Source organism: Paracoccus pacificus (assembly GCF_042680785.1).
Classification (GTDB): domain Bacteria; phylum Pseudomonadota; class Alphaproteobacteria; order Rhodobacterales; family Rhodobacteraceae; genus Paracoccus; species Paracoccus pacificus.
Genome location: NZ_JBHUEN010000003.1, coordinates 110,429 through 165,931, shown reverse-complemented (window position 1 = coordinate 165,931; position 55,503 = coordinate 110,429). Strand labels below are relative to the sequence as shown.

The window sequence follows — 55,503 nt, the reverse complement described above, 5'->3', positions numbered from 1 at the left end:
AACTGCCCGTTCATCCTTGCGCGGCGTGCCGGATCGTCTGGCCCGGATGGAAGTTGGGCGAAAGGCTGATGGTCTGGCCAACGGATTCCGGTTCCAGCCCGGCAATGATGCGCGCCGCACGCCGGCCGATCTCGATCCGGCGGGCGTCGGTCGTGGCCAGCCGCCGGGGCAGCCCGTCCAGCAATTCCACGTTGTTAAAGCCGGCAAGACCGATATCGCCCGGAATATCCAGCCCCTTTTCAAGGCAGTACAAAAGACCGCCCGCGCCGATCATGTCATTCGAGTAATACAGGAAATCCAGATCCGGCTCGCGCGACAAGATGCGCTCGGTCAGCTCTCGGCCTTTCAGAAGCGCCGAGCCGCCCTGATAGAATTCCCGCGCCGTCAAGTTGACGCCGGCACGGTTCAGCCCCTCCTCGAACCCCGCCAGCCGTTTCCGCGCCCGGTGATCCTCGGGCATATGGGTACCCAGAAAGCCGATGCGGCGATAGCCGGCCGCCAGAATATGCGCGGCCATGTCCAGCCCGACCTGCCGATGCGAGATGCCGACCACGGAATCAATGCCCGGCCCGTCGCTGTCCATGATCTCGACGACGGGGATCCCGGCGTTTTCCAGCATCGCCCGCGAGACGCGGGTATGTTCCAGCCCGGCCAGAATGACGCCCGAGGGACGCCACGACAGCATGTCGTAAAGCACCGCCTCTTCGCGGGTCAGCGAATAGTTGGTCACCCCGATCACCGGTTGCAGGCCGGTGTTTTCCAGTTCGGCCGAAATGCCGCCCAGCACCTCGGGGAACACGAGGTTCGACAGCGACGGAATGACCACCGCGACCAGATTGACCCTTTGGCTTGCAAGACCGCCGGCGATCTTGTTGGGCACATAGCCCAGAGATTTCGCGGCCTCGACCACCTTTTCACGGGTCGCGGCCGACACGTCGCCGCGATTGCGCAGCACGCGGCTGACGGTCATTTCGGACACGCCCGATGCCTCGGATACATCGCGGAGCGTTAGCGGTCGGCGCGGTTTGCGGTTGGTCATCTGTTCCGGGAAAATCCTTGGGTTGCTGGGCATGTTAGCGCACGACAACCGGTCGGAGCAAGCCTGCCCGGCCTTGCATCGGAACGCGGGCCGGGCCATAGCTATGCCCGAGTGGTCCCGTGGCTCAACTGGATAGAGCAGCCCCCTCCTAAGGGGCAGGTTGCAGGTTCGAATCCCGCCGGGGCCACCATTTTCCTTCGGCATCCCTGAACCACCGGAATCAAGATCGGCGCTTTCCGCCCGATCGAGGCGGTGTGCCGAACTGGGCCCGCGCTCCCGGTCAGGATGCCGACAACAGGATCACGCCGGCGATAAGTACGGCGCAGCCCAGCAACCGCCATGGCCCGACCGGTTCGCGCAGGATCAACATCCCCATCAATGCGCCGACCATCATCGACATTTCGCGCATCGGCGCGACTAGGCTAAGCGGCGCGCCATTGGTCAGCGCCGTCAGCACCAGGATATAGGACAGCGGCGACAACAGCCCGACGGCGGCGGCGGTCCACCAATGGCCCCGCATCAGGTCCCGGGCGCGGCGGGGGGCGGCCAGAACAAGCGGCAGCAGCAGAAAGAACCGCAGCATGTTCGAGAACCAGTCGAGCACGACCGGCGCCACCCCCAGCGCCTTGACCGCATAGGCGTCGACGACGGTATAGCCCGCGATCAGCCCGCCGGTCGCGGTGCCCCAGCGGATGCCGGCCTGACCGCCGGGACTGGAAAACGCCGCCAGCTTTCCCTGTGTCGCGATCAGCAGGATACCGGCGACGACCAACACAAGGCCCAGAACCCCCGCTTGGGTCGGCGTTTCACCAAGGATCAGGAAGGCGCCGATGCTGGACAGCATCGGGCCGGTGCCCCGCGCGACCGGATAGACCACGGACAGGTCGGCAAGCTGATAGCCGCGTTGCAGGCACAGGCTGTAGGCCAGATGAATAAGCCCGCTCAGCAGGACAAAACCGGCGCCGATCCAGCTCCATGCGACACCCCCATGCGCGAGAAGATAAAGCACCCACGGCGCATAGATCGCGCAGGCGATCAGGTTATAGGCGAATACGAAAACCGGGCCGACCGGGGCGGCCCGCTTCGCAAGCAGGTTCCAGGTTGCGTGAATGATTGCGGCAAGAACGACAAGAAAAGCCGAGGCAAGCGTCATTGAGACCCCCTTTTGCGCCCGGCCCTGTCGGACCGGCGGCGCGGTTGATCTCGACGTCTCCTCCCCTGGGCTTTTATCCCTTGGGTGCAGCCGGGAACACCCCGGTCTCTGCAACGCTCGGTCCTGCGGCGCGCGGCCCGGAACCCTAGTTGCCACTCAGTCGATGTGGCGATCTAGCCATCACCCGGTCGGGATTACAACCCGTTCGACGGAAATGCCACGCGGCAACCCGCCACTCGCTGCCGCCTGTCAGTCCGGCCAGTTCAGCGCCGCCGCGGCGGAATGGCGCGGCTTCAGCATCGCATTTTTCGGGCGATCCGGCGATTTCAGGACCGCGAGCAACCGGTCGGCCACGATCTGCGCCTCGCCATCGTGAAGGTTGCAGGGATCAAGATAGAAATGGCCGCGCTCGGCCTCGTGCCCGCGCACGATGATCGGCGGATCGCCCGCCGCCAGCGCCGCGGCAAGCCCGGCGGCGGTAAAGCCGCTTTCCGGCGCGACCCGCACCTCCAACCGATCCAGCGGATTGTCGGTCGGATCCGGCACGATCAGCGCGGTTATGCCGGCGATGCCGGTCAGGCTGCGCTGCCACAGATCCAGCGCCGCCCGTTCACGCGCCCGGATCGCGGGGGCGTCGCGGCCCTCCCACGCCTCAAGCGCCGCGATGACGCCGGCGATCGATTCCTTGCCCACTTTCATCGCCCGGGCAATGCCGCGATTCTGAAGATAGGCCGCGCGGACCAGATCCTTGCGCCCGGCGACGATGCCGCTGGTCGGGCCCGAAAGGAACTTGTGACCCGAATAGATCACGATATCCGCCCCCTGATCCAGAAAGGTGCGCAGGTCGTATTCAGACGCCGCATCGACGATGACGGGAATGTCGCGCGCATGGCAGATCTCGGCGAACTCGGACAGCGGCACCATGCCGTATTGCACGGTATGGTGGCTGACCACGAACAGCGCGGCGGCGGTGCGTTCGGTGATCGCATTGGCGATGTGATGGGCCTGAACCGCGCTGACGGTGCCGGCATGAACCACACGTCCACCGGCCAGACGGATCGACTGGTCGACCGGCGCGCCATAGTTGACGTTATGCCCCATCTGCAGGATCACCTCGTTCGGATAGATGCCGGTGTCGTCGGGCAGACGTTCGATGGCCAGAAGATCGGTGCCGGTGATGCAGCCCGCGACGGACATGCTGATACCGGCCGCGCAGCAGGCGGTGACGAAGCCCGCCTCGCCGCCGGTCAGCCGCGCGATGGTCGCGCTTGCGCGGCGCTGAAGATCGTCCATCTCGACCCATTCCGGGGCCATTTCGGCCATCGCCGCGATCGCCTGCGGTCCGATGATCGACGCGCCCAGCGCCGTCATCGTCCCCGAGACGTTCACGACCGGACGCAGGCCCATCCGCGCGCGAATATCGGCGTTTTCGCCCTCGGCGGGGATGATTGCGTAGGGGGCGGCTTTCGCTTCGCTTGACATATGAGACTATTCCCTTATTGCGGAATGGAAGATGACAGGAGTAACCGATGCTCGATCAGGAACCACGCAAGCGGACCAGCGGCATTGACCGCGCGTTGCAGATGCTTGACCTCTTGGCCGAGCGGCAGCAGCCGATGTCGGTCTATGATCTGGCCAAGTCGGCGGGTGCGCCGGCCTCGACCATTTACCGGCTGGTGGACGAGCTTGTCGAACGCGGCATGCTGATGCGGCACGAGGATAATTCGGTCTGGCTGGGGCCGCGCCTCATGCGCTATGGGCTGATCTATCGCAGCCACATCGACGCCTTCCGGCTGGCCGAACAGGAAATGCGGCAATTGGCCAAGCAGACCGGGGAAACGGTCCAGATCTGCGCCAATGACGACGACATGATGCTGGTCGTGGCGATGGAGGTGGGCGAAGGCCATTTCCGCATCACCTCGGACGTGGGCACGCGGGTGCCGCTGAACTGGACCGCCTCCGGGCGGCTTTTGCTGGGCCATCTGCCCGAGGATGAACGCCGCGCCCGATTCGCCCGGACCGCGCGGCCGTCGCGTACCGGCATGGCGGAAACCGACCCGCAGGTGCTGGCCCGTCAGTCGGGCGAAGATTTCCGCAACCGGCTGGCGATCCAGACCAATGCGTCGGAATTCGCGGTGGCCTGTATCGCGGCACCGATCCGCGATGCGCAAGGCGCCTGCATGGCCACGATTTCCATCGTGCTCGCCGATCGTCAGGCCGAGCGGCGCCGGGACGAGCTGGCCGCGGCGGTGCAGCAGGCGGCGCTGGCGGCTGAACATCTGATGGGGCATTGACGCGGTCATTCCCGGTCAGGGCGCCGGCCGGTCTGGGGCGATACGGTCCGGGGCGATCTCGAAAATCGCCTCGATCTCGACGGTGATGTTGTTCGGCAGCGAGCCCACACCGATGGCCGAACGGGCGTGGCGCCCGGATTCGCCAAAGATCTCGGCCATCAGATTGGAAGCCCCGTCGATGACATAGGGGTGGCGCTCGAAATCCGGGGTGGCATTGACCAGCCCAAGCAGCTTGACGACCGAGGCCACCCGGTCAAGCGAGCCGAGATGATCGCGCAGCGCCGCAAGGATGTTGATGCCGACCAGCCGGGCATGTTCGCGGGCGTCTTCCGGCGTGACATCGCCGCCGACCTTGCCCCGGCAAAGCGAGCCGTCGCCGCGCACCGGCCCCTGACCCGAGACATAGGCCATTCCCCCCGCGATACGGACGTTCTGAAAGGCGCCGATGGGGCTTGGCGCCTGCGCCGGAAGCGTCACGCCAAGCGCGGCCAGACGGGTCTCGGGGGTTGGTTCTTTGGTCAAAATCATGCTGAAGATCCCGGGTAGAAACAATGGGCGGTCTGTCCCGCGCCCATGTCGACGGGCGGCGGAACGGCGGCGGCGCAAGGATCGGCGGCAATCGGGCAACGGGTTCGGAAAACGCAGCCCGAGGGCGGGTTCAGCGGGCTGGGGATCTGCCCCTTCAGCACCTCGCGGTGCCGCGCCGCATGCGGATCGGGCAACGGCACCGCCGACAGCAGCGCGCGCGTATAGGGATGCGCCGGCTGGCGATGGACGCGGCGCCCCGGCCCGGTTTCCACGACCCGGCCCAGATACATCACCGCCACCTGATCACACAGGTAATCCACCACCGACAGGTCATGGGCGATGAACAGCATGGTCAGATTGCGGCGCGCCCGCAGATCCAGCAGCAGGTTCAGGATCTGGGCCTGCACCGACACATCAAGCGCCGAGACGCTTTCGTCGGCAACGATGAAATCGGGCTCCAGCGCCAGCGCCCGCGCGATGCCGATGCGCTGCCGCTGACCGCCCGAGAACTCATGCGGAAAGCGGGTCATGTGATCGGGCGAAAGGCCCACTTCGTCCAGCAGCGCAGCAACGCGGTCACGGCGCTCGGATCGGGTGCCGATGCCATGCGCCACCAGCCCCTCGGCGATGATCTGGCCGACCTTCAGGCGCGGGTTCAGCGAGGAAACCGGGTCTTGAAACACGATCTGCATGCGCCGCCGCATCGCGTTCATTTCGCGCGGGGAAAGCTGGGTGATGTCCTGCCCGTCGAAGAAGATCCTGCCCGCGCTCGGCTCGATCAGGCGCAGCACGGTCCGGCCAAGCGTGGTCTTGCCCGAGCCGCTTTCGCCGACCAGCCCGGTGATCGAGCCGCGCGGAATGTCCAGCGTCACATCCTCGACCGCATGGACCGTGCCGCGCGGCGAATCGAACCGCTTGGTCAGGTTCTGCAACCGCACCAGCGGCGCGCCGGGAATTGGCTCAGACGTGGATTGGTCAGACATGGGTAGCCTCGGCTTGCGCGGCGCCCATCAGGGCGGCGGACTCGGCGGCGCGAATGCAGGCCACGCGATGTACGGGCGCGATGTCGCGCAGATGAACCGGCCGGGCGCACGCCTCGATCGCGATCGGGCAACGCGGCCGGAAGGCGCATCCCGCGGGCAGGTTGAAAAGCGGCGGAACGCTGCCCGGGATCGCCACCAGCCGTTCGCCCTCGGGGCGGTCGGGATGCGGGATCGAGGCCAGCAGCCCGCGCGTATAGGGATGGGCGGGGGCGTCGAAAAGGGGTTTTACCGGCGCCTGCTCGACCACCGCGCCGGCATACATCACCGCCACCTCATCGGCCATTTCCGCGACCACCCCCATGTCATGGGTGATGAACAGGATCGACATGCCCATTTCGGCCTGCAAACGGCGCATGAGATCCAGAATCTGCGCCTGAATGGTCACGTCCAGCGCCGTCGTCGGTTCATCCGCGATCAGCAGTTGCGGCGCGCAGATCAGCGCCAGCGCGATCATCGCCCGCTGCCGCATGCCGCCCGACAATTCATGCGGATAGGCGTCGACGCGGCTGGCGGCGGCCGGAATTTCCACCATTTCCAGCATCTCGATGACCCGCTTCCGGCGGTCGGCCGCCGACAGGTCGCTGTGCAAAAGCAGCATCTCGCCGATCTGGTCGCCAATGGTGAACAACGGGTTCAGCGAGGACATGGGTTCCTGAAAGATCATCGCGATCTCTCGCCCCCGGATCCGGCGCATGCCGCCGGCGCCCAGCGCGGTCAGGTCGGCCCGGCCGCCGTCGCGCATGCCGTATTCGATACGCCCGGACAGCACCCGTCCGCCCCGCGGCAACAGCCCGAGGATCGCCAGCGAGGTGACCGATTTGCCCGAGCCGCTTTCACCGACCAGCGCCAGCGTCTTGCCGGGGTTGATGCTGAAACTGACATCGCGCAGGGCCACGACCGCGCGGGGCCCGGCGCCAAAGCCGACGCGCAGCCCCTCGACCGAAAGGATGGGGGGCGCGCTCATCTGGCCGGGGCCGTCCGGCGGGCGGCGTCACGCAGGTCGGCACCGATGACCGTCATGCGCGGCTCGAACATCTGGTTCAGATTCAGTGTGCCACCCTCGCTGTCGGTGGCGGTCATGTCGCAATCGACCAGATCAAACACGGTCAGATCGGCACGAGTGCCGGGCGTCAGACCGTCGCGGCCCGACAGGCCCAGAACGCTGCGCGGGTGTTCGGTGATGGCGGTGACGCAATCCTGCAGCTCAAGTCCCACGGCCAGCAGCTTGGCGACGGTCGTCGCCATGTCATGCACCGGGCCGTCGATATTGCGCAGATGCAGGTCGGTCGAGATCGACCACGGCCGCAGCCCGTCATCAATCGCGCGCCGGGCCACGCCGAAATCGAACGAGGCCGCGCCATGGCCGATGTCCATCCGCACGCCCTCATCCGACAGCCGCCGCGCCTGTTCCCACAGCGCCGCCGTGTCGCGGATCGAGCCCGCGCGCTTGCCGTTGAAGCAATGGGTGACGATGTCGCCGGGCGTCAGGATGTCGAACACCTCGTCCAGCAGCGGCGGGGGCTCTCCCACATGGACCATAAGCGGCAAATCGCAGATCTCGGCGATGCGCTTGGCGATCTTGGCCGGGGTGATGCCCCAGCCGCCGACGATCACGCCGCTGGCGCGGACCTTGATGCCGCAGATCACATCGCGGTTCGCCTCGACCACCGCAAGGGTGCGGTCCACGTCGATCGAACGCAGGTCGATCAGTTCGGACACCCGGTTGCAGGCCACCAGACCGATCGAGCCGATGTTCAGAAACGCCCGGATCGTCTCGGCCGCCGGATCAATGACATATTCGCGCAGCCCGTGAAAATTCGCCTCGCCCGCCGAGCCGGCATCGGCCATTGCGGTGACGCCGGTGGCGCGCCCGGCCTCGGCCGCGCGTACCGAAATGTCGGTGCCGCCGTGCCAGACATGCACATGCAGGTCGCACCATCCCGGCGACAGCCATGCGCCCTTGCAGTCGATGTTGCGCGCGCCCTTGGCCGGGCCTTCGGCGATCAACCCGTCATCGCCGATATGAATCGTGTCGGGCGGGTTATCAAAGCCGATGGGTCGGAAATTCGTGATTGTCAGCGCCATGTCGTTAAGCCTCTTTTGCAAGTCTCGGGTCCAGCGCATCCCGCAACCCGTCGCCGATCATCTGCAGGCTCAGCACCGCAAGCGATATGGCGAGGCCCGGAAAGACGATCAGGTAGAAAGCCTGATCCAGCGTCTGGCGCCCTTCGTTGATCATCGTGCCCCAGGTCGGAACCGCAGGGTTCACGCCGACACCCAGAAAGGACAGGCCCGCCTCGGCCAGCATGGCATAGGCAAAGATGAACGTGGCCTGCACCACGATGGGCGAGACGATGTTGCGCAGGATGTGCTGGATCATGATCGTGCGCGTCGATGACCCCAGCGCATGCGCCGCCTCGACAAAGGGCAGTTCGCGGATGACCAGCGTCGCGGCCCGGACGATCCGGGCGATCCGCGGGGTGTAGACGATGGACAGCGCGATGATGACGTTGACGACCGAACCGCCGAAGATCGCCACAAGCGAGATGGCCAGCAGAATATCGGGAAACGCCATCATCGCGTCGATCAGCCGCGACAGCGGCGCATCGAGGGCGCGGAAATATCCGCCAAGCAGCCCGATGACGATGCCGGCGATGGTCGAGATCACCGCGACCCCCAGACCAATCGTCAGCGAGGTTCGCCCGGCATAAAGGATGCGCGACAGCACATCGCGCCCAAACGCGTCGGTGCCCAGCCAATACTCGGCCCCCGGAGGCGTCAGCCGCGCCCGGACCGACATCCGCGCCGGATCGGCGGGCGAGATCCATGGCGCGAGGATTGCGGCCAGCAGGATCAGCACAAAAAGGGCCAGCGCGATCATGACCGCCGGCCGGCGCGCCATCAGTTGCCACAGGCCGGGATCCTCAAGCGCCTTGGTGGTTGCGGCCATCTCAGTACCTCACCCGCTTGTCGACCAGCAGATAGATCAGGTCCACCGCAAGGTTGATCAGAATATAAAGCGTGGCCACCACCACCAGCGTGCCCTGAATGACCGGATAGTCGCGCCGCTCGACCGCGCTGACCACCAGATTGCCCATGCCGGGGATGTTGAACACACGCTCGGTCACCACGGCGCCGGACACCAGCATGGCAAAGGTCAGCCCGATCACCGTGATCACCGGGATCGCCGCATTCTTCAAGGCATGGCGCAAGACGACGCGGGCTTCGGACATGCCCTTGGACCGGGCGGTGCGGATGTAATCCTCGCCCAGCACGTCCAGCATCGAGGCGCGGGTAAAGCGCAGGATCAGGGCCGAGTTCACGATGCCAAGCACGATCGAGGGCAGCAACAGATAGCCGACGCGATCAAGAAAGCTGGCGCCCGGGCCGCCGTAACCGGCTGCCGGAAACCAGCCCAGATCGGTCGCGAAGAACCGCTGGAACATCAGCCCGGTCCAGAAACTGGGGATCGAGGCCGCCAGCATGGCCGTGGCGATGCTGAGTTGGTCAAAGACCGTGCCCCGCCGATACGCCGACCAGATCCCGATGGGCAGCGCGATCACCAGCGCGATCGCAAGCGACAGCAGCGCAAGAATCGCGGTCGGCTCGGCACGCTCGGCCAGAACCGATATGACCGGGCGGTTGAAATAAAGCGAGTCGCCCAGATCGCCGGTGATCGCGCGGCCCATATAGCTGAAATACTGCTCGGGGATCGACCGGTCGAGACCCAGCCGCTCGCGCAGGGCGGCCGCGTCGGCGGGGGTGGCATCGGGCCCCAGCATCAGGGCGGCCGGATCGCCCGGCGCAAGCCGGACGATCACGAAGGAAATGCTTAGAACCAGCAGGACGACGACGACAAGCCCGCCCAGTCTTTTCAGCAGATAGCGTTTCATTCCCGCGGGTTCCGTCCGTTATTCCTTGGAGGCGTTCCAGAAATAGGGCCACGGCGTCGGATCGACCCCTTTCAGCGTCTTTGCCTTGCCCAGCACGGCATTGAAGTTGCCGATCTTGATGAACCCGACATCGTCGAAATTGGCCGCCTGCAACTGGCCGAACAGCTCCAGCCGCTTGGCGGGATCGGGCTCGGCCAGGAAGGCGTCGGCGATCTTGTCTTTCTCGGGCTCGGACCAGCCGATACGCGAGGTCTTGAAATACATGTCGGTCAGCGCCGGTTCGGGCAGGAAGGGCGAGTGGCTGATATAGATGTCCCACAGCGCCGGGTCGTTGCGGCGTTCGCCCAGCGTCGCCCAGTCCACCACATCAAGCTGAACCTTGAAGCCGGCCATCTCCAGGGCCATTTTCGCGACCTCGGCCATCTTGTAGTGGAACTCATACTGACGCGAGGTCAGGATACGCAGCGGCGTGCCGTCATAGCCGGCCTCTTTCAGCAGCTCTCCGGCCTTGGCCTGATCGTTGACGTTGTAATTCTCGACGCCGTTCTCGACCCGCCAGGGCCAGCCCTCGGGATACATCGGGCCATCGACCTTGAAGAACTTGTCATCCCCGAAAGCGGCGAAAAGCATGTCGTCGATGGGAAGCGCCATCTGCAGCGCCTGCCGGATTTTCCGGTCGGTCAACAGACCCTGCTTGTGATTAAGCGCGAACACCGGCCAGCCAAAGCTTTCGATCATCACCGGCTCGGCCTTGTCAGAACCGGCAACACGGTCGAAGGATTCGGACGGCAGGCTGTCGGCGAAATCGTACTGACCGGCCAGCAACCCCTCGACCCGGGTGTTCGGATCGGGCGTGGGGATAAAGCGGATCTCGTCGGGAACCTGACCGCGCTTGCCGGCGGCGCCGTCGGTCGGCTCTTCGCGGGGGACATATTTGTCAAAGCGCACGAATTGCAGGTATTGGTCGGGCACCCGCTCGGCCAGTTCGTAAGGACCGGTGCCTATGACCTTCTCCAGCACGTCGGCCTGATTTTCCTCGGGGTAGATCGCGGCGGCCGAGTTCGAGAAGGCCAGCAGCGACAAAAGCGGCGCATAAGGCGATTTCAGGGTGATGCGGACGGCATCGGGCGCGGTGGCCTCGATCTTTTCGACCTTGTCGGCCACGCCCTTGCCGCGCGTCGCCAGTTTCAGCCAGCGGTTCAGCGAGGCGACCACATCGGCCGAATCCATCGCCGAGCCGTCCTGAAAGGTGATGCCGGTGCGCAGCGGAATGTCGTAAACCTTGCCGTCGTCGGAAACGGTCGGCATCTCGGCCGCCAGAAGCGGCGCGACATTCCATTTCGAATCGAAGGTATAAAGCGTCTCGACCATATGCTGGGTGACGATGCTGACCACATCCTTGGTCGAAAGCATCGGATCGAGCGTATCAGGTTCGCCCACAATCGCGACATTGATGGTACCCTGCGCGAAAAGCGGGGCGCCCAGACCGAGGGACAGGGCCGATGCAAGCAGGAAGGAACGGCGGACAGTCAAGGCAACCTCCATTATTATGGTATAGATACCGTTATTAGGTTATAATATGCGTGCCCTGTCAAGAAAATGTGACAAGCATGCGTCCGCTGGCGGCATCCGTTTCAGCCGCGATGTCGGCGTAACCCTTTTTTCAGGAACCAAAAAAACTTTTAGAATCCGTGGTTTCTGGCGTTACTTGCCCCTGTGCCAAAGCAGAAATATATTGGCGCGCACGCTGCCTTTTGTTCCGGACGGGATGCGGGTCACGACTCGCCGGGTTGCCGTGAATGTTGCCTTTGCCGCGACTCGCCGCCGCGGGTTCCCAAAGGTCGGTCGAAGGTCAGGGTGGGTGCCGGATTGAAAATCGCGATCATTTCGCATCACGCGGTTTCGCTGATCGGGTTTCGAGGCACCTTCATCAAGGAACTGGTCGCGCGCGGGCATCAGGTGCTGGCACTGGCGCCGGATTATAAGCCCAAAACCCGCGAAGTGGTCCGGGGCATGGGGGCCGAAACCATCGGCTTCAACCTGTCCCGCACCGGGGTCAGCCCGAAGCAGGACCTTGCCACCCTGTTCGAGCTGCGCCGGATACTGCGTGACCACGGCCCGGATCTGGTATTGTCGTTTTCAACGAAACCCTCGATCTACGGCACGCTTGCGGCCCTGTCGGCGGGCGTCCCGCGCCGATTTGCGATGGTCGAGGGGTTAGGGTCCGGCTTTGCCCAGCCCGGCGCCCCGCAATCGCTGGCCAAGCGCGCGCTGGGTGTCGTGCTGCGCCGGATGTACGGCTTTGCGCTGGCTCGCGCGGACGGCACGATTTTTCTGAACCGTGACGATTACGCCGAATTCGCCGCCCGGCGCCTCGTGCCCCGGGGGCGTGGCCATGTTCTGGGCGGTATCGGCGTCGCGCTGGACCAGTTCCCGCAATCCAGCCATCCGACCGACCCGGTGGTCTTTGTCCTGATCGCCCGGATGCTGCGGGAAAAAGGCGTCGGCTATTTTGTCGAGGCCGCCCGCCGGATCCATGCCTCGCACCCCGGCGCGGCCGAGTTCGTGCTGGTCGGGGGGCTGGACCGAAACCCCACCGGCCATCGCCGGGCGCATATCCGCGAATGGGTGCGCGAGGGCATCGTGAAATGGACGGGCCATGTGCCCGTGGGGCCCATTCTACGGCAATCCAGCGTTTTCGTGCTGCCCTCATTCTACCGCGAGGGCGTGCCGCGCAGCACTCAAGAGGCCATGGCCTCGGGGCTGCCGGTCATCACGACCGATGTGCCGGGTTGCCGCGAAACCGTGGACCACGGCGTGAACGGCTTTCTGGTGCCCCCGCATGACGTGGACGCCCTGACCCGGCGGATGCGGCATTTCATCGAAAACCCCGGGGACATCAGCCGGATGGGATCGGAAAGCCGGCGTCTGGCCGAACGGGATTTCGACGCGAAGCTTCAGGACGCCCGGCTGATCGGCCTTTTGGGCCTTAGTTAGGCCGCCCGCACAGACAGGCGGCCTTTTTTCCCCGATCCCGGTCTCAGGCTTTCGCCGCAGCCTCTTCCTGCTCGTCGTCATCTTCTTCCAGTCCGGGCGGCTCTTCGCCGGCAAGGAAGTTGCCGAATTTCTCCAATGCCGGGATATGTTCGGACAGGACCCGCAGCACGACCAGCATCGGCACCGCCACCACCATGCCCAGTATCGACCACAGCCACGCCCAAAGCGCCACGGTCAGGAACACGACGACGGTATTCAGCTGCAACCGGCGGGCCACGAAATGCGGGGTGATGAACTGTCCTTCGATGGCGGTCAGCGCCAGGTAGCTGCCGCCGACCAGAACCGCCGTCCACACATCGTCGAACACCACAAGCGCCACCAGCGCCGAGCCGACATAGCCGATCATCGCCCCGATATAGGGCACGTAGTTCAGAAGAAACCCGGCGATTCCCCACAGAATCGGCGAAGGCATCCCCCATGCCCACATCGTCACGCCGATGATCACGCCAAGGGCGGCATTGATGATGGTGATGGCGCCCAGATAAGCACCAAGCGATTCCTCGATCTCGCGCAGGGCGTTATAGGCCGCGCGCTTCTTGGCCATGGTGTCGAAGCTTTGAACGATGCGCAGATACAGCAGATCGCCCGATGCAAGCAGGAAGAACAGGAAAATCAGCGTGAACAGGATCTGCCCGACCACCGCGGGGCCGAAACTCAGCGCCGTCATGGCGATCCCCGAACTGCTCGTATCCGTCACTTCGACCTTCAGGGTATTGGTCGCCGCTGGCTGGGCCGGATGATCGCCGGGGCTGCTTACCGTCGAGGTGGCCGTCACCGTGCTGTCCGGCCCCTGCGCGGTGCCGCCGGTCGTGACCGTTCCCTGCGCCGGCACCGACGAGGTGGTGGAACTGTCGGTCCCGCCGGTCTGGTTGGGAGTGGTCGTGACCGTGGTGGTTGCCGAACCATCCGCCGCCGCGTTCCCGCCCGTATCCACGCCCGAATCCCCGCCCGCATCCCCGGTGCCCTCTGCCGCGTCCGGCAGATTGCCGACCACGGTCGGCGCCACGCTGACGCTGCCGGTGCCAAGCGTCCCCAGCCCCGCCGCGGCTTCCTCGATCCCGCGGAACCGGCTGCGGAAATTCTCGTACTTCTCTTTCAGTTGCCGCGTGATGCTGGGCGCGTCCTGAATCAACTGCCCGGCCGGACCCGAAACGGTATAGCTGATGGCGAAAACCCCCAGCACCATGCCGATGGTGACGATGGCGGCGGTGATCGACGGCGGGATTCCGCGACGATCCATCCAGCGGCGAAGGGGAACGAACACGAAGAACAGCAGAATGCCCAGCGTCGCCGGCAGCAGAAATTCCTTGGCAAGCGCGATGGCCCCGAAACACATGATCAGGAATATGCCGACGATGGCCCAGTTCGCCGGGTTCTTGGCCGGGGTTTCGCCACTGGTCGGGAACATGTGAATCGTCCGGCCGCTGGGGCGGACCACGACATTCGGTTCAAACTTCGGTCCGGTTTTGTCTGCCATGTGCTCCTCTCGGTGCCACGGCCAAACATCGCCGGAGGCCTAGGGAAACCCCGCCGCGCTTTCGCGGTTCCCGGCGTCTGACGATTTAGCCGGGAACATGCAAAGCCGTCACATCACAGCGGCCGGTCGCCATTCTCGTCGCGGATCCGGGTCGGCAGTCCCATCTGGCCCAGCAGTTCAAGAAAGGGGCGCGGCGGCAGTTCCTCGACATTGGCCATGCGCTTCACGTCCCAGTCGCCGCGCGCAATCAGCAGCGCCGCCGCCACCGGGGGCACGCCGGCGGTATAGCTGATGCCCTGACTTCCGACCTCGTTGAAGGCGTCCTTGTGGTCGGCGACGTTATAGATCAGCACCTCGGCCGGCTTGCCGTCTCGGGTGCCGCGCACGATGTCGCCGATGCAGGTCTTGCCGGTGTAATCGGGCGCAAGGCTGGCCGGGTCGGGCAGAACCGCCTTGACCAGTTTCAGCGGCACGACCTCTTGCCCCTCGGCGGTTTTCACCGGCTTTTCGGACAAAAGGCCAAGGTTCTTCAGCACCGTGAAGACGTTGATATAGTGGTCGCCAAAGCCCATCCAGAAACGCACATCGGCAAAGGGATAGCGGGCCGAGAGGCTGTGCACCTCGTCATGGCCGGTCAGATAGGCCTGTTGCTCGCCGACCACCGGAAGATCGAATTTCCGGCCGACCTCGAACATCCGGTTCGACTGCCAGGCGCCGTTCTGCCAGCTATAGACCGTGCCGGTGAATTCGCGAAAGTTAATCTCGGGGTCGAAGTTGGTGGCAAACCAGCGTCCGTGAGACCCGGCGTTGATGTCCACGATGTCGATCGAGTCGATCTGGTCCAGAAATTCGTCCTCGGCCAGCCGCGCATAGGCATTGACGACGCCGGGGTCGAAACCGACGCCGAGGATCGCGGTCACTCCGGCCTTTTGGGCGGCCTCGCGGCGCTTCCATTCGTAATTGCCATACCATGGCGGGGTTTCGCAGATCTTTTCGGGGTCCTCGTGGATGGCGGTGTCCATATAGGCGGCGCCGGTGTCCAGACAGGCCTGCAAAACGGTCATGTTCACGAAGGCCGAGCCGACGTTGATCACGATACCGGCGCCGGTCTTGCGGATCAGATCGGCGACGGCGGCGCTGTCCATGGCGTCGACGGCATGCGCCTCGAACCGGCCCGGGACCTTCATCGCGGATTTTTCGTGGACCGAATCGATGATCGCCTGCGCCTTTGACAGGGTGCGGCTGGCGATATGCAGATCACCCAGTTCGTCGTTCCATTGCGCCGCCTTATGGGCGGTGACTTGCGCCACGCCTCCGGCACCGATGATCAGGACGTTGGGTTTCGCCACGGCGGACTCCTTTCAGGACAGGCTGGATTTGTAGTCGGCATAGCCGAATTCGCGCACGGTCCGGACCGAGCCGTCCAGATCGCGAATGCAGATGCCGGGCATGGCCACACCGTTGAACCAGTTCTTCTTGACCATGGTATAGCCGGCGGCGTCGGCGATGCTGATCCGGTCGCCGACCTTCAAGGGCTCGGCAAAGCGCGCGTCGCCGAAAATATCGCCGGCGAGGCAGGTCTTGCCCGCGATCTGATAGGCGTGATCGCCGTCCCGGGGCAGTTTCGCGGTTTCGCGATAGATCAGCAGGTCAAGCATATGCGCCTCGATGCTGCTGTCGACGATGGCCACGTCCTTGCCGTTGTTGATCAGGTCAAGCACGGTCACCTCCAGCGAGGCGGTGCCGGTGATGCTGGCCTCGCCCGGCTCAAGATAGACCTGCACGCCGAATTTCTCGGAAAACGCTTTCAGCCGGGCGGCCAGCCGGTCCAGCGGATAGCCCTCGCCGGTGAAATGGATCCCGCCGCCAAGGCTGACCCAGTCCAGCCGTTGCAGTATGCTGCCGAACTCGGCCTCGATCCGCGAAAGCTGGGCGTCGAACAGATCGAAATCGCGGTTTTCGCAATTGTAGTGGATCATCACGCCCGAAATCCGGTCCAGCGCCGATTCGAGCCGCGGCAGATCCCATTCCCCCAGCCGGCTGAACGGACGCGCCGGGTCGGCCAGATCAAAACCGCTGGTCGAAAAGCGCGGGTTCAGCCGCAGACCGATCGCGGTGCCCCGCTCGGCCGCCTTGGTGCCGAAACGATCAAGCTGACCCAGGCTGTTGAAGATGATCTTGTCGGCATAGCCCAGCGCCTCGTCGATCTCGTGATCGGCCCATGCAACGGAATAGGCATGGGTCTCGCCCCCGAACTCCTCGCGCCCCAGCCGCAATTCGTAAAGGCTGCTGGAGGTGGTGCCGTCCATATGTTCGCGCATATCGTCGAACACAGACCATGTCGCGAAACATTTCAGCGCCAGAAGCGCCTTGGCGCCCGACGCCGCGCGCAGCCGGGCGATCTTGTCCATGTTCGCCAAAAGCCGCTTTTTGTCGATCAGATAGAACGGGGTATGCGGCTCGGACACGGGCGGATTCCTTGGGCTTGGCGCGGAACAGGTCATATAGTCGCGACACCCCTCATTCGCAAGAAACCGTGACGGCCGGATGACGGTGCACTTGCGGTCCGGCGCATCTGGTGCAAGGTCGGCGTCATGGACCAGCCGCATTTCCGATATGAAACCCTTGCCATGCGCGGCGGTGCCCGCCACGTCGCCGGCGTGGACGAGGTCGGGCGCGGCCCGCTTTGCGGCCCGGTGACGGCGGCGGCGGTGATTCTGAATCCCGGCGCGATCCCAAGCGGGCTGAACGATTCCAAACGCCTGACCGCGGCCCGGCGTCAGACGCTGGCCGAACAGATTCGCAAGACCTCGATCTGGTCGGTCGTGCATGTCGGTGTGGCCGATATCGACCGGCTGAACATCTATCACGCCGCCCATCTGGCCATGTGCCGCGCGGTTTCCGCACTGACCCGCGTGCCCTGCCTTGCGCTGGTCGACGGCAACGCGCTGCCGCGCGCGCTGCCCTGCGCCGGTCTGGCCGTGGTCAAGGGCGATGCGATCAGTCAGTCGATTGCCGCCGCGTCGATTCTGGCGAAAGTCGCGCGCGACGAACTGATGGTGGATTTGGCGCAACAGCACCCCGGATATGGCTGGGAACGAAATGCGGGCTATGGCACGGCCGATCATCTGGCCGCGCTTCTGCATCTTGGGGTGACCCCACACCATAGGCGTTCGTTCCGCCCGGTGCACAATATCTTGTATCAAGATGAAATCGCAAACCCTTGATTCAAAAAAGAATTTGACGGCGAATCGGGTCTGACTCATCCTTGGGGCACAAGATCGGCACCAATGCCGGCACGGACCCGAGGCAGTAGATGACCACCAGAACCCAGACCCGCGATCCGGCGGGACGATTGGCGCTGAACCAGATTTTGCAGGGCGATTGCATCGAGATCATGCGATCCTTGCCCGAGGCTTCGGTTGATCTGATCTTCGCCGACCCGCCCTATAACCTGCAACTACGCGGCGATCTGCACCGCCCCGACAACAGCCGCGTCGACGCGGTCGACGACCATTGGGACCAGTTTTCCGGCTTTGCCGCCTATGACGCCTTCACCCGCGACTGGCTGGCGGCGGCGCGCCGGGTGTTGAAGCCCGATGGGGCGATCTGGGTCATCGGCAGTTATCACAACATCTTCCGCGTCGGCACCGAGCTTCAGAACCAGGGCTACTGGATGCTGAACGACGTGATCTGGCGCAAGTCGAACCCGATGCCGAATTTCCGCGGCAAGCGGCTGACCAACGCGCATGAGACGATGATCTGGGCCAGCCGTTCCGAAGGCTCCAGATACACCTTCAACTATGAGGCGCTGAAGTCGCTGAACGAAGGCGTGCAGATGCGCTCGGACTGGGTGCTGCCGATCTGCACGGGGGGTGAGCGGCTGAAGGACGCGGCCGGGGACAAGGCCCACCCGACGCAAAAACCCGAAAGCCTGCTGCATCGCGTGCTGATCGGCACCTCGAACCCCGGCGATGTGGTGCTGGATCCGTTCTTCGGCACCGGAACGACCGGCGCGGTCGCCAAGATGCTGGGCCGCAATTTCATCGGGATCGAACGCGAGGAAGCCTATATCCAGGCCGCGAAACGCCGGCTCGCGCGGATCCGTCCCTATGACGGCATGGCCATCGCGACGACGACCAGCAAGCGGTCGGAACCGCGCATTCCCTTTGGCCAACTGGTCGAACGCGGCATGCTGCGCCCGGGGGAAGAGCTTTATTCGATCGGCAACCGCTATACGGCCCGGGTGCGCGCCGATGGCAGCCTGATTGGCAATGACGTCAAGGGCTCGATACATCAGGTCGGCGCCGCGCTTGAGGGTGCGCCATCGTGCAATGGCTGGACCTATTGGCATTACCGGCGCGAGGGGAAGATGGTGTCCATCGACGCGCTGCGCCAGCAGATCCGGGCCGAGATGGAAAATCGCCCCAACTGACCGAAATCCCATTCGCCCGCGCGGATCGAAGGCCTCCTGCCCGGCCGCGCCACTTGCCCCCCGCCGGATTCTGCCTCCCGGCGGGGCTTTTTTTGGTGATGCCGATGCAGCGCGATGGTTGCGCACAGGGCCGGTTGCCAGCCACGCGCATTCGCGCAATCCTGCCGCCAGACTGATATTTTGGAGGCTCGGGCATGGAAAAGCCGGTCAATCTGGCCGAGAAACTGGCAACCTTCGACGAAAAATGGTCCCCGCGCACCGTCGCCACCTTCAACGGCAATGACGTGATGGTGGTAAAGGTTCAGGGCGCGTTCAACTGGCATGCGCATGCCGATACCGACGATCTTTTCCTTGTCCTTCGGGGCCAGATCGACATCCGGCTTCGGGATCGGACGGTGACCCTTGACGCGGGTGAGATGTTTGTCGTGCCGAAAGGCGTCGAGCATTGCCCATACGCCCGGGACGAGGCGCATCTGCTTCTGATCGAACCCAGCGGGACGCCCAACACCGGTGATCCGGCGACGGCCGCCGCGCGCAAGGTCATCTGAAGGGAACGATGGGCGGGGGACGCGGGCCGCGTCCCCAACCCCGCCCGCGCGCCCCGCGTCAGGCGGCCACGCCGAACAACCGCCCCACCCCCGCGGTTATGGCCATGGCGACGGCGCCCCAGAACACCACCCGGATCGCCGCCGGCGCCATGGATGCCCCGCCCGCCTTGGCCCCAAGCGCGCCAAGCCCCGCAAGGCTGATCAGCGTCACCGCCACGACGATCGGGATCAGCAGCGACGCCGGGGCAATGGCCGCGGCAAGCACCGGAACCGCCGCCGCGACCGAAAACGTCAGCGCCGAGGTCAGCGCCGCCTGCAACGGGTTGGCGGCGTGAATCTCGGACAGACCCAGTTCCTCGCGCGCATGGGCTTGCAGCGCGTCCTTCGCGGTCAGCTCTCGGGCAACCAGCGCGGCCGTCTCGGCCGACAACCCCCGTCCCTCGAAGATCGAGGCAAGCTCGGCCTCCTCGGCTTCGGGCTGCGAGGCCAGCGCGTTTTTCTCGCGTTCCATATCGGCCTTTTCGGTATCGGCCTGAGAGCTGACCGAAACATATTCGCCGGCGGCCATCGACATGGCGCCCGCCGCCAGCCCGGCGACACCGGCCAGCAGGACCGCCGATTTGCTGGGCGCAGCCGCGGCTACGCCGACGATCAGCGAGGATACCGACACGATACCGTCATTCGCGCCCAGAACCGCCGCCCGCAGCCATCCCGTGCGGTTCGAGAAATGCACCTCTTCATGCGCGGAGTTGTAATTCTGTACCAATTAAATCCCTTTCCATGTCCCAACCGGCCGATCCTGTGCCGTCATGACTATCAGCGCGGACCTTGATGGCCGCCGCACATTACCATCAGCTTACGGCCTAGGGCGCATTGCGCGGCATCGGATTTTCCGCCCGGTTATAGGGGGCCCAATCCGTCACTTCGGGGTAATGCAGCCGCCGCCACGCCCGCACCTTCGGGTTCATCCAGCGCCGCCAAAGCGGCGGAATCATCGCCCCGATGGTCATGCCCGGATAGCCGAAGGGAAGCTGCGGCGCCTCATCCGGATGATAGGTCTGAAGGACCGGGAACCGGCGGTCGGGCTTGACGTGATGGTCGGCATGGCGTTGCAGATTGATCAGCAACCAGTTGGTCGCCTTATGGTCGGCGTTCCATGAATGACGCGGCAGCACCCGCTCATACCGGCCGTCGCCCAGATGCTTGCGGGTCAGGCCGTAGTGTTCGATGTAATTCGTCACCTCAAGCTGCCAGATGGCGACGAACGCCTGCCAGACAAACAGCAAAAGCCCCTGCCAGCCGCCCACGGCCAGGGCCAAGGCCAGCATCGCCAGTTGCAGCGCGCCATAGCGCCAGAACGGGTTGCGCGGGTCGGTGACGCGACGGTCCGCGCGGCTTAGACGCGCGGCCTCGGCCCGCCATGCCGAACGCGGGCAGTCACGCAGCACGCGATAGAAAAACCTGTGGAAACCTTCGTTATAGCGGGCCGAAACCGCGTCGCGCGGTGTTCCCACCCATGAGTGATGGACCAGCAGATGCTCGGTACGAAAATGCGAATACAGGACCGAGGCCAGCAGCAGATCACCCAGCCACCGCTCAAACCTATTGCGCTGATGCATCAGTTCGTGGGCGTAATTGATGCCGATCGTGCCAGACATCACGCCGATCCCGAAGAACAGACCGATCTTTTCCCAAGCCCCCAGATCGGGCGTGCGGGTGGCGTACCAGATCGTCCCGAAGATCAGCCCGGCCTGTATCGGAAACCACAGCAGGGTAATCAGGCGGTACCAGAAAAGTTCGCGATCGCTGGCTTCGGGGTCGGGATTGTCCTCATTACGGCCCAGAAGCACGTCCAGAAAGGTGACGATCCACCACGCGAATACCGGTAACAGCATGAACGCGAAACCGCCCCAGCGCGCGGCCAGAACCGCCAGCGGCACCACCGCAAGCGACAGCCAGAACGGCAACGCATCGCGGAGCCGGTGTTGCTTGGCGGAAAAAACGCTCATCCTTGATCCTTTGCGCGGTTCCAGACCTTGCGCATCAGGCTGGGCAGGGCGGCAGGGTCGAATTCGCTTTGCGCGATCAGTTGGCCGCGCCGAGGCTGTCCCATCAGAACCCCGGCCATGACCGTGAGGTCAAGCTGAAAATGGGTGAAAACATGTCGCACCTTACCCAGTTCGCGCCAGTCCGCATCACCCGGCGGCCCTTGATCCGAACCGTCCCAGCCGGTCGAGGGAAACGCGAGCGTTCCGCCAAGCAGACCCCGCGCCGGCCGGCGCTCGAGCAGGACAGCAGCGGGCAGGATAGCAGCGGGCAGGGCCGCGTCGGGTGTGGTGCCGACCCAGACGATCCCCTCTCGCCGGGGCTTGGGGGTTTTTGCGGCGCGGGCGGGCAGTTCCGCGGCAATCCCCAGCGCCCGTGCCCGGCAAAGATCGACGACCGGACAGATGCCGCAGGCCGGGCTGCGCGGCGTGCAGATCGTCGCGCCAAGATCCATCATCGCCTGCGCGTGGTCGCCCGCGCGCCGTTGCGGCGTCAGGGACGCGGCCAGACGCACCAGTTCCGGCTTGGCGGCGGGCAACGGCGTCCGGACCGCGAACAACCGCGCGACCACGCGTTCGACATTGCCGTCGACCACGGTTTCAGGGCTGTCATGGGCGATGGCCGAGATGGCTGCGGCGGTGTAGGGGCCGATGCCCGGCAGGGTCAGTAACGTCTCGCGCGTGGTGGGAAAGCCGCCCCGCGCGGCCACGGCGCGGGCACAGCCAAGCAGGTTCCGGGCCCGGGCGTAATAGCCAAGTCCGGCCCATTCGGCCATGACATCCTCATCCCGGGCGGCGGCCAGCGCCTCGACCGTGGGCCAGCGCGCGGTGAAGCGGTGAAAATATCCCGCGACGGCGGCGACGGTGGTCTGCTGCAACATGATCTCGGAAAGCCAGACGCGATAGGGATCGGGAATCCGCCCCGCCGCGCGCTCCGCCGGGCCGACGCGCCATGGCAGATCGCGGGCATGGCGGTCATACCATTCCAGCAGCCTTGCCGATATCACAGTCTCGTCACGCAAAGTTTGCCCGTCCATTGTACCGACCCGTCTGGCTTCCCCGCCGTGATCGAATAAGATAGTCAAAGCGACATAGGATGTAAGCCCCGGACGCATGGCCGAAAAAGCAACGCCCGATAAGATCCCGCCCCGCCGCCGTCGCGGGTTCGAGCCCGCCGGCGCGCTGGCCGCCGGACGCATTCGGGACGCGGGCGAGGGCCGGGGGTTCGCGATCGCGCGGCTTCTGACCCGCTGGGCCGAGGTCGTGGGCGATGAGACCGCCGCCCGCAGCCGCCCGGTGCGGGTCAGTTATCCGCGCCACGGGCTGGGCGCGACCCTGACCCTGCTGACCACCGGCGCACAGGCGCCGCTGCTGGAAATGGACCTGCCCCGGATACGCGACCGGGTGAACGCCTGCTATGGCTATAACGCCATCGCCCGCATCGCGCTGACCCAGACCGCCCCCACCGGCTTCGCCGAGGGTCAGGCGGCGTTCCTGCATGCCGCCGCAAAACGCCCCGAGACACCGTTGCACGATCCGGTCAAGGCGGCGCAGGCAACCGAAATGACCTCGGGCATCATCGACCCGGAATTGCGAGAGGCTTTGACGCTTCTTGCCCTGAATCACCTCTCCCGCAATGACCCAACCGCTCGAAAGGCCGGAATATGACCTCACTTCGCAAACTCGCCCCTGCCGCCATGCTGGCCGCTGCGACCGTATTCGCCGGATTGCCGGCGCTGGCGCAGACCGCCACGACCGAGCCGGCGACGCCTGCACCGGCGCAAAACACGCCCGCACCCGCGCAAAGCACGCCGGCCCCTGCGGATCAGGCCACGGCCCCGGCCGCCACGCCGGCGATCCTGCCCGACCACGTTCTGGGCAGCGAGACCGCGCCCGTGACCGTCGTCGAATATGCCAGCTTCACCTGCCCGCATTGCGCCGCCTTCAACAAGGACGTCTGGCCGAAGATGAAGGCGGAATATGTCGACACCGGCAAGGTCAAGTTCATACAGCGCGAGGTCTATTTCGACCAGTTCGGCCTTTGGGCCGGCGTGCTGGCCAATTGCGCGCCCGCCGAGAAATACTATCCCATCTCGGACATGCTGTTCGAGGAACAGAAAACCTGGATCGGCGACGGCCAGCCGCAATCCATCGCCGACAACCTGAAGAAGATCGGCATCAAGGCCGGGCTGACCAATGAGCAGATGGATGCCTGCTTTGCCGACAAGGCCAAGGTCGAACAACTGATCGCGACCTTCCAGAAGAATGCCGGCGACGACAAGGTGAACGCGACCCCCAGTTTCTTCATCGGTGGTCAGGCGGTCAGCAACGGCCCGTGGGAAGACATCAAGAAAGTCATCGACGAAAAGCTCGCGGCGGCAAAGTGACCCCGCTTGCAGGGCTGAAAGTCGTCGAACTGGCGCGCATTCTGGCCGGCCCATGGGCCGGCCAGATTCTTGCCGATCTGGGCGCCGAGGTGATCAAGATCGAGGCCCCGGAGGGCGATGACACCCGCCGCTGGGGCCCGCCCTTCATCCAGCGCGAGAACGACCGCTCGGCCGCCTATTTCCACGCCACCAACCGCGGCAAGAAATCGGTGACCGCCGATTTCCGCACGCCCGAAGCGCAAGAGCGCGTCAAGCGCCTGATCGGCGATGCCGACGTGGTGATCGAGAATTTCAAGGTCGGCGGGCTGGCCAAATACGGGCTTGATTATCCGGGTCTCTCGGCGATCAATCCGCGCCTGATCTATTGCAGCGTGACCGGCTTTGGCCAGACCGGCCCTTATGCCCACCGCGCGGGCTATGACTATATCATCCAGGGCATGTCCGGATTGATGAGCGTGACCGGCGCGCCGGACGATCAGCCGCAAAAGGTCGGCGTCGCCGTCACCGACATCTTTACCGGGATCTATTCCGTGGTCGCCATTCTGGCGGCCCTGCATCAGCGCCAGACCAGCGGGCGCGGCCAGCATGTCGACATGGCGCTGTTCGACGTCGCGGCCGCGATCATGGCCAATCAGGCGATGAACTATCTGGCCACCGGAACCGCCCCCGTGCGGCTGGGCAACGCCCACCCGAATCTGGTGCCCTATGCGGTCTTTGACTGCGCCGACGGCTGGATCATCATCGCAACCGGCAATGACGCGCAATATCGCCGGCTATGCGATGTGCTGGGCCTGCCGGCACTGGCCACCGCGCCCGATTACGCCACCAACGCCGACCGCATCGCCAACCGCGACGCGCTGACCGCCGCACTTTCGGCGGTGACCCGGGGCTGGAAGCGCAACGAGTTGCTGACCGCGCTTGAAGGTCAGGGGGTGCCCGCCGGCCCGATCAACGACATGGCCGATGTATTCGCCGACCCGCAGATTCTGGCCCGCAAGATGCAAATCAGTCCCGGCGGGGTGCCGGGCATCCGCCTGCCCGTGCAGTTTTCGGATGCCGAGCTTGCGTTGGATCAGCCCAGCCCGAAACTGGGCCAGCACAACGCCGAATACGACTGACCGCTCAGCTCTGGTTTGCGAACAAACCGTCCAGCGCGGACTGCAACGGCTTCGGATCGTCGACGACCAGCCGCACCGGCAGCGCCAGAACCTTGGGCCGGAAGGCGCGGGGCAGCCGGACGGCATCCTTCTCGGTGGTGACAAGCTGCGCGTTCCAGCGCATCGCATCGGCCTCGAGCCGGGTCAGCAGGGCGGCGGTGAACGGCTGGTGATCCTCAAGCGCCTCGGCATGGGCGATATCGGCGCCAAGATCGAGCAGGGTCCGAAAGAATTTCTCGGGGTGACCGATGCCCGCGAAGGCCAGCACGCGATGACCGGCCCAGTCGATGCCGGTCTGCAAGGGCTCGAGCCGCCCGGTCAGATGGGGAAGTCCGGGTGGCGCGCCCCGCAGGTTTGCGGCAAAGGCGGTCTGATCCGCCGCGCCGCCGATCGACAGAAGGTGCGTGGCACGGCCAAGCCCGACCGGAACCGGCTCGCGCAGCGGACCGGCGGGCAGGCAGGCGCCATTGCCAAAGCCGGGGCCGGCGGCGACCACGACGATATCCAGATCATGGGCCAGCGACGGATCCTGAAATCCGTCGTCCAGCACGATAGCCTCGGCACCCGCCCCGATCGCCGCAACCGCGCCCGCATGTCGGTCGTCGGCGACCCAGACCGGGGCGAATGCCGCCAGAAGCAGCGGCTCATCCCCGACGCGCTCGGCGCTGTCGGCGCGTTCGTCCACCCGATGCGGCCCCTTTTCGGTGCCGCCGAAGCCACGGCTTACGACATGCGCGTTGATGCCCATGCCCGACAGTTCCTGCAGCAGCCAGATCACCGTCGGGGTCTTGCCGGTACCGCCCGCGTTCAGGTTGCCGACACAGATGACCGGCACCGAAAGGCGCGCCCGTTTGCCGTTACGCAACCGCCGCGCGGTGGCCGCCCCATACAGCGCCCCCAACGGCCCGAGCAGGGTCGAGATCACGCCCGGCGGCCTGAACCAGAATGCCGGTGCGCGCAGGTTCATTTCCCGGGCCCCGGTGCGGCCAGCCGGGGAACGTCAGGTGCCGGAAGTCTGGCCAGAATGCGCCGCGCCACCCGCTCGGCCACCGCCGCACCGCCGGTACAGATCTGCCATGCCGCCGTCGCCAGATTGGCGGCCTGTTCGGGGGACAGAAGATCGGTCAGCCCCGCGATAAGCTCGCCCTCATCCCCCGCGATGCGCGCCGCATTACCGCCGTTCAACTGCTCGAAGGCGGTGCCGTAGGGTGCGGTTTCGCGCCCGTGCAGGATCGCCGAGCCAAGTGCCGCCGCCTCGAACGGGTGGCGCGGCGGCGTGCCGTCCGGGACGATGGTGCCACCGATAAAACTGACCGAGGCGATCCGGTACCACAGGCCAAGCTCGGCCGGATCGTCGACGATCAGGATCTGCACTTCCTCATCGGGATCCTCATTGTCGGCGCGGACCGCAACCACCCAACCGGCCTCGCGCAGCGCGCGCGCCAGTTCCGTGATGCGCGAAGGGTCGGAGGGTTGCAGGATCAGCAGCAGGCGGTGGCTGTGCCGCAACGCCATCCGGTGCGCATTCAGGACGATCGCCTCCTCGGGCGCCGTGACGCAGGCCGCGAACCAGACCTGCCGGTTGCGTATAAGCTTTGCCAGGGCGTCCCTTTCACCCTCAAAGCAATGCAGGGGTGCGAGGGTTTCGGTGATTGTGCCGATCGTCTCCAGCCGGTCGGAAACGGCGCCCTGCCGGACGGCTTCGGCCCGGCTGCCGGCGTCGGGAACCATGATCCGGTCGATCCGGGCCAGCAATCCGCGCCCCAGCGCATGCCGCATCGGCCAGAACGCCTGTGGCAGGCTGGTCAGCCGCGCCTCGACCATCATGATCGGAATGTGCCGCTCATGCGTCGCGGCGATCATGGCGGCCGGCAGATCGGGACCGACGAGGATCAGCATCGCCGGCCGGATCGCATCAAGCAGCGCCCGCGCCGCCTTGTCGCCCACGGGGTCGGGCACGACATGGGGGCGCGCGCCGGTGGTGTCATCTGCCGGTTCGCCGTCTTTCCCGCCCTCGGCCATCGACATGATGACCCGCACGTCGGGCCGGCTGCGGCGCAGCAGGCCGGTGATCTGCAAGGGCGCCAGCTCGTCCAGACCGCGCCCCAGCCGGAACCAGACGATTGGCCCGTCGCCCGGCGGCAGGTCCGGCGCCTTGAACAGGTCCAGCCGGCGGCTCGGCGTGAACCGCCGGTGCATCCACAATGCCAGACTGCCCAGCGGGCTTTGCCGTCCGGCGGCGGGATGATCGTCCTCTTCGATCACCGGGGCGGGCTCAGTTGCCCAGTTCCTCGGTCGGACCGGCCGCCAGTTCCTCATCCCGCAAACGATGCAGATGCGCGATGAAATACCGGGTCTGGGCCTGATCGACGGTCCTTTGCGCCTCGGCCTTCCACGCCGCGAAAGCCTGCGCGTAATTGGGGTACATGCCCACGATATGGATCTGCGACGGATCCACGAATTCGGTGCGCGACGGGTCGACGAGTTCCCCCCCGAATACAAGGTGCAGGCGTTGCGGTTCGGTGCTCATGTCACGTCCTTCAGTTTCGGATTGCGGGCGGAACTTAACGGATCGGGCCCCTTGGCTTCAAGGTGGTGGCGCATGGCGGCGCGGCGGCATAGATAACGCCCGAGACCATGGCGGAGATACCCATGCCCGATTCAGACCAGATCCTCGCCCGTCTGATGGCGCTGCATCCGAAGGTGATCGACCTGTCGCTGGACCGGCTGCACCGGCTGCTGGCGGCGCTGGATCACCCCGAGCGCCGGCTGCCCCCGGTCATTCACATTGCCGGCACCAATGGCAAGGGCTCGACGCTGGCGATGATCCGGGCGGGGCTGGAGGCCGGGGGGGCGCGCGTGCACGCCTATACCTCGCCACATCTGGCGCGCTTTCACGAACGCATCCGGATCGCGGGCGCGTTGATCGGCGAAGACGCCTTGTCCGCCACGCTTGAGGAATGCGAGGCCGCCAATGCCGGGCTGCCGATGACCTTCTTTGAAATGACCACGGCAGCGGCGTTTCTGGCATTCTCGCGCACCCCGGCCGACTACACCCTTCTGGAGGTCGGTCTGGGCGGCAGGCTTGACGCGACCAACGTCGTCGAAAAGCCGCTTCTGACGGTGATCACGCCGGTCAGCATCGACCACACACAGTATCTGGGCGAGACGCTGGCGCTGATCGCGGGCGAAAAGGCCGGTATTCTCAAGCGTGGCGTGCCCTGCATCGTCGCCCCGCAACAGCCCGAGGCGCTGGAGGTGATTGAGGATAAGGCCGCGCGGCTGTCCGCGCCGCTGTCGATCGGCGGCCAGGACTGGCAGTCATGGGAGGAACGCGGCCGGCTGGTGTTTCAGGATCAGCGCGGGCTGCTGGACCTGCCGCCGCCGGTCCTGCCGGGTCCGCATCAGTTCCAGAACGCGGGCACGGCGCTGGCCGCGCTGCGTCATCTTGACGCAACCAACCAGCAATGCGAGGCCGCCGTGACCCGCGCCGAATGGCCGGCACGGATGCAACGCCTGACCCGGGGCCCGCTGGCCGAGATCGCCCGCGATGCAGGGTGCGAGCTTTGGCTGGACGGCGGCCACAACCCGGCGGGGGGGCAGGCCGTGGCCGACACGCTTGCCGCCATGCCGCGCCGCGAAACGCATCTGGTCTGCGGCATGCTGAACACCAAGGATATCACCGGCTATCTGAAACCGCTTGCCAAGCAGGCCCGCAGTCTGACCGCCGTCTCGATCGAGGACGAGCCGAACACGCTTCCCGCCGACCAGACCGCCGCGGCGGCCCGCGCGGTGCGGATGCCGGCCGAAACCGCGGAGGATGTGACGACCGCCGTCGCCGATCTGGCACGCGCCTATCCGGGCTCCAGAATCCTCATCTGCGGCTCGCTTTATCTGGCGGGCCGGGTATTGCGCGAAAACGGATAGCCGCTTCCCCGGGGTTGCGTCCGCGCGCTTTGAAAGGCATGCGATGAATATGAAGAACGACATCGACTCCATCCCCGACATGGCCGCGCTGCGCGCCCGCATTGATCAGGTCGATCAGCAGTTGATCTCGCTTCTAGCCTATCGCACCCGGCTGATCGACCATGCGGCGCAGATCAAGGCGCGGGAAAATCTTCCCGCCCGGATCGACGACCGGGTCGAGCAGGTCGCGAACAACGCCCGCCGCTGGGCGGCCGAACAGGGCGTCGACCCCGATCTGGCCGAACGGCTGTGGCGCACCATGGTCGAACATTTCATCGCGCAGGAAGAAACCATTCTTTCCGGCGACGACCCTGCGACCAAGGACTGAAAACGACGGTTTTTCGTTGATTTGCGGCGCAACGCGGGTTGCACCGCAGGCAAAGCATCGACATAACTACGCAGAATGAGCGCGCGGATCAAAGCCCTACTTGTCCATTTGCTGACTGCGACCGGCGCCGTCCTGTCGATGCTTGCCATGCTGGCGGCCGTCGACGGAAAATGGTCGATGATGTTCCTTTGGCTGGTCATCGCGCTGGTGGTCGACGGGATAGACGGACCTCTTGCCCGCCGATACCGGGTCAAGGAAAACTGGCCGACCTATGACGGTGTCCTCATGGACCTGATCATCGACTATCTGACCTATGTTTTCATTCCGGCATTTGCGCTGTTCAAATCGGGGCTTTTGCCCGGTTGGACCGGCTGGATCGCCATCATCGCGATCGTCTATGGATCGGTGATCTATTTCGCCGACACCCGCATGAAAACCCGCGACAATTCCTTCGCCGGTTTTCCCGCCTGCTGGAACATGGTGGTGCTGTTTCTGTTCGCGCTGAAGCCGAATTTCTGGTTCAGCCTTGCGATCGTCGTGGTTCTGACCGCGACCATGTTCACCAACCTCAAATTCGTGCATCCGGTCCGCACCGAACGCTGGCGTGCGATCACGCTGCCGATGGCGCTGTTGTGGGTGGTCTGTGCCGCCTGGGCCGCGATGGTCGATTTCCACCCGCATAGCTGGGCGCATTGGGGCCTTCTGGTCAGTACGCTGTGGCTGGTTTTCGCGGGTATCCTGCAAGAGCTTTTCCCGCCCCGGGAACGACCCTGAAGACCGTCAGCCGGCCGTCCGGCCAAGCCAACATACGCGGAGGATCCGATGTTCCACCACCTGCGACTGACCGTAGCGGCCCTTGCGCTCAGCGCAGGTACGGCACTGGCCGCGCCGCCTGACAGCATCACCATCGGCATGGTGCTTGAACCGCCGAACCTTGATCCGACCGGCGCGGCGGCGGCGGCCATCGACGAGATCGTATATCAGAACGTCTTTCAGGGCCTGACCCGTGTCGCGGCGGACGGCACCGTTCAGCCCGACCTGGCCGAAAGCTGGCAGGCCGAGGACGGCGGCAAGGTTTATGTGTTCAAGCTGCGCCCGGGCGTGAAATTCCACGACGGCAGCGATTTCAACGCCGAGGACGTGATCTTTACGCTGGACCGCGCCCGCGCCGATGACAGCACCAATCCGACGAAAACCCTGTTCACCGGCATCGACAAGGTCGAGGCGGTGGACCCGCTGACGGTGCGCGTCACGCTCAAATCCCCTGACGGCGGCTTTCCGTTCAAGATGGCATGGGGCGACGCGGTGATGGTCGACAAGGCCAGCATCGCCGATATCGCCACGCATCCGGTCGGCACCGGTCCGTTCCAGTTCAGCGCGTGGAAACAGGGTGACAGCATCACCCTGACCGCTTTCCCCGATTACTGGGGCAAGAAGCCGGCGCTGAAATCCGCCACCTTCCGCTTTATCAGCGACCCGACGGCGGCGTTCGCGGCGATGATGGCGGGGGATGTCGATGCCTTCCCGATATATCCGGCGCCCGAAACGCTTGATCAGTTCAAGGCCGATCCCCGCTTTCAGGTCATGGTCGGCACGACCGAGGGCGAGACGATCATGGCGATGAACAACGCCAAACCGCCCTTGGACAACGTCAAGGTGCGCGAGGCGATAGCCCATGCGATCAACCGGCAAGAGATCATCGACGGCGCCATGTTCGGCTATGGCACCCCGATCGGCACCCATTTCGCGCCGCACAATCCCGATTATGTCGATCTGACCGCCAAATCGGCCTATGACCCCGAATTGTCGAAAAAGCTGCTGGCCGAGGCCGGCGTCAAGGACCTGACCCTGCGCCTTGCCCTGCCGCCGCCACCCTATGCGCGCCGGGGCGGTGAAATCGTCGCCGCCGAATTGCGTGCGGTCGGCATCAACACGCAGATCACCAATATGGAATGGGCCCAGTGGCTTGAAACGGTGCACAAAGGCGGCGATTTCGACCTGACCATCGTCAGCCATGTCGAGCCGATGGACATAGATATCTATGCCCGCGACCCCTATTATTTCCGCTATGCCAAACCCGCCTTCGTGGCGCTGATCCAGAAGCTGAACGAGACCACCGATCCGGCCCAGCGGTCGGATCTGCTGAAGCAGGCCCAGACCATGATCGCCGATGATTTCGTCAATGTGTACCTGTTCCAGCTTGCCAAGACCGGGGTCGCCGACGCGCGGCTGAAGGGGCTGTGGCAAAATGCGCCCATGCCCGCCAATGACCTGTCCGAGGTCAGTTGGTCGGAATGATCCGGGGCGCGCGGGGGCCGGCCACGCACCGCCCCACAGGGACGGCCGGCCAACGTTCCCCGTCCGCGCCCAACGCCTTGCCCCTGCGCCCTGCCGCTGGCAAGATCGACGCTGAGTCTGCATCGGGGGGCGTTCCGCCCACTGCGGCCACTCGGCCCGATGACGTGACGACTGACGCTGCGGCCGGCTTGCCGTGCCGATGACCGATAAGCAGGAGAGCCCATGGCGCCCCAGCCACAACCCGTTATCTTGTCACTGACCCGCTCGGCGATTTTCCTTGTCGTCACCGTCAACGACGGGGACGCGGCCACCCGCGCGGTGCAGGGCCTGCTGGCCGATGTCACCTCCCTTGTTCGCGCCACCGGGTTCCGCCGGCCGAACGGGCTGCTGTCCTGCGTCGTCGGCATCGGTGCGCATGTCTGGGAACGGCTTTACCCCGGCCCCCGGCCGCGCGAACTCGCGCCTTTGCAGGCCATCGACGGCGTGCATACCGCCCCCTCGACCCCGGGCGACATCCTGTTCCACATCCGCGGGATGGAAGTCGACATGTGTTTCGAGTTGGAGTCGAACATCCTTGCCCGTCTGGCCGGCTATACCAAGGTCGTGGACGAGACGCCGGGTTTCCGTTTCTTCGACAGCCGCGACCTTCTGGGTTTTGTCGACGGGACCGAGAACCCCAACGGCATCGCCCGCAGCGAGGCCGTGCTGATCGGCGACGAGGATCCCGATTTCACCGGCGGCAGCTATGTCATCACCCAGAAATACCTGCATGACCTTGCGAAATGGAACGCCATCCCGGTCGAACAGCAGGAACGCATCATCGGCCGCAAGAAACTGTCGGATGTCGAGCTGCTCGACGCCGAAAAGCCCAGCTATGCCCATAACGTGCTGAACGTGATCGAGGACGAGGACGGAAACCAACTGGATATCCTGCGGGACAACATGCCGTTCGGGCGCCCGGCCGAGGGAGAATTCGGCACCTATTTCATCGGCTATGCCTGCACGCCCAGCCGCACGATCCGGATGCTGCGGAACATGTTCATCGGCCTTCCGCCCGGCAATTACGACCGTATTCTGGATGTAAGCACTGCGGTCACGGGCACGCTGTTCTTCGTTCCGACCGTGGACATGCTGGATGCGACCGGAACCCCGCCGAAACCCGCCGCCGAAGAGACTGGCACCGAAAAATCTGGACCAGAAAAGACTGGCACCGAGAAATCCACCCCAGAGCTTGCCGGCTCGCTGGGGATAGGCTCGCTGAAAGGAGACTGACATGGACAATCTTCACCGCTCGCTTGCCCCCATCAGCACCGCCGCATGGGAGCAGATGGAGGATGAGGCGCGCCGCACGCTCCGCCGTTATATGGGCGCACGCCGGGTCGTCGATCTGCGCGGGCCCAATGGCTATGACCATTCCTCGGCGAATCTGGGTCATCTGCGGCCGATCAAAAGCGGCTTTGACGGTCTGGACACGGCGCAGCGCGTCGTGCTGCCGCTGGTCGAGTTCAAGGCGCCGTTCACGCTTAACCGCGAACAGATCGACAATGTCGCGCGCGGCGCACAGGATTCCGACTGGCAGCCACTGAAGGATGCGGCGCTGAAACTGGCCACGGCCGAGAATGTGATGGTGTTCGAGGGGATGAAGGCCGCCGGGATCGAGGGTATGCGACCGCTGTCGTCGAACAGCCCCGTGCCGATGCCGGTGGCCGCCGCCGACATTCCCGACGCTGTCGCCCGCGCGGTCGACGTACTGCGCGAGGCCGGGGTGCAGGGGCCCTATGCCCTTATTCTGGGCGATGATGTCTATGCGCAGGTCATGGGCGGCGCCGATGACGGCTATCCGATCATGCGGCACATCCGGGCGCTTCTGGATCATGATGTCATCTGGTGCCCCGGCCTGACCGGAGGCGTCGTGCTGACCCTGCGCGGTGGCGATTTCGACCTCTACATCGGCCAGGATGCGGTGATCGGCTATGACAGCCACACCGCCACCACGGTCGACCTGTACCTGCTGGAAACCGCGGCGTTCAAATTGCAGACGACCGAGGCGCTGGTCTCGATGCCCGCCTCGGCCTGATCGCGGCTTCGCGACCTTCCCCCCTCGCGACGACAGGGTTCCGATAAGGATAAGCCGACCCCAAGCAGGCCGGCTTATCCAATCCCGGGCTTCGCAGCGTCGCCCCCGTTGCCCAATCAGCCGCGTCTGATTACGTGCGCGGGCCGGATTTGCTGCGCCCCGACAGATCGCCCGTCGCCTCGGGGCTGGTCGTGGCCTCGACCTGCTGGGTGGTATCGCGCGGCGGTTCGGGCGGCTCGCCCGCATGCGCCGGATGCGCGGCATCATAGGCGCGCTTCTGGGCAAGCGCCTTTTCGGCGATGTCCTTCTGCGTCGGCGCCGATTTCCGTGAACGCCGGGTCGGCGCGCTTGCGGCGGCTGGTTTGGCGCCTGCCGCCTTCGACGCGGTGGACCGGCGCCCGGATTTCACCGGGGTTTCGCCAGCGGCGGCATCGGCCTTGGCTTTGCGTGCCGTCCCGGATGCGCGCGCGGCGCGGGTCGTGGTCGGGGCCGCGCGCCGGCTGGTTTTCGCCGGGGTCTCACCGGCGGCGGCCGCAGCCTTGGTCTTGCGCCCCGCGCCGGTTTTGGCCGCGCCGGTCGCGGTTGCTTTCCGGCGGGTGGCGGGGGCTGCGGCTTCCGTGCCCGCCACCGCCTTCGATGAGGTGGCCCTGCCCCGGCGCGCCGGTTTTTCCGATGCGGGTTCCGCCGCCGCCGTCGAGGTCCGGCGCACGGGCTTGGTCGCGGCGGCGGTCCCGGCGGCCGCCGACTTGCGGCGGGTCGCCGTTCCCGGCGCACGGTCGGCCCTGGCCGCCGCCGCCGTCTTGCGGGTCGCCCTGCGCACGGCCTCGGAGCCGGTCTTTCCCTCTGCCGCGCCACCGTCGGCGGGTCCCGAGGTCACCGCGCTTTTCGACGCCGCTTTCCGGCCGCCGGATTTTTCGGCCCGCGCCGCGATCTGATCGGTCTTTTTCTGCGCCTTCTTCAGGGCCTTCTCAGCCTCGCGCGCGGCTTTGCGTTCGGCCTTCTTGGCCTCTTTCTCAGCCGCCTTGGCCGCCTTGCGCTCGGCCTTGGCCTTTTCCTTATCGGCAAGTTTGGCCGCCTTGCGGGCCGCCTTGATCTCGGCCTTCTCGGCCGCCGATTTCTTTGACGCGTCCTTGTCCTCGGCCTTACGCTTATCCTTGGACCCGGCGCCCCCGGCTTTAGCGGCGGATTTGCCCTTCGCGAGGCCTTTCGTCGCGATCCGGCGCCGCTTCTCGGCCTGCACCTTGCGCAATCCGGCGGTCAGCGCCTTGGCGCGCTGGGGGTCCTCCGCCTTGGCCGCGTCGCGCGCGACCCGCAACCCGGCGATCAATCCGCCAAGATGCTCGTCGCTCAACTCGGCCGGGTTGCGGCTGCTTTCAACCAACTCGCTTTCCCGCGAGGACAATTTCGCTGCTGGTTTCTTGTCGGCCATCAAACTCTCCATACCTCGGCACGTCCTGCCGGTCAGACAGGAGGATGCGGAGAACACGGGCCGGAAGTCAAAGAAAAACCGGCACGGAAACCCCGCGCCGGTTCACGACATTCACTTTCGGGCGGAAAACGCGCCCGTTCAGTTCCGCGGGGCGGCGGCCGCCGTGGTGGTGGTCGCGGTCGCGGGCGCGGCCTGACCTGCCGGCATCAGATAGCCGTCGGGGGTTTCGACCAACGGGCCTTCCAGACGGACGCTTTCGGCCGAGGTGCGGACGTGGACCGGGGTCCCCATCGGGATGTTGTCGTACAGGTCCAGAATGTCCTGGTTGAACAGACGGATACATCCCGCCGAAGTCGCCTTGCCGATCGACGAAGGCTCCATCGTGCCGTGGATCCGGTACATGGTGTCACGGCCGCCGCGATACAGATACAGCGCGCGGGCACCCAGCGGGTTGCCCAGACCGCCGGGAAGACCATTCTTCACCGGACCGTAAAGTGCGGGATCTTCGCGCACCATGTTGGCGGTCGGGGTCCATGCCGGCCACGGCGCCTTGCGGCGGATGTTGGCATTGCCCGAGAAGCCCTTGCCCTCTTTGCCGACCGCGATGCCGAACCGCATGGCTTCGCCACCGGGCAGCACGTGATAGAGGAAACGGGCATAGGGATCGACGACGATCGTGCCCGGCGCTTCAGAGCCGTTATAGGCCACGCGCTGGCGTTTGGTGCGATCGGTCAGATAGGCCGCGCGGACCGGCGGAATCTCGATCGGCGCGCCGTTGTTGGGACCGGGCACGACCTCGGCCTGGTATTCCGGCGGGACCGACGCGGCGGGCGCGGTGGAGGTGGTGGTGGTCGGCGCGCAGGCTGCGACCAGAGTGGCAAGCGCGATCGCCGCGGCCGCAACGGCGCGGGGACGACGCAAAACGCCAGCATCGCTGAAAAAGCGTGTCACTGTTTGTTCCTCGTCTATGTGGCAGGGCTTTGACATCCCGGCCTTGGCAACATTTCCGTGTCACGTGTCGGGCAGACGACAGGGCGACTCGGTAGACATACATCAATCTGCTGCACAGCGTTCCCGTCAAGGCCGGTCTGCCCCGTTGTGGGCACATCGAACGAAACCGTTGCAGCGATGTCCTGATTTGCACGCTGCGGGCGCCGAACATTAATCACATTCGCGTATCCGGGGCATTCCGGGGCCATATCGACAAAACGGATCGGTTCAAGTTGCCAAAATGTCGCAAACCGCGCCCAGCTCACGATCGAGTGTAGAGGCGGGGAACTGAGCAACCTCAGAGGGTGTTATATTTCACAGACAGGGCAGAACATGCCCGCATCAATAAAGGGAAATTCGCAAATGATTACTGCTCAGGGACTGCTCGTTGCGCTGATCATCGGCGCCATAGCCGGTTGGCTTGCCGGTGAGATCGTAAAGGGCCATGGTCAGGGTCTGGTGATGAACATCATCATCGGTATCATCGGTGCGCTGATCGCCGGTTGGCTGCTGCCCGCCGTGGGTCTGACCATCGGGGGCGCCGGTTCCATTCTTGGCGCGATCATCTACTCGACGATCGGTGCGGTCATTCTGCTGCTGCTGTTGCGGCTGATAAACCGCGCCTGACGGCGCAGTACCGCGAATACCACACGCCTGAGGCGTGAAAGCCCCGCCGGACCCTTGGCGGGGCTTTGCTTTTGCCCGGATCCGACCCGGGGGGCGGTTCCTGCGGGCGTTTCTGGCGGGCGGTTCGGCGGGCGGTGCCGGCCACCAGTCTGGCCATGGTGCGCGCGGCCGCCGGGTGGCGCGGTTTTCCTTTCACCCCGGCTGTTTGAACAGGGGTTTGGGAATTTTGCGCGGACCTCTGTTCCGGGCGGACATTGCAGGCCGCAAAACAGCCGCCTATGGTCGGGCTGATCAGGATCTTCAGAAAAATGCCCGACCGCGCTTCGCCCTTTGCTCCGTTCCGCCATCAGGCGTTCCGCGCCTTGTGGAGCGCGACGCTCGTTTCAAGTTTCGGCGGGCTGGTTCAGGCCGTCGGTGCGGCATGGATGATGACCACATTGACCACCGACGCGACGCTGATCGCGCTGGTGCAGGCATCCAACACCCTGCCGATCATGCTGTTCGCGCTGGCCTCGGGCGCGCTTGCGGACAATCTGGACCGCAAGACGCTGCTGCTGACCGCGCAGATCTTCATGGCGGCGGTATCGCTGATACTGGCGTTCTTTGCCTGGCAGGAATGGCTGACGCCGTGGCTGCTGCTGAGCTTCACCTTTCTGATCGGCGCCGGGCAGGCGCTTTACAACCCGCCGTGGCAGGCCAGCATGGGCGATCTGGTCCCGCGCGAGGATCTGCCGGCGGCGGTGACGCTGAACTCGGTCGGGTTCAACCTGATGCGCAGCGTCGGGCCGGCGGCGGGCGGTATCATCGTCGCCGCATGGGGCGCGGCCACCGCATTCGCCGTCAACGCCGTCAGCTATATTCCGCTGCTAGTCTCGCTGTTGCGCTGGCGGCCGACGCCGACGCCGCGCGTGACCAAGCCCGAGCCGTTCGTGGCCGCGATCGGCGCCGGGCTGCGCTATGTCGCGCTGTCGCCCAACCTTCTGCGCGTGCTCAGCCGCGCCGCGCTGTTCGGCTTTTCGGCGGTGGTGATCCTGTCGCTGCTGCCGCTGGTCGCCAAATCGCACCCGACCGGCGGGTCGATGTTGTTCGGCCTGCTGCTGGGCTGCTATGGCGTCGGTGCGATCGCGGGTGCGCTGCTGAACCCGCGACTGCGCGAAATTCTTAGCAACGAGATGATCGTCCGGCTGTCGTTCTGCGGTTTCGCCTTCGCGGCGGCGGTTCTGGCGCTGACCGATTCGGCGTGGTTGCAGGGGCTGGCGATGCTGCCGGCGGGGGCAAGCTGGGTGCTGGCGCTGTCGCTGTTCAACGTCTCGGTTCAGCTGTCCACGCCCCGCTGGGTCGTCGCGCGCGCCCTTGCCCTTTACCAGACCGCGACCTTCGGCGGCATGGCCGCCGGATCGTGGATCTGGGGCAGCATCGCCAGCGCCCATGGGCTTGATCAGGCGCTGCTGACCTCGGCCGGGGTGCTGATCGCCGGGGCGGTGATCGGCTTTTTCTTCCGCGTGCCCGAATTCGGCAACCGCAATCTGGATCCGGCCAACGCCTTTCGGGAACCGCCCCTGCGGCTGGACCTGCGCGGCCGGTCCGGACCGATCATGATCATGGTCGATTACAAGATTGATCAGGCGGATGTCCCGACGTTTCTAGAGCTCATGGCCCGGCGGCGGGACATTCGCCGCCGCGATGGCGCCCGAAGCTGGGTGATGCTGCGCGATCTGGAGCACCCGGAAATCTGGTCGGAAAGTTTCCATATCGCGACATGGGACGAATATGTTCGCCACAACCTGCGCCGCACCAAGGCCGATCTTGAGGTGATGCGAGAGATCCGCGCATTGCACCGGGGTGAGGGCGATCCCCATGTCCACCGGATGATCGAGCGCAGCTCGGTCTCGCGCCATGACGACATACCGCTGATCGGCAAGCTGGAAGTTCCGTGACCGTGATCGCAAAGGCCGCCGCCCGGGACATGCCACAGGTGCGGGCGCTGTTTCGCGAATATGTCGAAGCGTTGGGTGTCGATCTGGAATTTCAGGCGTTCGAACAGGAGCTTGCCGGCCTGCCGGGCCGATACGCCCCGCCAGCGGGCGCGATCCTGCTGGCGCGGCGGGGCGATGAATTGCTGGGCTGCGTGGCGATGCGGCCGCTGGACGCCCCCGGCGAGGTTGAAATGAAGCGCATGTATCTGCGCCCCGCCGGTCGCGGCCGGGGATTGGGTCGGCAACTGGCGCAGGCGATCGTGGGTCAGGCGCGGGCGGCCGGTTATCGCCGGATGCGGCTCGACACGCTGGACCGGCTGGCCCCGGCGCTGCGGATCTATCGCGCCATGGGATTTGTCGAGACCCCGCCCTATTATCACAGCCCGCTGCCCGGCACGGTATATCTGTCGCTGGAGCTTTAGACCGCCCTTGCAGCTTGCCGCCCCGGCGCCGATCATGAGTGCCTGCGTCGACGGGGGGGATGACATGAACAGCGAACTTTATGAAATGCGCGACCCGCGCTTTGCGCGTCTGATCCATCGCGACGCTGGTTTGCGGCGCATCGCCACGGGTTTTGAATGGGTCGAGGGGCCGGTGTGGTTCCCGGCCTTCAGGATGCTGCTGTTTTCGGACATTCCGTCACAGCGGATGATGCGCTGGACGCCCGACGGGACCTGCGCGGTGTTCCGCGACCCTTCCGGCTACAGCAATGGCAACACCCGCGACCCGCAGGGGCGGCTGTTGACCTGCCAGCACGGCACACGCTCGGTGACCCGGACCGAGGCAGACGGGACGGTGGTGACGCTGGCCAGTGAATCCGGCGGCAAACGGCTGAACTCACCCAATGATCTGGTGGTGAAATCCGACGGCTCGATCTGGTTCACCGACCCGACCTATGGCATCGATTCGGATCTTGAGGGCTATGCCGCCAGACCCGAACAACCCGGCAGCCACGTCTATCGCATCCCACCCGGCGGCGGAAAGGCGGTGCCGGTCATCACCGGCTTCGTGCAGCCGAACGGGCTGGCATTCTCGCCCGACGAAAGCCTGCTTTACGTGGCCGAATCCGGTGGCAGCCACGACAGTTCCGCGCCGCCGGTGATCCGGGTGTTCCCGGTCGTCGGCGACAGTCTGGGCCCCGAGCGCGAATTCGCCCGGATCGAGGATGGCCGGCCCGACGGCATCCGCTGCGACGCCAATGGCAATCTGTGGTCCTCGGCCCGCGACGGGGTTTCGGTCTTTGCGCCGGACGGGACGCTGCTGGGCAAGATTCTGGTGCCCGAGACGGTCTCCAACCTGTGCTTTGGCGGCGAGCGCGGCATACGCCTGTTCATCACCGCGACGACCAGCGTTTACATGATCGCGGTGAATGCGCGGGCAGCCGGCTGGCCGGCGCCGGCTAGCAACAGGCGCGGAAATGGCTGACCATCACATCCAGCACCTCGGCCGGATCCCGTTTCCACCAGTTTTCGGCCGAGAAGATTTCGACCTCGCAGGCACCGTCATAGCCAGCACCCTCGACCGCCGCGCGGATGGTCCGCAGATCGGCGATGCCATCGCCCATCATCCCACGGTCAAGCAGCATGTCGCGGGTGTTTTCCAGCCAGTCGCACAGATGATACCCGAGTATACGGCCCTTTGCCGCGCGCAGGCTTTCGGTCAGCCGGCTGTCCCACCAGACATGATAGACATCGACGGCGACGCCAAGGTTCGTCGCCCCGACCCGGTCGCAGATCGCCAGCGCCTCGGCAACGGTAAAGACGCAGGTCCGGTTGCCGCCGAACATCGGGTTCAGCGGTTCCAGCGCCAGCGCGACGTTTTGCCGGGCGGCGTATTCGGCGAAACCGGCCAGCCGGTCGACCAGCAGCTTCTGCGTCTCGATGACGCCCTTCGTCCCCGGCTCGGTCCCGCCGGTCACGATGGTCAGCACCGGCGCGCCGAGTTCCGCCGCCATGTCGATGCTCTGCCAGACCTCGGCTTCCAGTTTGGGCGGCGTCCCGGATCCGACCAGATAGGGCGTGCGGCACAGGCCGACGACCTGCATCCCCGCCGCCCGCACCCGGTCGCCGATCTTAATCGCCCGGTTGCCGATCTCGCGCCGCCAGAACACGATGCCGCCAAAGCCGCGCGCCGCGCAGGCGTCGATGACCTGTTCCGGCGACCAGCCGGCGCCAGCGCCTTCGACGTTGTGACCAAGGCTGGCGGTGTTCAGCGCAAGCGCCGTGTGATCGGCCGAAAAATCCCTCATCCTGCACCGTAAAGCGCCAGAAGCTGACGCATCCGCCGGACCGCCATTTCAGGATCGCGCAGCAGCCCGGCCTGATCCGCCAGCCGGAAGATTTCGGTGAAATAGGGCAGCGGTCGCATCGCTTGGGCGCCGTTCAGCATGATGAAATGATCCTGAAAACCATTCAGCCACGCCAGAAACACCACGCCGGTCTTGTAATATTGGGTGGGCGGCCGAAAGATCAGCCGCGCCAGCGGCACGGTCGGGTCAAGCGTGGCGCGGAACCCCTTGGCGTCACCCTGCCCCAACTGCCGGACCGCATAGGCGGCGGCCGGCGCCAGCGGGTCGAAAATGCCCAGAAGCGCGTGCGAAAAGCCCTGATCATCGCCCTCGATCAACTCGGGATAGTTGAAATCGTCGCCGGTATACATGCGCACGCCCTTTGGCAGGCGGCGGCGCATGGCGATTTCCTTGTCCTTGTCCAGCAGGCTGATCTTGATCCCGTCGACCTTCGACCGGTTGCGTGTGATCACCTCCAGCGCGGTATCCATCGCCGCGTCGACATTCGCCGCCCCCCAGTAGCCGGCGAGTTGCGGGTCGAACATCTCGCCCAGCCAATGCAGCACCACGGGATGATCGCATTCCGACAACACCCGGTCATAGACCGCGATATAGTCGCCCGGCCCCTTTGCGACGCGGGCAAGCGCACGGCTGGCCATCAGGATCAGCCGCGCGTCCAGCGACTGGATCGCATGCGTCTGCTGCAGATAGGCGCGGATCACATCGTCGGTGTCGCGCGCCGCGCCGGGTTCCAGATGATCGGTGCCGCAGCCGTTCGCGACCAGCGCATCGGGCAGTTCGGCACGGGTGCGGCGGATCAGTTCCAGCGCGCCCGGCCAGTCGAGCCCCATGCCGCGCTGCGCCGTATCCATCGCCTCGGCGATGCCAAGCCCCAGATCGGCCAGATAGCGCCGGAACGCCATCGTCCGTTCCCAGTCGACCGTGGCCCGGCCCGAGGGGTCGTTGCCGGTGAACGGGTCCGCCACCACATGCGCCGCCGAATAGACGGTACGGACCGCATCGCGCAGCAACCTGCCGGCCGCGATGGCGGTGCCGGTCAGGGTGTAATCGGCCTTTCGGCCCTGCGCGTCGGGAAGGGCGATCTTCATCCCATGACCTTTCAGAAGCGTGGAACCAGCATGCCGGCGTCGGCCGAGATTACCTGCCCCGTGGTATAGGGCAGCCGCCCCGAGGCAAGCGAGGCGACGATGCCGCCGACTTCCTCGGGCATGCCCAGACGCGGGAACAAGGTCAGGCCCTGCTCGGCGCGGGCGCGATAGCTCTCGATGACGGGCGCGGTCATATCGGTGACGATCAGCCCGGGCTGGACGTCATAGACGGCGATGTTTTCCGGCCCCAGCCGCACGGCAAGGGCCTTGCTGACCATCGCCGCGGCGGCCTTGCTGGCGCAATATTCGGCGCGTTGCACCGCCACTGCATTGGCGTTGGACGAGGTGATGTTGACGATGGAATGAAACAGATCCTCAGGGCGCGCGCGCGCCAGCAGCCGGCGGGCGAAGGCCTGCGACAGGAAGAACAGCGCCCGCGCATTGACCGACAGGCAGCGGTCCCAACTTTCCGGGCTGACCTCCAGCAGGTCGCCGCGCTGCATGACGCCGACGCCCGCGTTGTTCACCAGCGTGGTCAGCGGACCGATCGCGGCCTCGATCCGGGCCAGTGCGGCATCGTGCAGGGCAATGTCGGACACATCGAACGGCGCCGCCGCCACCGGCACGCCAAGTGCGGCAATCCGGTCGACCGCCCGGGCAAGCTCATCATCCCGCGCCGGCCCGTTGACGGCGATGGCGAAACCCTGACGCGCCAACGCCTCGGCAGTCGCAAGGCCGATGCCGCGCGACGATCCGGTGACAAGTGCCGCCTGTCTCATGCCCGCGCCCCTTTCTTCATCAGCTCACGCGCGATGATCAGCCGCTGGATCTGGTTGGTGCCTTCATAGATCTGGGTGATCTTGGCGTCACGATAAAGCCGCTCGACCTCGAAGCCCCGGATATAGCCCGAGCCGCCGAACACCTGCACCGCATCGGCGGTGCGCGCCACCGCCGTGTCGCCGGCAAAGCATTTCGCCATCGAACAGGCCATGGTCGCGTCGAGCCCGTCGTCGATCTGGGTCGCCGCCGAATGCACCAGCAGGCGGCTGGCCTGAATGTCCTTGGCCATGTCGGCCAAAAGCCACTGCACGCCCTGAAACTCGGCGATCGCCTTGCTGAACTGCTTGCGGGTGCCGGCATATTCGACCGCCGCCTCGAGCCCGGCCTGCGCGATGCCGACTGCCAGCGCGCCGATGCCGACGCGGCCCTTGTTCAGCACGCTCATCATCATGTGGAAACCACGGTTCTGATCGCCCAGAAGCGCGCCCGCGCCCAAGGCCACGTCATCGAAGCTGAGCGCCCCGACCTGGCTCGCGCGCTGGCCCATCTTGTGTTCCTTGGGGCCGCGCCCTACCCCCTTGGCGTGAAGATCGACGATGAAGATCGACATGCCACGGTTGCCCGCCTCGCGATCCGTGCGGGCCAGCACAAAGCCAAGGTCGGCGACCGGGGCGTTGTGGATCCAGATCTTGCCGCCGTTCAGCCGCCAGCCGTCGCCATCCCTTTCCGCCGTGGTGCGGATGCCCGAAACGTCGGAGCCGGCCTCGGGCTCGGTGATGCAATAGGCAACCTTGGTTTTCATGCCGAGGATGTCGGGCAGAAGCGCGCGCTGTCCGGCGGTGCCGTGGCGGACGAGAAGCGATGAGATCAGCTCGACCAGACCGCATTGATCGGCGACGCTGGCGTAACCGCGCGACAGCTCTTCCATCACCACCGCATAGGTAAGGGTGTCGAAACCGGGGCCGCCCATGTCTTCGGGGACGCCGATGCCGAACAGGCCAAGCCGGGCCATCTGGTCATAGATCTCGCCGGGAAAGCGTTCGTCGCGGTCAAGCGACTCGGCGGCGGGACGGATCACCTCATCGGCGAAATCGCGGGCCATGTCGCGGACTTGAAGCTGCGTTTCGGTCAGGTACATCCGGTGCGGTCCTTTGGTAACTGATTGGTTACATAACCGCGGCAACCGACGTGGGTCAAGCCAATTTTCTTGCGCCTTCCCCCTTGTCGCGGGTATCGCAAGATGCGATTAATGCACCGGATGGTTACTTTTGAGGAGAGGTGACATGCAGCCCGGAACCAAGCGCAAATTCGGCCGCGTCGATCTAAAAGTGACCGCGTTCGCCTTTGGCACCGCCCCCTTGGGAAACATCTTCGCGGAAATCGACGAAGCGACCTCGGACGACATGTTCCGGCATGCATGGGATGCGGGCGTGCGGTTCTACGACACCGCGCCGATGTATGGGCACGGGCTGGCCGAACTGCGGACCGGGCAGGCACTCCGCTGGAAGAACCGCGACGATTACGTGCTTTCGTCAAAGGTCGGGCGCGTGCTGCACCCGGCGCGGCGCGACAGCATCGACTTTGCCCCATGGGTCAATGCCGCGCCCTTCACGATGGAATTCGACTATAGCTATGACGGCACCATGCGCGCTTATGAGGACAGCCTGCAACGACTGGCGCTGGAACGCATCGACGTGTTTTTCATCCATGACATCGACGTCTTTACCCGCGGCAAGGACCAGCCCGAGGTTTTCAGGCAGGCGATGGACGGCTGCTATAAGGCGCTGGACCGGCTGCGCAGCGAAGGCGCGGTCAAGGCGATCGGTGTCGGCGTCAACGAATGGGAGGTCTGCCTTGAGGCGCTGAAGCAGCGCGACTTCGACTGTTTCCTGCTTGCCGGCCGCTATACACTGCTGGAGCAGGAGGCGCTGACCGAGTTCCTGCCGCTGTGCGAAAAGCGCGGCGCGGCGGTCGTGGTCGGCGGCGGCTTCAACTCGGGCATTCTGGCGACGGGCGCGAAGCCGGGGGCGAAATACAACTATGCCCCCGCGCCGCCCGAGATCATGGCCCGTGTCGCCAAAATCGAACAGGTTTGCGCCGAATTCGATGTCCCGCTGCCCGCCGCCGCATTGCAATTCGTGGTGGCCCATCCGGCGGTTCCGTCTTTCTGCGCCGGCACCCGGACGGTGCAGCAACTGGACCAGAATCTGGCGTGGTTCAGCCAGCCGATTCCGGCCGAGTTCTGGACGGCGCTGAAATCGCAAGGGCTGATCCGCGAGGATGCCCCGGTCCCGGCATGACGGGTATCGCGTGATGACAGGCATCGCGTGATGTCGGGCAGGCTGTTGCCGGCGGGCCATTACGGCTTCGGCGACCTGCGGGCCGCCGATTACGTTCAGACCGCCGAAGCCACCATCACCGCCGCGATGATCGACGCATTCGCCGCGCTGACCGGCGACAGCTTCGCCATTCATATGACGGACAAGGGCGCGCGCGACAAAGGCTTTCCGGCGCGCGTCGCCCACGGGCTTCTGGTTTTGTCGGTGATCGACGGGCTGAAGAATCAGGCCCCGGCCCAGTTCCGGGCCATCGCCTCGCTTGGCTGGGACTGGCGCTTCCGGCGTCCGGTATTTGCCGGTGACCGGCTGAGCGCCACCCTTACGCTGCGCTCCAAACGCAAGACCAGCAATCCCGGCCGCGGCATCCTCAGACTGGCGGTTGTGGCGCGGAACCAGCACGGCGAGACGGTGCAGGAGGGGCGCAACCTTCTGATGGTGCATCGGTAGACGCGGGCCCCGATCGGGCACGCCCCCCTGCCCCTACAGCCGGATATCGGCGACGAATATCCCCTCGGCACCGCCGTCCGTCTCGGCCAGGATACGGGCGCCGACCGCCTGATGCGCGGGGTCGGCCAGATAGGCGTCGCGCGCCACCTCATCCCGCAGATCGAACCAGAACAGATCGTTGAAACCCCGGACCAGCGGCGTTTCTACCGAGACGTTCCGGAAGCTCTTGAAGTCGAGGATACCGTCGATATGCCCCGACAGCGCGGCTAGGTCGTCATACAGCCCCTGTTTCACCCGATCGGGCGTGCCGGGGCGGAAGCGCAGCGCGACGATATGGCGGATCATCACGCCACCTTTGACAGCGCAGCGCCATGGGCAAGCTTCAGCCGCATCGGCTCGGGCTGGAACAGGCGTGCATCCATCTGGCGGAGGTCTTCGGCCACGAACAGCTTGCCGCCGGCCTGATCCAGAATGTCGCGCTGCAAATCGACGCCCGGGGCGATCTCGGTCACCGTCAAGCCCTGAGGCAGCAGCCGGATCACGCAGCGTTCAGTCACATAGGTGACCTCCTGCCCCTGCGCGCGTGCCCGCTTTCCCGAAAAACTGACCTGCCCGACCTCGGGCACGATCTTGGCGATCTTGCCCTCTTTGTCGATGATCAGCCGGCCGTTTTCCAGATGCATCTTGGCGCCGGCATTGAAGTTGCCCGAAAAGACGATCTTGCGCGCGCGGCTGGTGATGTCGACAAAACCACCGGCGCCGGCAGTCCGGTGCGGCGTTGCCGGCAGTCGGCTGACGTTGACCGACCCGTCGGCGCCGATTTCCAGAAACGACAGCAGCGAACAGTCGAACCCGCCGGCCTGAAAATAGGTGAATTGGTGCGGAGAGGCGACGAAAGCCTCGGCATTGCTGGCGCAGCCGAACTTGAAGTCCAGAAGCGGCACGCCACCGACCGCGCCCTGCTCGATCACCCAAGTGACCTTTCCGTGCAGCCCCTCCTCGATCAGGATGCGCGGCACATTGGCGGAAATGCCAAAGCCGATGTTCACCGCCCAGCCTTCGGCAAGCTCCATCGCGACGCGGCGCGCGATGACTTTCGCCGGGTTGAACTCGGCCATGTTGAAGCTGGCGAGCGGGCGGAACAGCTCGCCCGAGATCGCCGGATCATAGGGGGTGGCGGTGGTTTGCAACTGTTCGGGCGCTTCGACGATCACGTCGACAAGAATGCCCGGCACGCGCACATCATGCGGCCGCAGGGTGCCTTGGGCGGCGACGCGGCGGACCTGTGCGATGACGATCCCTCCGCTGTTCCGCGCCGCCAACGCCATTTCCATGGCGCCAAGGGTCGCGCCCTCTTGCTCGAAGGTCAGATTTCCGTTCTCGTCGGCGGTGCTGGCGCGGATGATCGCCACATCGGGGCGGATCGCCGGAAAGTGCAGCCATGTCTCGCCGTCGAATTCAACCCGCTTCACGATCGGCGCGCGGCGGGCGCTGTCGTTCATCGCGCAACCTTCCAGATCGGGGTCGACGAACGTATCCATCCCGACCTTGGTCAGCACACCGGGCCGTTTGGCCGCACCCTCGCGCAGCATGTCGAAAACGATCCCCGAGGGCACGTTCCACGCCGCGAGATCTTCGGCCAGAATGCGCTGCCAGATCAGCGGCGGCTCGGCATTGGTCGGCCCGGACGGATATGAGCCGCCGATGATCCGGTCGATCATCCCCTTATGCGCGATGTGATCGACGCCCTTGGTGCCGAACATGTCGCCCGCCGCGATGGGGTGGATGCTGGTCAGGCCCCGCGGCGCCCCTTCGGCCAGAAAGCGTTCCCCGAGGGCCCGCAACACTTCATCCGGGCACAACAGCCCCGAAGAGGAGTTGACCGCGATCGTCGCCCCATCCGGGACCAGCGCGGCGGCCTCGGCCGCGGTGCGAAGTTTCGACATCAAGGCATCCTTTCGGGTTGGCATTAAGTAACTGATCGGTTACATACATAATGGCTGTCGGGCTGCCTATTCAAGCAAAAAACGACTCGGCCCGCGGTACAGCCCGGAATACCGGCCCCGAGTACTGGGCCAAAATACCGGCCTTGATGCGGGGAACGTCATGAACATCATCTTTGAAAAGACCTTTCAGCGCGCCTTTGGCACCTATCCGCTAAAGGGTAATACGCTTTCGGACGCGATCCGGGCCGCGATCGCCGCCGGTTACCGGGCTTTCGATACCGCGCAGATGTATGGCAACGAAGATGCGACCGGCGCGGCACTGGCCGATTCGGGCATCGCGCGGGACGAGTTGTGCATCACCACCAAGGTCGGAATCGAGAATTTCACGGCGGAGTTTTTTCTGCCCTCGGTCGAAGCATCGCTGAACGCGCTTCGCGTGGATCAGGTCGACGTGCTGCTGCTGCATTGGCCAGACCCAAGTGTGGATAACCGGAAATCATTGGAGCTGCTTCAGCAGGCGTTGGATCGCGGCATGACCCGGAACATCGGGGTGTCGAATTATACCGCCCGGATGATGCGGGACGCGGTGGCGATCAGCGACGCCCCGCTGGTCGTCAATCAGGTCGAGTTCCATCCGCTGCTGGATCAATCCACGCTGATCGCGGCCTCGATCGAAACCGGCATTCCGCTGTCATCCTATTGCTCGGTCGCGCGCGGCGAGGTGTTCCGGCATGACATTTTCGCCGAAATCGGCCGTGGTTACGGCAAATCCGCCGCGCAGGTGGTGCTGCGCTGGATCCTGCAAAAGGGCGTGCCGATCAACACCATGTCCACGAAGCCCGAAAACATCCGCGCCAATTTCGACGTGATGGATTTCACCCTTTCGGCCATCGACATGGCGCGCATCGACGCGATGAATGCGACGAATTACCGGATCGTCGATCGCAAGCTGGTGCCTTACGCGCCGGCATTCGACTGACGCGGACGAATGCCGGGCACGAACCGCAGCACGCCGCCGCCCGTGCCTAGCGATTGCCCCGTATCAGGTCCGAGGCGCGTTCGGCGATCATGATCGTCGGCGCGTTGGTGTTCGAGCCGATCAGCGACGGCATGGTTGAGCTGTCGCAGATGCGGATCCCGTCCAGCCCGTGCACGCGCAGTTGCGGGTCGACCACCGCCATGCTGTCCTTGCCCATCTTGCAGGTACAGGTCGGGTGATACGAGGTGCGGCCGTATTGGCGGGCATAGGCCTCAAGCTCGGCCTGCGTCCTGACGCTGGCGTCGGGAAACCGGATCTCGCGGATGTATTTCTGCAAGGACGGCTGCGCGAATATTTCCCGGCTGATCCTGATCCCTTCGACCGAGACCCGAAGATCGTCGGGATCGGCCAGAAAGTTCGGATCTACGACCGGATTATCCCGCGCGTCGGCCGATTTCAGCGTCACTGTGCCGCGCGATTTCGGGCGCACGGTATAGCTGTTCAGCGTGACGCCGGACGCCCCGTTGGTCACGCCGGGAACACCCGCCTCGGCACCGGCGCCGGCCAGAAAATGGAACTGAAGGTCCGGCGAGGGCTGCGATCCGGGGCCATCGGCGTACCAGAACGCGCCGCCCTCGACCACGTTCGACGCGACCGGCCCGGTCTTGAACAGCGCATATTGCAAACCGGCCCACAGCATCATCAGCGGGCGGTTGTACTTGTCCAGCGACTCGTGACCCTTGAGCTCGGCCACGATGTCGATGCCGAAATGATCCTGAAGATTCCGGCCGACGCCGGGAAGATCCTGCACAACGTCAATGCCATGGGTGCGCAGATGATCGGCCGGCCCCACCCCCGACAACATCATCAGCTTCGGCGATCCGATCGCGCCCGAGGTGACCAGAACCTCGCTTTCGGCACGCGCGATCTCGGTCTTGCCAGAGACGTTGTATTCAACCCCGACGGCGCGCCGCCCCTGAAACAGGATGCGCAGGACCAGCGCGCCCGTCACCACGGTCAGATTGGCGCGCCCCAGCACCGGGCGCAGATAACCCACCGCGGCCGAACAGCGCCGGTTGTTGCGGGTGGTGGTCTGATAGATCGCGGCGCCTTCCTGCATCGGGCCGTTGAAATCGGGGTTATAGGGTATTCCGGCTTCCTGACAGCTTTGCACGAAGGCGCGGCTCATCGGGTTGGGTTCGGAAAGGTTCGATACGCCCAGCGGGCCGTCGGTCCCATGCCATTCGCCGGCCAGAATGGAATTGCCTTCCGAGCGGATGAAATATTTGCGGATCTGGTCGAACCGCCAGCCGTCAGCGCCTTCCTCATTCGCCCAGCGGTCGTAATCCGAGGGGTGGCCCCGGGTGAAAACCTCGGCATTGATCGACGATCCACCGCCCAGGACACGCGCCTGCGCATAGGGAATCTCGCGGTTGTTGGCGTGCTTCTGCGGCGCCGTCACCAGACCCCATGTCAGCGGGCCGGTGGTCATCTTGGCGAAGCCCACCGGCATATGGATCAGCGGATGGGTGTCGCGCCCGCCGGCCTCGATCATGCAGACCCGGGTTGCGGGATCCTCGCTCAGCCGCGCCGCAAGGACGCATCCGGCCGAGCCGCCGCCGACGATGACGTAATCGAAACCCGTTTCCATGTTATTCCACCCAGTGATTGCGCTTGCCGAACGCGACATGCACCGATTTCACCTGCGTATATTCCTCGACCCCGTAGGTGCCGGCCTCGCGGCCCCAGCCGGATTGCTTGAAACCGCCCAGCGGCATTTCGGGGCCGCCCGCCAGCATGCAATTCACCCATAGCCGCCCGGCGCGGACCCGGCGCGCCACGGTCAGCGCGGTGTCGATGTTCCTGGACCAGACGCTGCCCGCCAGACCATAGGCGGTATCATTGGCAAGTTTCACCGCCTCGTCCACCGTATCGAAACGGAAGGACGACAGCACCGGCCCGAAAATCTCCTCGCGTGCGATCGACATGTCGGGCGTGACCCCGGTGAACAGCGTCGGCGCGATATAGCTGCCGCCGCCCATGTCCAGTGCCGTGCCCCCGGTCAGCACCTTCGCCCCTTCCGCGGTGCCTTTTTCCAGATAGCCGAGGATGGTTTCATTCTGCGCATCGGTGGTGATCGCACCGACCTGCGTCGTCTCATCCAAGGGATCGCCGACCCGGATCTTCTTCATCTTTTCGGCGACCATCTCCTCGAACCGGTCGGCGATGCCGCGTTCGACGATCAGCCGCGAGGACGAGACGCAGCATTGCCCGGTGTTGAAGCTGATCCCGAAGGCGGTCGCATCGGCGGCATCGTCCAGATCGGCGTCGGCAAAGACCACGATCGGGTTCTTGCCGCCCAGCTCCAGCCCCAGTTTCTTCAGGTTGCTGTCGGCCGAGGCATGAACGCAGGCCCGGCCCACCGCAGTCGAGCCGGTGAAGGACAGCATGTCGATGTCGGGATGCTCGGTCATCGCCTGACCGACCGTCCGGCCCGAACCGGTGACCACGTTATAAATGCCTTTCGGCAGACCGGCCTCGGCCAGAATTTCACCAAGGATCAGGGTGGTGGCGCTGGTCATCTCGGACGGCTTGACGACCACCGTGCAGCCCGAGGCAAGGATGAAGGGCACCCGCTCGCACAGGATCAGGAAGGGAAAGTTCCACGGCGTGATCAGCCCCACGACGCCCACCGGCTCGCGCAGGACCATGCCGAACAGCCCGTCGCCAAGGCTGTTGAAGCTGTCGCCGTGAAGCAGCCGCGCCGCACCGGCGCCGACCTCGAAACAGGAAATGGCATGGTTGATCTCGCCCCGCGCCTGCGCAATGGGCTTGCCGTTCTCCAGGGTTTCCCAATAGGCCAGTTCCCCGGCGCGCTGACGCAACAGATCGGCCGTGCGTTGCAGGACACCCGCCCGGTCGGAACCGGAAAGCCCGGCCCATGACCGATCCTCGAAGGCGCGGCGGGCGGCGGCGACGGCGGCATTCACATCCTCGGGCGTGCATTTCGGGATCAGCGTCACCGGCACGCCATGGCCGGGCGAGGCGCGCTCGAACAGCGCGCGGCCGCCGCGATAGCTGCCGTCCAGCCAGAACCCGAACTCGCGCGGAGATTCGGGCAGGGAAAGCCGCCGGGTCGTCTGGTCCATGGTCTTCTCCTTACGAACGGGGCCGGTCAGCCGATGACGATCTGGGTCTTCAGATCGCCCGGGCGGTCGGCGATTGTTTCAAAGGCCTGCTGGATCTGTTCCAACGGATAGCCGGCACGGGTGAATGCCTCGGTCCGGAACCGACCGTGGGCCAGCAGCGTCAGCGCGTCATGCATGTCCTCGCCCATGCCGGCGACCGAGCCCTTCAGGCTGTTTTCCTGCATAATGGTGCGCAGGATATCGACCGGCACCGCCTCGCCCGCGCCGGTCAGGCCGAAAAAGGCGACATGGCCGCCCTTACGGATAAGCTCGAAGGCCAGCGCGTAGAGCCGCGGCGCGCCGACGCTTTCGATGACCAGATCGGCGCCGCGATCAGCGGTCATCCGCATGACCTCGGCTTTCAACGCGGCCGGGTCCGAGACCGCGACATCGGCACCCGCCTCCAGCGCCATCCGGCAGCGTTCCGGCGACAGGTCGGCGACGATGATCGGCGCCACGCCGCACAGCCGCAGCATCTGGACGTGCAGATTGCCGATCGGACCGGCGCCCAGCACGACCGCCGACTGGCCGAAGCGGACCGCAGCCTTGCGCGCCGCGCGCACCACGCAGGCCACCGGCTCGACCAGCGCCTGAAGGGCCGGGTCCATGCCGTCCGGGACCGGGATCACCAGCCGGGCCGGAACCGCGACATATTCCGCGAAACCGCCGTCACGCCCGATCCCGATCTGCACCATCTCGGGGCAGTTCAGGATCTCGTTCCGGCGACACCAGAAACAGGTGCCGCAACCGATGTTGATATCCACCACGCAGGCCTGCCCCTCGGCCAGATGGGTCACCTTTGACCCCAGCGCCGCAACCGTGCCCGAAAATTCATGTCCGGGAATGATCGGCAGCCGGTCGGCGGCGAAATGGCCGTGAAACATATGCATGTCCGTGCCGCATATACCCGTGCGCGCCACCCGGATCAGCGCGTCTTCGGGCCCGAGCGCGGGAATGTCGACATGGCGAAGATCGAACCGTCCGGGTTCGACCAGCAGGGCGGCAAGCATCTGATCCATCGCCGCCCCCTATTTCACGGTGCGCAGCTTGGAGCGGTCCATCGTCAGCGCGATCGCGACGATCAGGACCAGACCAAAGACCATCTGCTGCTGGGTCGCCTCGATCCCGAAATACAGCATCGAGGCGCGGATGACCGCCACGATCATGGTGCCGATGGCGGTGTTCAGAACCCCACCCACGCCGCCGGTAAGGGGCGTGCCGCCGACCAGCACCGCGACAATGGCCGGTAGCAGGAAACCGTTCGCGATGGTCGGCGCGCCGCCCGACAGCTTGACCGCGAACAAAAGCCCCGCCACCGCCGCCAGCGCGCCCGAAATCGCGAAGGCCAGTATCTTGTAGCGCGCCACGTTCAGCCCCGAGGCCGCCGCCGCAAGCTCGCCCGCGCCGACCGCTTTCAGCGCCCGGCCCAGCGTGGTGCGGCGCTCAACGAACAGGCACAGGAGCAAAAGCCCGGCGGCGATGAACAGCTCGTCCGGGATGCCCCAGGTCCGGCCGATCATCCAGCCGAACAGCCGGTCGCGCTGCGCCGCATCCATGTTCAGGGCGCGGTTTCCCGACAGCCATTGTGCCATCGAAAAGCAGATCCCCCCGACCGCCAGCGTCGAGATGAACGACGGCACGTAAAGCCGCGTGGTGATATAGCCCGACAGCGTGCCAAGAAGAAAACCCAGCGCGATGCACAGAACCGCCACCCATATCCCCAGCGAGGCGAGATAGACCGAGGCCACCACGGTGATCATGTTCGCCATCGACTGCGCCGACAGGTCGATGCCGCCGATATAGATCGCGAAGGTCAGGCCAAGCGCCATGATGAACAACGGCACGATATCGGCGGCCAGCGACAACAGGTTCGCGGGCTTCAGAAAGTTCGGATCGTTCAGGCCCACGACCGCGATCAGGACCATAAGGGTGATCCACGGCAGATGCGGCTTGATGCGCTGGAAATCCATCGGCGGTCCCTTCTCAGATCATGTAGTGCAAAAGATCGTACAGCGTGGGCTTGTGCCCGGGGCTGCAATCGAACCGCTTCTGGATCTCGCCGTCCTTGACCACGATGATCGTGTGCGACAGGCCGATGGCCTCTTCCAGCGTGTCGGCGACCAGAACGACGCCGACGCCGTCGTCGCACATGTCGCGGATCATGTCGTAGACATCTTCCTTGGCGCCGATATCAAGGCCGCGGGTCGGGTGGTCCAGCAGCATGACGTCCGACCCGCCCGAGCGCCATTTCGCCAACACCACCTTTTGCTGGTTGCCGCCCGAAAGGTTGCCGCAATCGGCATATTCGGAATGCGCCTTGATCGACAGCTTCCTGATCCAGTCGCGGGCCAGCGCCTTTTCGGCGCCGGTGTCCAGAACCCCGGCCCGGGCGTAACGGCCGAATTGCGACAGGGTCATGTTCTCGAACACGTTCATGCCCGCGACGATGCCCTCGACCTTGCGCTCGCGTGGGACATAGCCGACGCCATGGGCGACGGCGTTCTGCGGCGTAAAGCGCGAGACGGTCTGCCCCTTCAGCGTCACGGTGCCCGCGATCGGCGTGCGCATGCCATAGATCGTGCGCAGGATCGCCTCGCGCCCCGAACCTTCGGTGCCGACCAGACACAAGACCTCGCCCGGATGCAGGGTCAGCGAGATGTCCTTGATCCGCCCGGGCAGGCTGACGCCGTCCAGCCGGACCAGCTCGCGCGAGGCATCAAAGGGTTTTTGCCGATGCTCGCGGTAATATTCCTTGTCGACGCTGCGGCCGACCATTTCGCGCTGGATTTCATCCACCGTCGCGCCGCCGCGTTCGACCACGTCGACGACCTGACCGTCTTTCATCACATAGATGCGGTCGGACAGTTCCATCACCTCGTCCATGCGGTGGCTGACGAAGATGAAGCTGGCGCGCGCGGTCAGGTCGCGGACGATGCCGAACAGCATCTTGACCTCATCCTCGGACAGAACCGAGGTCGGCTCGTCCAGCAGGATGACCAGATCGCCCTGAACCCGCTCCTCCAGCGTCAGGACCTTGGCCAGCTCGACCAACTGGCGCTGCGCGAATGACAGTTGCGAGGTCACGGTGGCCGGATCGATATCCAGCCTGACCTTGGCAAGCTGGTGCCGCGCGGCCGCGGCCATGGCTTTCCAGTTGATCACGCCGAAGCGGACGAACTGCGCCTCGTATCCCAGAAATATGTTCTCCACGACGGTCAGGTTGGCGATCAGGGATTGTTCCTGAAACACCATGCCGATGCCGCGCCCCATCGCCTGACGCGGGTTCTGGAACCGGACCGTTTGCCCGTCGATCTGGATCACGCCGCCATCGGGCTGATAGGCGCCGTAGATCACCTTCATCAGCGTCGACTTGCCGGCCCCGTTTTCCCCGACAAGCCCGACGATCTCACCCCGCTTGACGTGAAAATCGACCGCCTTCAGCGCGTGGACGCCGGGGAATTTCTTATCGACGGATTTCAGTTCGTACATCGCGCGCCTCTATTTCACGAAGCTGACGGCGCGGCGGTCGGTGGACAGGACCACCGCCACAATGACCAGAAGCCCCAGCGTCCCGGCCTGAAGGTAATCCGGCAGCCCGATCACGATCATGCCGTTGTTGATGACATTGACGATCAGCACCCCCACCACGGTGTTCACGATGCCGCCGATGCCGCCCCAAAG

The 55,503-nt window shown here is 65.2% G+C and carries 54 protein-coding genes, 1 tRNA gene and 1 pseudogene (1 of these 56 running past the window's edge); 22 read left to right on the top strand and 34 right to left on the bottom strand.

What is annotated here, in order from left to right:
* Positions 1-10 precede the first annotated feature (10 nt).
* The gene (locus ACFSCT_RS00945; protein WP_379139432.1) at positions 11-1,039 is read right to left on the bottom strand and encodes a LacI family DNA-binding transcriptional regulator; all 1,029 of its coding nucleotides are present in this window, start codon (positions 1,037-1,039) and stop codon (positions 11-13) included.
* A gap of 113 nt (positions 1,040-1,152) precedes the next feature.
* On the opposite strand from ACFSCT_RS00945, the gene ACFSCT_RS00940 reads away from it, so the two are divergent.
* A tRNA-Arg gene (locus ACFSCT_RS00940) sits at positions 1,153-1,229 on the top strand.
* Between the two features lie 90 nt (positions 1,230-1,319).
* On the opposite strand, the gene ACFSCT_RS00935 is transcribed toward ACFSCT_RS00940, so the two are convergent.
* Positions 1,320-2,192 (bottom strand): DMT family transporter, encoded by an 873-nt coding sequence (locus ACFSCT_RS00935; RefSeq protein WP_379139431.1) that lies wholly within the window; start codon positions 2,190-2,192, stop codon positions 1,320-1,322.
* A 249-nt stretch (positions 2,193-2,441) separates the two neighbouring features.
* A complete protein-coding gene (locus tag ACFSCT_RS00930; protein WP_379139430.1) occupies positions 2,442-3,674 on the bottom strand; it encodes an aminotransferase class V-fold PLP-dependent enzyme in 1,233 nt (410 codons plus the stop codon).
* Between the two features lie 47 nt (positions 3,675-3,721).
* On the opposite strand from ACFSCT_RS00930, the gene ACFSCT_RS00925 reads away from it, so the two are divergent.
* The gene (locus tag ACFSCT_RS00925; protein WP_379139429.1) at positions 3,722-4,486 is read left to right on the top strand and encodes an IclR family transcriptional regulator; all 765 of its coding nucleotides are present in this window, start codon (positions 3,722-3,724) and stop codon (positions 4,484-4,486) included.
* A 15-nt stretch (positions 4,487-4,501) separates the two neighbouring features.
* Here ACFSCT_RS00925 and ACFSCT_RS00920 read toward each other — a convergent pair whose 3' ends face one another.
* The 8 genes and pseudogenes from ACFSCT_RS00920 to ACFSCT_RS00890 form a co-directional block, all read right to left on the bottom strand.
* Positions 4,502-5,014, bottom strand: a complete 513-nt coding sequence (locus ACFSCT_RS00920) for a RidA family protein (RefSeq protein ID WP_379139428.1) — start codon at positions 5,012-5,014, stop codon at positions 4,502-4,504.
* A complete protein-coding gene (locus tag ACFSCT_RS00915; RefSeq protein WP_379139427.1) occupies positions 5,011-5,997 on the bottom strand; it encodes an ABC transporter ATP-binding protein in 987 nt (328 codons plus the stop codon). The genes ACFSCT_RS00920 and ACFSCT_RS00915 overlap by 4 nt, the downstream gene beginning before the upstream one ends.
* The gene (locus ACFSCT_RS19540) at positions 5,990-6,319 is read right to left on the bottom strand and encodes an oligopeptide/dipeptide ABC transporter ATP-binding protein (RefSeq protein WP_417629385.1); all 330 of its coding nucleotides are present in this window, start codon (positions 6,317-6,319) and stop codon (positions 5,990-5,992) included. The genes ACFSCT_RS00915 and ACFSCT_RS19540 overlap by 8 nt, the downstream gene beginning before the upstream one ends.
* 39 nt (positions 6,320-6,358) lie before the next feature.
* A pseudogene (locus ACFSCT_RS19535) lies at positions 6,359-6,946 on the bottom strand (ABC transporter ATP-binding protein); the annotation flags it as partial.
* 71 nt (positions 6,947-7,017) lie between these two features.
* Positions 7,018-8,142 carry an amidohydrolase/deacetylase family metallohydrolase gene (locus tag ACFSCT_RS00905; protein WP_379139425.1) on the bottom strand — a complete coding sequence of 375 codons (1,125 nt, stop codon included), beginning with the start codon at positions 8,140-8,142 and terminating at the stop codon, positions 7,018-7,020.
* Positions 8,143-8,146: 4 nt separating this feature from the next.
* Positions 8,147-9,007, bottom strand: a complete 861-nt coding sequence (locus ACFSCT_RS00900) for an ABC transporter permease (RefSeq protein WP_379139424.1) — start codon at positions 9,005-9,007, stop codon at positions 8,147-8,149.
* Between the two features lies 1 nt (position 9,008).
* Positions 9,009-9,950, bottom strand: a complete 942-nt coding sequence (locus ACFSCT_RS00895) for an ABC transporter permease (protein WP_379139423.1) — start codon at positions 9,948-9,950, stop codon at positions 9,009-9,011.
* An 18-nt stretch (positions 9,951-9,968) separates the two neighbouring features.
* A complete protein-coding gene (locus ACFSCT_RS00890; RefSeq protein WP_379139422.1) occupies positions 9,969-11,483 on the bottom strand; it encodes an ABC transporter substrate-binding protein in 1,515 nt (504 codons plus the stop codon).
* 336 nt (positions 11,484-11,819) lie between these two features.
* Between ACFSCT_RS00890 and ACFSCT_RS00885 the strand changes: the two genes are divergently transcribed.
* The gene (locus ACFSCT_RS00885) at positions 11,820-12,947 is read left to right on the top strand and encodes a glycosyltransferase family 4 protein (protein WP_379139421.1); all 1,128 of its coding nucleotides are present in this window, start codon (positions 11,820-11,822) and stop codon (positions 12,945-12,947) included.
* A 43-nt stretch (positions 12,948-12,990) separates the two neighbouring features.
* Here ACFSCT_RS00885 and ACFSCT_RS00880 read toward each other — a convergent pair whose 3' ends face one another.
* The 3 genes from ACFSCT_RS00880 to ACFSCT_RS00870 form a co-directional block, all read right to left on the bottom strand.
* On the bottom strand, positions 12,991-14,484 hold the full coding sequence (locus ACFSCT_RS00880) for an AI-2E family transporter (RefSeq protein ID WP_379139420.1): 1,494 nt from the start codon (positions 14,482-14,484) through the stop codon (positions 12,991-12,993).
* Between the two features lie 113 nt (positions 14,485-14,597).
* On the bottom strand, positions 14,598-15,833 hold the full coding sequence (locus tag ACFSCT_RS00875; protein WP_379139419.1) for a saccharopine dehydrogenase family protein: 1,236 nt from the start codon (positions 15,831-15,833) through the stop codon (positions 14,598-14,600).
* A 12-nt stretch (positions 15,834-15,845) separates the two neighbouring features.
* Positions 15,846-16,988 (bottom strand): carboxynorspermidine decarboxylase, encoded by a 1,143-nt coding sequence (locus tag ACFSCT_RS00870; RefSeq protein WP_379139417.1) that lies wholly within the window; start codon positions 16,986-16,988, stop codon positions 15,846-15,848.
* Between the two features lie 90 nt (positions 16,989-17,078).
* On the opposite strand from ACFSCT_RS00870, the gene ACFSCT_RS00865 reads away from it, so the two are divergent.
* The 3 genes from ACFSCT_RS00865 to ACFSCT_RS00855 all read left to right on the top strand — a co-directional run bounded on the left by ACFSCT_RS00865 (position 17,079) and on the right by ACFSCT_RS00855 (position 19,467).
* Positions 17,079-17,711 (top strand): ribonuclease HII, encoded by a 633-nt coding sequence (locus ACFSCT_RS00865; protein ID WP_379139415.1) that lies wholly within the window; start codon positions 17,079-17,081, stop codon positions 17,709-17,711.
* An 89-nt stretch (positions 17,712-17,800) separates the two neighbouring features.
* Positions 17,801-18,919: a site-specific DNA-methyltransferase gene (locus ACFSCT_RS00860; RefSeq protein WP_379139414.1), complete on the top strand. Its 1,119-nt coding sequence runs from the start codon at positions 17,801-17,803 to the stop codon at positions 18,917-18,919.
* 194 nt (positions 18,920-19,113) lie between these two features.
* Positions 19,114-19,467, top strand: a complete 354-nt coding sequence (locus tag ACFSCT_RS00855; protein WP_379139413.1) for a cupin domain-containing protein — start codon at positions 19,114-19,116, stop codon at positions 19,465-19,467.
* A 58-nt stretch (positions 19,468-19,525) separates the two neighbouring features.
* Here the strand turns inward: ACFSCT_RS00855 and ACFSCT_RS00850 are convergent, their stop codons facing one another.
* The 3 genes from ACFSCT_RS00850 to ACFSCT_RS00840 all read right to left on the bottom strand — a co-directional run bounded on the left by ACFSCT_RS00850 (position 19,526) and on the right by ACFSCT_RS00840 (position 22,534).
* Positions 19,526-20,233, bottom strand: coding sequence for a VIT1/CCC1 transporter family protein (locus ACFSCT_RS00850; protein ID WP_379139412.1), 708 nt, complete (start codon positions 20,231-20,233; stop codon positions 19,526-19,528).
* 97 nt (positions 20,234-20,330) lie between these two features.
* On the bottom strand, positions 20,331-21,476 hold the full coding sequence (locus ACFSCT_RS00845) for an alkane 1-monooxygenase (protein WP_379139411.1): 1,146 nt from the start codon (positions 21,474-21,476) through the stop codon (positions 20,331-20,333).
* Positions 21,473-22,534: an A/G-specific adenine glycosylase gene (locus ACFSCT_RS00840; protein WP_379139410.1), complete on the bottom strand. Its 1,062-nt coding sequence runs from the start codon at positions 22,532-22,534 to the stop codon at positions 21,473-21,475. Before ACFSCT_RS00840 ends, ACFSCT_RS00845 begins: the two co-directional genes overlap by 4 nt.
* 91 nt (positions 22,535-22,625) lie before the next feature.
* Between ACFSCT_RS00840 and ACFSCT_RS00835 the strand changes: the two genes are divergently transcribed.
* Genes ACFSCT_RS00835 through ACFSCT_RS00825 form a run of 3 tightly spaced genes read left to right on the top strand, consistent with a single transcriptional unit; the run spans position 22,626 to position 25,017 of the window.
* Entirely contained in the window at positions 22,626-23,180 is a 555-nt protein-coding gene (locus tag ACFSCT_RS00835; RefSeq protein ID WP_379139409.1) for a DUF721 domain-containing protein, read from the top strand.
* Positions 23,177-23,899: a DsbA family protein gene (locus tag ACFSCT_RS00830; protein ID WP_379139408.1), complete on the top strand. Its 723-nt coding sequence runs from the start codon at positions 23,177-23,179 to the stop codon at positions 23,897-23,899. The genes ACFSCT_RS00835 and ACFSCT_RS00830 overlap by 4 nt, the downstream gene beginning before the upstream one ends.
* Positions 23,896-25,017 carry a CaiB/BaiF CoA transferase family protein gene (locus ACFSCT_RS00825; protein WP_379139407.1) on the top strand — a complete coding sequence of 374 codons (1,122 nt, stop codon included), beginning with the start codon at positions 23,896-23,898 and terminating at the stop codon, positions 25,015-25,017. Before ACFSCT_RS00830 ends, ACFSCT_RS00825 begins: the two co-directional genes overlap by 4 nt.
* A gap of 4 nt (positions 25,018-25,021) precedes the next feature.
* On the opposite strand, the gene lpxK is transcribed toward ACFSCT_RS00825, so the two are convergent.
* From lpxK to ACFSCT_RS00810, 3 genes are read right to left on the bottom strand one after another with little or no spacing between them, the layout of a single operon-like run.
* A complete protein-coding gene (lpxK, locus tag ACFSCT_RS00820; protein WP_379139405.1) occupies positions 25,022-26,023 on the bottom strand; it encodes a tetraacyldisaccharide 4'-kinase in 1,002 nt (333 codons plus the stop codon).
* The gene (locus ACFSCT_RS00815; protein ID WP_379139403.1) at positions 26,020-27,321 is read right to left on the bottom strand and encodes a 3-deoxy-D-manno-octulosonic acid transferase; all 1,302 of its coding nucleotides are present in this window, start codon (positions 27,319-27,321) and stop codon (positions 26,020-26,022) included. Before ACFSCT_RS00815 ends, lpxK begins: the two co-directional genes overlap by 4 nt.
* A gap of 10 nt (positions 27,322-27,331) precedes the next feature.
* Positions 27,332-27,586, bottom strand: coding sequence for a DUF4170 domain-containing protein (locus tag ACFSCT_RS00810; protein WP_379139401.1), 255 nt, complete (start codon positions 27,584-27,586; stop codon positions 27,332-27,334).
* A 116-nt stretch (positions 27,587-27,702) separates the two neighbouring features.
* Here ACFSCT_RS00810 and ACFSCT_RS00805 point away from each other — a divergent pair, with 116 nt between their 5' ends.
* The 6 genes from ACFSCT_RS00805 (at position 27,703) to ACFSCT_RS00780 (ending at position 33,725) form a co-directional block, all read left to right on the top strand.
* Entirely contained in the window at positions 27,703-28,983 is a 1,281-nt protein-coding gene (locus ACFSCT_RS00805; protein ID WP_379139473.1) for a bifunctional folylpolyglutamate synthase/dihydrofolate synthase, read from the top strand.
* A 43-nt stretch (positions 28,984-29,026) separates the two neighbouring features.
* Positions 29,027-29,350 carry a chorismate mutase gene (locus tag ACFSCT_RS00800; RefSeq protein WP_379139400.1) on the top strand — a complete coding sequence of 108 codons (324 nt, stop codon included), beginning with the start codon at positions 29,027-29,029 and terminating at the stop codon, positions 29,348-29,350.
* A 75-nt stretch (positions 29,351-29,425) separates the two neighbouring features.
* A complete protein-coding gene (locus ACFSCT_RS00795) occupies positions 29,426-30,124 on the top strand; it encodes a CDP-alcohol phosphatidyltransferase family protein (RefSeq protein ID WP_379139398.1) in 699 nt (232 codons plus the stop codon).
* A gap of 48 nt (positions 30,125-30,172) precedes the next feature.
* Positions 30,173-31,648 carry an ABC transporter substrate-binding protein gene (locus ACFSCT_RS00790; RefSeq protein ID WP_379139396.1) on the top strand — a complete coding sequence of 492 codons (1,476 nt, stop codon included), beginning with the start codon at positions 30,173-30,175 and terminating at the stop codon, positions 31,646-31,648.
* Between the two features lie 222 nt (positions 31,649-31,870).
* Positions 31,871-32,920: a Dyp-type peroxidase gene (locus tag ACFSCT_RS00785; protein ID WP_379139395.1), complete on the top strand. Its 1,050-nt coding sequence runs from the start codon at positions 31,871-31,873 to the stop codon at positions 32,918-32,920.
* Position 32,921: 1 nt separating this feature from the next.
* Positions 32,922-33,725, top strand: a complete 804-nt coding sequence (locus ACFSCT_RS00780) for a family 1 encapsulin nanocompartment shell protein (protein ID WP_379139393.1) — start codon at positions 32,922-32,924, stop codon at positions 33,723-33,725.
* A gap of 130 nt (positions 33,726-33,855) precedes the next feature.
* On the opposite strand, the gene ACFSCT_RS00775 is transcribed toward ACFSCT_RS00780, so the two are convergent.
* A complete protein-coding gene (locus tag ACFSCT_RS00775; protein WP_379139391.1) occupies positions 33,856-35,154 on the bottom strand; it encodes a hypothetical protein in 1,299 nt (432 codons plus the stop codon).
* A 138-nt stretch (positions 35,155-35,292) separates the two neighbouring features.
* Positions 35,293-36,105 (bottom strand): L,D-transpeptidase, encoded by an 813-nt coding sequence (locus tag ACFSCT_RS00770; protein WP_379139390.1) that lies wholly within the window; start codon positions 36,103-36,105, stop codon positions 35,293-35,295.
* Between the two features lie 402 nt (positions 36,106-36,507).
* Between ACFSCT_RS00770 and ACFSCT_RS00765 the strand changes: the two genes are divergently transcribed.
* The 4 genes from ACFSCT_RS00765 (at position 36,508) to ACFSCT_RS00750 (ending at position 40,172) form a co-directional block, all read left to right on the top strand.
* Positions 36,508-36,771: a GlsB/YeaQ/YmgE family stress response membrane protein gene (locus ACFSCT_RS00765; protein WP_379139389.1), complete on the top strand. Its 264-nt coding sequence runs from the start codon at positions 36,508-36,510 to the stop codon at positions 36,769-36,771.
* 308 nt (positions 36,772-37,079) lie between these two features.
* Positions 37,080-38,708 (top strand): MFS transporter, encoded by a 1,629-nt coding sequence (locus ACFSCT_RS00760; RefSeq protein ID WP_379139388.1) that lies wholly within the window; start codon positions 37,080-37,082, stop codon positions 38,706-38,708.
* Positions 38,705-39,169, top strand: a complete 465-nt coding sequence (locus tag ACFSCT_RS00755) for a GNAT family N-acetyltransferase (protein WP_379139387.1) — start codon at positions 38,705-38,707, stop codon at positions 39,167-39,169. The genes ACFSCT_RS00760 and ACFSCT_RS00755 overlap by 4 nt, the downstream gene beginning before the upstream one ends.
* A gap of 64 nt (positions 39,170-39,233) precedes the next feature.
* Complete coding sequence (locus tag ACFSCT_RS00750) at positions 39,234-40,172, top strand: SMP-30/gluconolactonase/LRE family protein (protein ID WP_379139385.1); 939 nt, start codon at positions 39,234-39,236, stop codon at positions 40,170-40,172.
* Here ACFSCT_RS00750 and ACFSCT_RS00745 read toward each other — a convergent pair.
* Genes ACFSCT_RS00745 through ACFSCT_RS00730 form a run of 4 tightly spaced genes read right to left on the bottom strand, consistent with a single transcriptional unit; the run spans position 40,147 to position 44,061 of the window.
* Positions 40,147-40,995 (bottom strand): sugar phosphate isomerase/epimerase family protein, encoded by an 849-nt coding sequence (locus ACFSCT_RS00745; RefSeq protein WP_379139383.1) that lies wholly within the window; start codon positions 40,993-40,995, stop codon positions 40,147-40,149. The two genes, ACFSCT_RS00750 and ACFSCT_RS00745, sit on opposite strands and share 26 nt — an antisense overlap.
* Positions 40,992-42,143, bottom strand: coding sequence for a dihydrodipicolinate synthase family protein (locus tag ACFSCT_RS00740; RefSeq protein WP_379139382.1), 1,152 nt, complete (start codon positions 42,141-42,143; stop codon positions 40,992-40,994). Before ACFSCT_RS00740 ends, ACFSCT_RS00745 begins: the two co-directional genes overlap by 4 nt.
* Before the next feature lie 11 nt (positions 42,144-42,154).
* Positions 42,155-42,922 carry a 3-ketoacyl-ACP reductase gene (locus ACFSCT_RS00735; protein WP_379139380.1) on the bottom strand — a complete coding sequence of 256 codons (768 nt, stop codon included), beginning with the start codon at positions 42,920-42,922 and terminating at the stop codon, positions 42,155-42,157.
* A complete protein-coding gene (locus ACFSCT_RS00730) occupies positions 42,919-44,061 on the bottom strand; it encodes an acyl-CoA dehydrogenase family protein (protein ID WP_379139379.1) in 1,143 nt (380 codons plus the stop codon). The genes ACFSCT_RS00735 and ACFSCT_RS00730 overlap by 4 nt, the downstream gene beginning before the upstream one ends.
* 145 nt (positions 44,062-44,206) lie before the next feature.
* Between ACFSCT_RS00730 and ACFSCT_RS00725 the strand changes: the two genes are divergently transcribed.
* Both ACFSCT_RS00725 and ACFSCT_RS00720 read left to right on the top strand, forming a co-directional pair.
* A complete protein-coding gene (locus ACFSCT_RS00725; RefSeq protein WP_379139378.1) occupies positions 44,207-45,223 on the top strand; it encodes an aldo/keto reductase in 1,017 nt (338 codons plus the stop codon).
* Positions 45,224-45,253: 30 nt separating this feature from the next.
* The gene (locus tag ACFSCT_RS00720; RefSeq protein WP_379139376.1) at positions 45,254-45,709 is read left to right on the top strand and encodes a MaoC family dehydratase; all 456 of its coding nucleotides are present in this window, start codon (positions 45,254-45,256) and stop codon (positions 45,707-45,709) included.
* A 33-nt stretch (positions 45,710-45,742) separates the two neighbouring features.
* Here the strand turns inward: ACFSCT_RS00720 and ACFSCT_RS00715 are convergent, their stop codons facing one another.
* Together ACFSCT_RS00715 and ACFSCT_RS00710 are read right to left on the bottom strand one after the other, a co-directional pair.
* A complete protein-coding gene (locus ACFSCT_RS00715; protein ID WP_379139375.1) occupies positions 45,743-46,054 on the bottom strand; it encodes a Dabb family protein in 312 nt (103 codons plus the stop codon).
* The gene (locus ACFSCT_RS00710) at positions 46,054-47,655 is read right to left on the bottom strand and encodes an acyl CoA:acetate/3-ketoacid CoA transferase (protein WP_379139374.1); all 1,602 of its coding nucleotides are present in this window, start codon (positions 47,653-47,655) and stop codon (positions 46,054-46,056) included. The genes ACFSCT_RS00715 and ACFSCT_RS00710 overlap by 1 nt, the downstream gene beginning before the upstream one ends.
* Before the next feature lie 160 nt (positions 47,656-47,815).
* On the opposite strand from ACFSCT_RS00710, the gene ACFSCT_RS00705 reads away from it, so the two are divergent.
* Positions 47,816-48,634, top strand: a complete 819-nt coding sequence (locus ACFSCT_RS00705; RefSeq protein WP_379139372.1) for an aldo/keto reductase — start codon at positions 47,816-47,818, stop codon at positions 48,632-48,634.
* Positions 48,635-48,680: 46 nt separating this feature from the next.
* Here the strand turns inward: ACFSCT_RS00705 and ACFSCT_RS00700 are convergent, their stop codons facing one another.
* The 6 genes in view from ACFSCT_RS00700 to ACFSCT_RS00675 are tightly spaced (at most 26 nt apart) and all read right to left on the bottom strand, a layout consistent with a single transcriptional unit that may run on beyond the window.
* Positions 48,681-50,285 carry a GMC family oxidoreductase gene (locus ACFSCT_RS00700; protein ID WP_379139371.1) on the bottom strand — a complete coding sequence of 535 codons (1,605 nt, stop codon included), beginning with the start codon at positions 50,283-50,285 and terminating at the stop codon, positions 48,681-48,683.
* Between the two features lies 1 nt (position 50,286).
* Positions 50,287-51,783 (bottom strand): aldehyde dehydrogenase family protein, encoded by a 1,497-nt coding sequence (locus tag ACFSCT_RS00695; RefSeq protein ID WP_379139369.1) that lies wholly within the window; start codon positions 51,781-51,783, stop codon positions 50,287-50,289.
* Positions 51,784-51,809: 26 nt separating this feature from the next.
* On the bottom strand, positions 51,810-52,841 hold the full coding sequence (locus ACFSCT_RS00690) for a zinc-dependent alcohol dehydrogenase (protein WP_379139367.1): 1,032 nt from the start codon (positions 52,839-52,841) through the stop codon (positions 51,810-51,812).
* A gap of 9 nt (positions 52,842-52,850) precedes the next feature.
* Entirely contained in the window at positions 52,851-53,792 is a 942-nt protein-coding gene (locus ACFSCT_RS00685) for an ABC transporter permease (protein ID WP_379139366.1), read from the bottom strand.
* 13 nt (positions 53,793-53,805) lie between these two features.
* Positions 53,806-55,311 carry a sugar ABC transporter ATP-binding protein gene (locus ACFSCT_RS00680; protein ID WP_379139365.1) on the bottom strand — a complete coding sequence of 502 codons (1,506 nt, stop codon included), beginning with the start codon at positions 55,309-55,311 and terminating at the stop codon, positions 53,806-53,808.
* 9 nt (positions 55,312-55,320) lie between these two features.
* A protein-coding gene (locus ACFSCT_RS00675; protein ID WP_379139364.1) for an ABC transporter permease crosses the window boundary here: on the bottom strand, positions 55,321-55,503 show its final stretch. The gene runs 783 nt beyond the window's last position; the window shows 183 of its 966 coding nt (coding positions 784-966); its start codon lies beyond the right edge, outside the window; it ends in the stop codon at positions 55,321-55,323.

Excerpts from the sequence above, each read along its gene's own strand:
- ACFSCT_RS00945 (WP_379139432.1), bottom strand. The coding sequence starts at position 1,039 with ATGACCAACCGCAAACCGCGCCGACCGCTAACGCTCCGCGATGTATCC.
- ACFSCT_RS00935 (WP_379139431.1), bottom strand. The coding sequence starts at position 2,192 with ATGACGCTTGCCTCGGCTTTTCTTGTCGTTCTTGCCGCAATCATTCAC.
- ACFSCT_RS00930 (WP_379139430.1), bottom strand. The coding sequence starts at position 3,674 with ATGTCAAGCGAAGCGAAAGCCGCCCCCTACGCAATCATCCCCGCCGAG.
- ACFSCT_RS00925 (WP_379139429.1), top strand. The coding sequence starts at position 3,722 with ATGCTCGATCAGGAACCACGCAAGCGGACCAGCGGCATTGACCGCGCG.
- ACFSCT_RS00920 (WP_379139428.1), bottom strand. The coding sequence starts at position 5,014 with ATGATTTTGACCAAAGAACCAACCCCCGAGACCCGTCTGGCCGCGCTT.
- ACFSCT_RS00915 (WP_379139427.1), bottom strand. The coding sequence starts at position 5,997 with ATGTCTGACCAATCCACGTCTGAGCCAATTCCCGGCGCGCCGCTGGTG.
- ACFSCT_RS19540 (WP_417629385.1), bottom strand. The coding sequence starts at position 6,319 with ATGTATGCCGGCGCGGTGGTCGAGCAGGCGCCGGTAAAACCCCTTTTC.
- ACFSCT_RS00905 (WP_379139425.1), bottom strand. The coding sequence starts at position 8,142 with ATGGCGCTGACAATCACGAATTTCCGACCCATCGGCTTTGATAACCCG.
- ACFSCT_RS00900 (WP_379139424.1), bottom strand. The coding sequence starts at position 9,007 with ATGGCCGCAACCACCAAGGCGCTTGAGGATCCCGGCCTGTGGCAACTG.
- ACFSCT_RS00895 (WP_379139423.1), bottom strand. The coding sequence starts at position 9,950 with ATGAAACGCTATCTGCTGAAAAGACTGGGCGGGCTTGTCGTCGTCGTC.
- ACFSCT_RS00880 (WP_379139420.1), bottom strand. The coding sequence starts at position 14,484 with ATGGCAGACAAAACCGGACCGAAGTTTGAACCGAATGTCGTGGTCCGC.
- ACFSCT_RS00870 (WP_379139417.1), bottom strand. The coding sequence starts at position 16,988 with ATGACCTGTTCCGCGCCAAGCCCAAGGAATCCGCCCGTGTCCGAGCCG.
- ACFSCT_RS00865 (WP_379139415.1), top strand. The coding sequence starts at position 17,079 with ATGGACCAGCCGCATTTCCGATATGAAACCCTTGCCATGCGCGGCGGT.
- ACFSCT_RS00860 (WP_379139414.1), top strand. The coding sequence starts at position 17,801 with ATGACCACCAGAACCCAGACCCGCGATCCGGCGGGACGATTGGCGCTG.
- ACFSCT_RS00855 (WP_379139413.1), top strand. The coding sequence starts at position 19,114 with ATGGAAAAGCCGGTCAATCTGGCCGAGAAACTGGCAACCTTCGACGAA.
- ACFSCT_RS00845 (WP_379139411.1), bottom strand. The coding sequence starts at position 21,476 with ATGAGCGTTTTTTCCGCCAAGCAACACCGGCTCCGCGATGCGTTGCCG.
- ACFSCT_RS00835 (WP_379139409.1), top strand. The coding sequence starts at position 22,626 with ATGGCCGAAAAAGCAACGCCCGATAAGATCCCGCCCCGCCGCCGTCGC.
- ACFSCT_RS00830 (WP_379139408.1), top strand. The coding sequence starts at position 23,177 with ATGACCTCACTTCGCAAACTCGCCCCTGCCGCCATGCTGGCCGCTGCG.
- lpxK (WP_379139405.1), bottom strand. The coding sequence starts at position 26,023 with ATGAACCTGCGCGCACCGGCATTCTGGTTCAGGCCGCCGGGCGTGATC.
- ACFSCT_RS00810 (WP_379139401.1), bottom strand. The coding sequence starts at position 27,586 with ATGAGCACCGAACCGCAACGCCTGCACCTTGTATTCGGGGGGGAACTC.
- ACFSCT_RS00800 (WP_379139400.1), top strand. The coding sequence starts at position 29,027 with ATGAATATGAAGAACGACATCGACTCCATCCCCGACATGGCCGCGCTG.
- ACFSCT_RS00795 (WP_379139398.1), top strand. The coding sequence starts at position 29,426 with ATGAGCGCGCGGATCAAAGCCCTACTTGTCCATTTGCTGACTGCGACC.
- ACFSCT_RS00790 (WP_379139396.1), top strand. The coding sequence starts at position 30,173 with ATGTTCCACCACCTGCGACTGACCGTAGCGGCCCTTGCGCTCAGCGCA.
- ACFSCT_RS00785 (WP_379139395.1), top strand. The coding sequence starts at position 31,871 with ATGGCGCCCCAGCCACAACCCGTTATCTTGTCACTGACCCGCTCGGCG.
- ACFSCT_RS00780 (WP_379139393.1), top strand. The coding sequence starts at position 32,922 with ATGGACAATCTTCACCGCTCGCTTGCCCCCATCAGCACCGCCGCATGG.
- ACFSCT_RS00775 (WP_379139391.1), bottom strand. The coding sequence starts at position 35,154 with ATGGCCGACAAGAAACCAGCAGCGAAATTGTCCTCGCGGGAAAGCGAG.
- ACFSCT_RS00765 (WP_379139389.1), top strand. The coding sequence starts at position 36,508 with ATGATTACTGCTCAGGGACTGCTCGTTGCGCTGATCATCGGCGCCATA.
- ACFSCT_RS00760 (WP_379139388.1), top strand. The coding sequence starts at position 37,080 with ATGCCCGACCGCGCTTCGCCCTTTGCTCCGTTCCGCCATCAGGCGTTC.
- ACFSCT_RS00750 (WP_379139385.1), top strand. The coding sequence starts at position 39,234 with ATGAACAGCGAACTTTATGAAATGCGCGACCCGCGCTTTGCGCGTCTG.
- ACFSCT_RS00745 (WP_379139383.1), bottom strand. The coding sequence starts at position 40,995 with ATGAGGGATTTTTCGGCCGATCACACGGCGCTTGCGCTGAACACCGCC.
- ACFSCT_RS00740 (WP_379139382.1), bottom strand. The coding sequence starts at position 42,143 with ATGAAGATCGCCCTTCCCGACGCGCAGGGCCGAAAGGCCGATTACACC.
- ACFSCT_RS00735 (WP_379139380.1), bottom strand. The coding sequence starts at position 42,922 with ATGAGACAGGCGGCACTTGTCACCGGATCGTCGCGCGGCATCGGCCTT.
- ACFSCT_RS00730 (WP_379139379.1), bottom strand. The coding sequence starts at position 44,061 with ATGTACCTGACCGAAACGCAGCTTCAAGTCCGCGACATGGCCCGCGAT.
- ACFSCT_RS00725 (WP_379139378.1), top strand. The coding sequence starts at position 44,207 with ATGCAGCCCGGAACCAAGCGCAAATTCGGCCGCGTCGATCTAAAAGTG.
- ACFSCT_RS00720 (WP_379139376.1), top strand. The coding sequence starts at position 45,254 with ATGTCGGGCAGGCTGTTGCCGGCGGGCCATTACGGCTTCGGCGACCTG.
- ACFSCT_RS00715 (WP_379139375.1), bottom strand. The coding sequence starts at position 46,054 with ATGATCCGCCATATCGTCGCGCTGCGCTTCCGCCCCGGCACGCCCGAT.
- ACFSCT_RS00710 (WP_379139374.1), bottom strand. The coding sequence starts at position 47,655 with ATGTCGAAACTTCGCACCGCGGCCGAGGCCGCCGCGCTGGTCCCGGAT.
- ACFSCT_RS00705 (WP_379139372.1), top strand. The coding sequence starts at position 47,816 with ATGAACATCATCTTTGAAAAGACCTTTCAGCGCGCCTTTGGCACCTAT.
- ACFSCT_RS00700 (WP_379139371.1), bottom strand. The coding sequence starts at position 50,285 with ATGGAAACGGGTTTCGATTACGTCATCGTCGGCGGCGGCTCGGCCGGA.
- ACFSCT_RS00695 (WP_379139369.1), bottom strand. The coding sequence starts at position 51,783 with ATGGACCAGACGACCCGGCGGCTTTCCCTGCCCGAATCTCCGCGCGAG.
- ACFSCT_RS00690 (WP_379139367.1), bottom strand. The coding sequence starts at position 52,841 with ATGGATCAGATGCTTGCCGCCCTGCTGGTCGAACCCGGACGGTTCGAT.
- ACFSCT_RS00685 (WP_379139366.1), bottom strand. The coding sequence starts at position 53,792 with ATGGATTTCCAGCGCATCAAGCCGCATCTGCCGTGGATCACCCTTATG.
- ACFSCT_RS00680 (WP_379139365.1), bottom strand. The coding sequence starts at position 55,311 with ATGTACGAACTGAAATCCGTCGATAAGAAATTCCCCGGCGTCCACGCG.